A 57,671-nucleotide genomic window follows, 5' to 3' on the forward strand; every position below is an offset into this window, starting at 1 on the left:
TTTCAGGCCGCCAAGCGCAAGGCGCGTGGGTACGGCCGATTCGAAACCATGCGCACCGTGCTGTTCCTGATCGCCGGGAAGCTCGACTTCCGCCGCATCAACCCCCACGCCGCATAACCCACTCGGATTTCAAAAGAGCCAAAAAAACGGGGCGCTTGGAGCGCCCCGTTCCGGTGTCGCGATGTCGGCGTTCTCGATCAGAGATGCTTGATGATCTCGTCGGCGAACTCGCTGCACTTCACTTCCGTCGCACCCTCCATCAGGCGGGCGAAATCGTAGGTGACGCGCTTGCTGCCGATGGCACCGTCCATCGCCTTGATGATGGCGTCCGCGGCTTCGGTCCAGCCCATGTAGCGCAGCATCATCTCGCCGGAGAGGATGACCGAGCCCGGGTTCACCTTGTCCTGGCCGGCGTACTTCGGCGCGGTGCCGTGCGTGGCCTCGAACACGGCGTGGCCGGTGACGTAGTTGATGTTGGCGCCCGGCGCGATGCCGATGCCGCCGACCTGCGCGGCGAGCGCGTCGGAGAGGTAATCGCCGTTGAGGTTCAGCGTGGCGACGACGTCGTAGTCCTTCGGGCGCAGCAGGATCTGCTGCAGGAAAGCATCCGCGATCGCGTCCTTGATGACGAGGCCGGCACCCGGCTTGCCTTCCGGGATCACGTGCCACGGGCCGCCGTCCAGCGGCACGGCGCCGAAGAACTCGCGGGCGACGTGGTAGCCGAAGTCACGGAAGGCACCTTCCGAGAACTTCATGATGTTGCCCTTGTGGACCAGCGTGACCGACTTACGCTTGTTCTGGATCGCGTAGCCGATGGCGCTGTGCACGAGGCGCTCGGTGCCGAGGTAGCTGACCGGCTTGATGCCGATGCCGACCTGCACCGGGAGCGAACGCGCCGGCGAGCCGACCGATTCGAGCTGCTTCGTCCACGCGTCGTTCTTCGCCTGCGTGCCGAAACGGATCTTGTCGAAGGGCTTCGGGAATTCCTTCGCCAGGAAGTCGAGCACCTTCTGCGCGTCGGGCGAGCCCGGCTCGAACTCGATGCCGGCGTAGATGTCCTCCGTGTTCTCACGGAAGATCGTCATGTCGGTGTCCTGCGGGCGCTTCACCGGCGAGGGCACGCCGTCGAACCAGCGCACCGGACGCAGGCAGACGTAGAGGTCGAGCATCTGGCGCAGCGCGACGTTGAGCGAGCGGATGCCGCCGCCAACGGGCGTGGTCAGCGGGCCCTTGATGCTGACGAGGTAGTCGCGGCAGGCGTCGACGGTGGCGTCGGGCAGCCAGTTCTGCGTCAGGTTGAAGGCCTTCTCGCCGGCCAGCACTTCCATCCAGTGGATCTGCTTCGCACCGCCGTAGGCCTTGGCCACGGCCGCGTCGAGCACGCGCACCGAGGCGCGCCAGATGTCCGGGCCGATGCCGTCGCCTTCGATGAAGGGGACGATCGGGTGGTTCGGGACATGGAGCTTCCCGCCTTGGATGGTGATCTTCTCGCCGCCGGCGGGCGGCGTGGGCGTGTGCGACATGGGGCCTCCAGTGAGCGCGTGAACCGTCATTGTCGCGGTTTCCACCGGCCCGGGGAAAGCACGCGGGGTTAATTCGATGTGAGCGGCCGGCCTCAGGCAGCGCCAGGCAGCGCCGTGCTGGCGACCGGCCAGTGGAAAAACGCCCGCACCTCGTCGGCACGGGCCATCGCGTCGGCTTCGCCGAGGGCGATCAACTCGCGGGTGAAATCGGACTCGAAAAGCAGGTAGCTCGCCAGTGCCCCGCCGCCGGCCCCGGCGCCCTTGGCCGCGCCGGCACTCTGGCTGACGCCCACCGCACGGAGCATGGTGCGGACAGGCGACGGCAGCGCGGCGATATGCCGCACCGCAATATCGTCGAGGCGCTGGCTGGGGGAGATGACCAGCATCTCCAGCGGCCGCAGCATGGAATGCGCGCGCAGCTCGGCCGGCAGCAGCGACAGCGTGGCGTTGATGCGCTGGGCACGCTCGATGTCGACGGCGAGGGCATCGAGGAAGATGTTCGACAGCGCGTGGCCGCCGATCTGCGCAAGCGTGGGGTAGCCGCCGGCGGCGCGCTTCTCGCCGGGCGGCTCGTGCAGGCGCCCCGCACCGATCACCAGCAGGCGATCGGCGCCAAGGTGGATGGCCGGCGACAGCGGGGCCGTCTGACGCATGGAGCCGTCGCCGAACCAGTGGTCCTGCCCATCGAAGCCCAGGGCTTGCGCCGGAAACACGAAAGGGATGGCCGACGACGCCAGCAGGTGGGTCAGCGTGATGCGCCCGGGCACCGCGACTCGCTGCGAGCGCACCCACGGCTTCTGCGACTCGGTCGCGTCATAGAAGGTGACGTGGGTGCCCGCCGTGTAGCTCGACGCGGTGACCGCGAAGGCGCGCAGCACGCCGCGCTGCACCAGCGAGGGAATGCGCTCCAGCGGCAGCAATTCGGCCAAAAGTTCGGCCAAGGGCGTGTTGTCGAGCAGCGATTTCGGCTTGGCGCGGCGCCAGCGGGCGAGCGCCCAGCCCACGGTGAACAGGGTCAACCAGCGCGCGCCGCTGCGGACCACGCCGAAGGCGTCGGCGCGGTAGACGTGGTGCGCCTGGAAGCCATGCCAGATGCGATGGAGGCGCTCGACCGCCTTCGAGTACTCGTCGGCGTAACTCGCCAACGCGGCGGCGTTGATCGCGCCGGCGGAGGTGCCGGTCATCACCGCAAACGGGTTGCCGGTTGGGCCATGGGAGGCGCCGCACTCGGTGCGGATGCGTTCGATGCCGCGAAGCACGCCGGCCTGGTAGGCCGCGCGGGCGCCGCCGCCGGTGAGCACGAGGCCCGTGACGGGCGGGCGGCGGATCGGCGTCTCGGCCATCACGGCTCCTCGGCCGCACCACGGGGCGGCGTCGCGCGGAGTGTGCGCTCAGCCCACGGTCGTCGTGAAGTCGGCAGGCGACAAGGGCGGCAATCCGTGGCGGGCCCGTGCCCGGTCGCATTGCGGGCTGGGCTCGCCGTGCTCCCAGGCGGCCTGCAGCGCACGGCAGGGCGAGGGACGACGGTCGTAGATCGCGCAGGTGACGTCGTGCCCCAACTCGCCCTGCAAGGCCACGCAGCGCAGCGTCGTCCCGGCCTCGGTGCCGCGCATGGCGACCTCGAACGGCCGCACCTGCACCGTCAGCGCCTCGTCGGGGCCCGAGGGGGAGTGCGGCGCCGACTCGCTCCAGTGGAAGGCCACGCGGAAGGCGGCGCAGCAGGCACCACAGCGTTGGCAAGGGTGGATCGGGGCGGCCATGACCGGTGGATGTCGCGAGGCAGGGTCAGCATTTTCCTACACGAGCGTCCGACGACGGCTGACTGTGGGGTCGGCCGAGGCGGCGCAGTCTGGATCCATGAACTTCCGGACCTCCGCCACCAACCCCCTGCCCCGCCTCGACGGCGAGCGCGACACCGCGCCGCGCCTCGATGGCGAGGACGCCCTGATCTGGGCGCGGCGGGTGTGGGAGGACCGCGACACCTGGCTGCGCGCCCGCGGCGGCGTGGAGTCGGTGTTCATGGCCGCGCAGCTGTTGGGCTGCCGCGAGGAAGCGGTGCGCTGGCTGCGTTCGCGCACGCGGCTCTGAGGCCCGGCTCTGGCACAGTGGGGTCCTCACTCCCGAGGACCCTCCATGTCACCTCATCGCCCCTCGCCATCGTCCTTCCCGCGTTCGCTGCCCGCGCGTCGCGCGCTCGCCCTGGCGCTGGGCACCGGGCTCTTCGCCACCGGCTGCAACGTTGTCGTGGGCGATGGTGGCGAAAGCACGGGCGGCGCTGACGCCGCAGGCCGCAGCCCCGCGCCCGTCACCGCGGCGCCCTTCGGCAGCTGGGCCAGCCCGATCGCCGCGGGCGATCTCGCCAAGGCTGCGGTCGGCACCAGCGACGTGCGGGTTTTCGACGGCAAGGTGTTTTGGCGCGAAAGCCGCCCCGACGAGGGCGGACGCCAGGTGCTGCGCACCCTCGGGGCCGACGGCCAGCCGGCCACGCTGACGCCCGAGGGCTTCAGCGTCCGCACCCGCGTGCAGGAGTACGGCGGCAGCAGCTACTGGGTGATGGGCGGGCGCATCGTCTTCGCGAACTTCGCCGACCAGCGCCTCTACCTGCAGCAAGGCGAGGCCGCGCCGGTGGCGATCACGCCGGAGAACTACCAGTACAGCGATTGCGTGGTCGACGCCGCCCGCGGCGCGCTCGTCTGCGTGCGCGAGGACCACACCGAGGCCACGAAGCAGGCCAACGGCGAGGAGCGGAACGAGATCGTCCGCGTGACTGTGCCCGATGCCGACGCGCTCGCCGCGCATGACGCCACCACGACGGCCGCCGCCGGCACGGTGCTGTTCACCGGCACCGATTTCGTCGGTTACCCGCGGCTCTCCGCCGACGGCGCAAAGCTCGCCTTCATCGCTTGGAACCACCCGGACATGCCGTGGGACCGCACGACGCTGCATGTGGCCGCGGTGGCCGCCGACGGTTCCCTGGGCGAACCGCAGCGCGTGGCCGGCGGCGACACCGCCGTGCTCGAGCCGCAGTGGGGCGCGGACGGCACGCTGTACTTCATCGACGAGACCAGCGGCTGGTGGAACCTGTACGCGTGGGACGGCAGCGCCACGCGCGCCGTGGCCCCGATGGAACGCGAGTTCGGCGGCGCGCTGTGGTCGCTCGGCATGCAGACCTACGTGCTCGCCGGCGATGGCAAGGCCTATGTGCGCACCAGCCTCAACGCCGTCGACGAACTCGGTGAACTCGACCTCGCCACCGGCGCCTACCGCGCGCTCGACCTCCCCTTCGTCGCTTTCGGCGATGTGTCGCTCGATGCGGGCGGCCGCATCATCACCAGCGCCTCGGCCGCGGCCGATGAAGGCGCCATCCTCGCGGTGACGCCGGCCACCGGCGCCGTCGAGCGCCTGCACCAAGCGAACACGCTGGGCATCCCGACCGACCTCGTCTCGGTGGGCGAGCGCATCGAGTTCCCCACCGCCGCTGGCCCGGATGGCGCCGCACGCACCGCCCACGCCACCTACTACCCGCCGACCAACCCGGCTTACCAAGGCCCCGACGGTGCCAAGCCGCCGCTGATCGTCACCATCCACGGCGGCCCGACCTCGGTCTCGAAGCCGACGTTCTCGCTGTCGCGCCAGTACTGGACGAGCCGCGGCTTCGCCATCGTCGACGTCAACTACGGCGGCTCCACCAGCTACGGCCGCGACTACCGCAAGCGCCTCAACGGGCAATGGGGCGTGGTCGACGTGCAAGACGCCGTGGCGGCCGTCGATTTCCTCGTGGCGCAGGGCAAGGTCGATGCGGACAAGGTGGCCATCCGCGGCGGCAGCGCCGGCGGCTTCACCACGCTCGCAGCGCTGGCCTTCACCGACCGCTTCAAGGCCGGCGCCAACTACTTCGGGGTCAGCGACATCGCCGGCCTCGCCGCCACCAGCCACAAGTTCGAGAGCAAGTACGACGTCTCGCTGGTCGGCCCGCCGGACGAGGCGCTGTACCGCGCGCGCTCGCCGATCTTCCACCTCGACGGCTTCAGCGAGCCGCTGATCACCTTCCAGGGCTCGGAAGACCGGATCGTCACGCCCGACCAGAGCCGCAAGATCGTCGAGGCGCTCGACGCCAAGGGCGTGATGCACGCGTACTTCGAATTCGAGGGCGAGCAGCACGGCTTCCGCAAGGCCGAGAACATCATCCGCGCGCAGGAGGCCGAGCTGACGTTCTACGGCGCGGTGTTCGGCTTCACCCCGGACGACGCGGTGCCGCCGTTCGAGATCAAGCACCCGCGGCCCCCGGCGCCCTGAGGCCCCATGGCCGGTTCGGAACGCAGCGGACTCCCGCAGGGCACGGCCGGCTGGGCCAAGGCGCTGCTCGCGCAGCAGTTGCCCGCGCTCTCGCGCACGGCGCAGGGCATCAGCGAGTGCGTGGGTGATGACGACACTTCGGGCACCGAACTCGCTGCGCTGATCCTGCGCGATGCCGGCATGACCACGCGGGTGCTGCGTCTCGCTTCGAGCCGCCTGCACAACCCACACGGCCAGCGCATCCGCACCGTCAGCCGCGCGGTCGCCCTGTTGGGCTTCGACGTGGTGCGCGAGATCGCGCTCGGCATCGCCGTGCTCGATGTGCTCGGTGGCAGGCACGCGGGCTGTGCGCAGGCGGCGGCCGAAGCGGCGCGCGCCCTGCGCACCGCCGTGCAGGCCCGCGCGCTTGCCGAGGCCGCCGGCATCGAGGCCCCGGAGGAAGTGTTCATCGCCGCGCTGCTGCAGGACCTCGGCCACCTCGCCTTCTGGAGCGTCGTTCCGCAGTGGCTGCCCGCGTGGCGGCAGGATGCGGCGCAATCGCCGCTCCAGGCCGCGCAGCGCGTACGGGCCGACATCGATCTCGATCTCGACGACCTCTCGCTGGTGCTGAACGCCGAGCTTCGCCTCTCGCCCCTGCTGGTGGGCGATGCCGACACGCCGGGCCGGCTCGCCGCCGGCCTCGCGCGGCGCTGGGTGGATGCCCTCGAACCGGGCGGACGCCGGGAGGACTTCGACCACGCGCTCGCGGAAGCCGCCCAGGCCTTCGGCCTCGATGCCGCGGTGTTGCGCGAGCAGGTGGCCGCCCAGGCCCAACAGGGCGACTCCCTCGTCGACGAGCTGTTCGATCCCGCGGTGCGCGCGCTACTGCCGGTGCCACGGCGCATCGACGAGCCCGGCCACGACACGGCCGCCGCACCAGCCCGCGCCGATGCCGCCCTCGGGCTCGACGTGCTGCGCGACCTGGCCGAATTGCAGGCCAGTGGCCGCGCGGACCCGGGCGTCGCCCTGTCGATGGTGATGGAAGGCCTGCAACGCGCCGCCGGCTTCGACCGCGTGCTGTTCGCCCTGCTCTCGCCGGACCGCACCGAGCTGCGCCTGCGCTCGGCGCTGGCCGCGCAGCGCCAAGCCTTCGCGGCCCCGTTCCCGATGGCCTTGCGCGACTGCGGCCACCTGCTCGACCTGCTGGCCCAGCCGCGGGTGCAGCACCTCACCGCGACGTCGCCCGACACCGGCCGCTGGCTGCCTCGCCTCGGCGCCCGCGAAGCCCTGCTCGGGCCGCTGGTGGTCGATGGCCGCGTGCTCGGCCTGCTGCATGCGGACCGCGCCGTCAGCGGCGAGGCCATCGAACACGACGCGCGCACCCTGTTCGCGCTGCTGCTCCAACAGGCCAATCTCGCCCTCGGCCACGTGAAGTAGGCGAGTGTCGGCGTCTCAGGCCGTGCGAATCCCATCGGGTATCGTTCGGCCCATGCGCGACGAATGGACCATCGACCCGGACCGCGGCCTCTGGCTGTTCCGGGCCAGCCGGCTGGAAGCCCTGCTCGATCCCCTCGAGGCCCTGCTGTCGCACCTGCCGCCCGCGTCGTTGCTGGCGCCGCAGACGGTGCTGGTGGGGCATCCGGGCCTGCGCCACTGGCTTCGCGATGGCCTCGCGCGCAAACGCCGCGACGGCATCGTCGCCCACCTCGACATCGTGCTGCCCAGCCCGTGGCTGGATGGCCTCGCGCGACGGGTGCTCGGCGAGCCGCTGCTCGGGATCCGCGCGTGGCAGCGCGAGGTGCTGCGCTGGCGCCTGTTGCCGCTGTTGCCGCAGCTGGATGACCCGCGGGTGGTCGACGCCTTGGCCGACGACGCTGATGGCCGCGAGGCCTTCGCGCTGGCTGATCGCCTCGCCGCCGCGCTTTCGCCGCTGATGGTCTACCGCGAAGGCTGGCTGCGCCGCTGGGACGAAGGCCGCGAGGCCGTCGCCGGCGATGCCCTGCTGCGGGGCGCCTGGCGCGCGCTGCGCCGGGGTCCGGCCTCCCGCCATCGCGGTGAACGCCTTGTCGCCCTCGCCCGGCGCTTGCGCGAAGGCCCGCCACCCGCGGGGCTCGACGACGGCCCGCTGCACGTGTTCGGCCTCAACCATCTCCCGCCGCTGGAGCTCGACGTGCTGAGCGCCCTGGCGCGGCACCGGCCGGTGGTCTTCCACGTGGCCGATCCCTGCCGCGAGCACTGGGTGGGCCTGCCCTCGGGCCGCGAGGCGATGCAGCGCGCCCTCAATCGCGAAGACCGCGGCGAAAGCGAATTCCTCGCCCTCGATCATCCGCTGCTGGCGGCGTGGGGGCGGCTGGGCCAGCACTTCCTGCTGGAACTCGAAAGCGCCGAGCTGGCGTTGGAAGAGCGCAGCGGCAAGGACTGGGAGGAGCGCGCCGACGATCACACCCCGCGGGCGCTGCTGCAGCGGCTGCAGCGCAGCGTGCTGCTGAACGACATGGCAGCACTCGCGCCTCCGCCGGGGCTGCGGCACGCGGAGGCCCGCGCCGACGCCAGCCTGCGCATCCACGCCTGCGCCACGCCCTTGCGCGAACTCGAAGTCCTGCACGAGGCCCTGTGCGCCGCATTCGCGGACATCCCGGGCTTGCAGCCCGCCGACGTCGTGGTGGTCTCGCCGCGCATCGAGCGCTATCGCGCGCTGATCCCCGCCGTGTTCGGCGAGCCCGGCCGTCGCGACGGGCCCTGGCCCTACCACCTCGCCGACATCCCGCTCTCGGCCACGCATCCGATCTACCGCGCGCTCGAAATCGCCCTCGCCCTGCCCACGAAACGGCTGACGGCGCAGGGCGTGCTCGACCTGCTCGACATCGAGGCCGTGGCCATGCGCTTCGGCCTCGACGGTGGCACGCGCGACACGCTGCGACAGGCGCTCGAGCGCGCCCGCGTGGCCTGGGGCCTGGATGGCGCGGATCGTGCGCGCTTCGGCGCGCCCGAAGACGACGCGCACACCTTCGCCTGGGGCCTCGACCGCGCGCTGGCCGGGCATGTGTTCGGCGGCCGCGAACCGGCGGTGCGCACCCTGCCCGACGACCAGCGCGTGTTGCCGCTGGGCGGCGTGGACGAGGGCGTGGCCGAAGTGCTGGGACAGGCCCACGCCCTGCTGCTCGAACTGCGCGAATGGGTGGCGCTCGGGCGCAGTGCGCAGTCCGGCGATGACTGGGCGGCGATGCTGCTACGGCGCTTCGAGGCCCTGCTCGGCACGCCGGCGCTCGACACCGAGGGCCGCGAAGCGCTCGACACCGCGAAGGGGCTCGTCATCGCCCTGCGCGAGGAATGGCGCGATGCCGGCCTCGGCGCGCCGCTGCGCTGGGCCGCGGTGCGCGAAGCCCTGCTGGCGAAACTCGAGGCGGTGCCCGAACGCCAACGCTTCCTGATCGGCGGCATCACGTTCTGCGGCATGGTGCCGCAGCGGGCGATCCCGTTCCGCGTGGTCGCGGTGCTGGGGCTGGACGAGGGCGCGCTGCCGCGCCACATCGAGGACGGTGGGCTCGACCTTCGCCGCCTGAAGCCGCAGCGCGGCGACCGCGACCTCGCCAGCGACGACCGCTACCTGTTCCTCGAAACCGTGATGGCGGCGCGCGATCGCCTGCACCTGAGCCATGTCGGCGTCGGTGCGAACGACGGCCGCCCGCGCAACCCGGCCGCGCCGCTCGCCGAGCTGCTCGACACGCTGGCGCGCTTCGGCGATGCGTCTGTCGATGACGAAAACGCGACGCTGTTCGACAAGGACGTCGGACTTTGGCCCTGGCAGCGCCGAGCACCCCTGCAGCCCGCGGCCCTGGTCGCGGCGCTCGCGGACGCGCCGGCATCGCCCGTGGCGGACGCGGCACCGGTCGACATGGCGCCTCCCTCATCGACGCTGGATCTCGACACGCTATGCCGCTTCTACCAGCAGCCGGCGCAGCAGGTGCTCCAGCACGTTTACGGCGTGCGTCTCGAGGCCCTCGATGACGAGCGCCTCGACGAGAACGAACCCCTGCTGCCGCGCAGCGACCCGCGCGAGGCCTGGGCGAAGCGGATGCTGCTCGACGCGCTGGCTCAGGGCACCACCACCATCGCCGATCAAGCGCCGGAGGCGTGGCGACTCGAGGGCCGCTTGCCACCCGGCGCACTCGGCAGCGCGGCGTGGGATTCCGAGGCCGACAAGGCGCGCAAAGCCCTCGCCGCGTTGCGCCCCGCCGATGGCCCCTTGCCTTGGCCGCTGCCTCCCGCGCAATCGCGCCCGGTGCGGCTCACGCTGGAGGACGGCGAGCTGCGCGGCCAGGTGGCCGTGCACGAGGCCATGGACGGCACGCTCTGGCTGATTGATGCCGCGCCCGGCAAAGAGCCGAAATCCTTGCACTTCGGCCTGCGCGTGCCCGCCTTCCTGCGCTGGGCCGCGCTGCGCGCCAGCACCGACGCGCCCGTGCGCGTCGCCCTGGTGACAAAGAAAGGCCTCGCGCCCTGGGGCGAGGCCTTGGCGGCCGGCGACGTCACCTCGCTGGCGGTAAACGTGCAAGCTCTGGTCGACTACCGCGCCGCCGTGCTGGCCGGAGAACGTCGCTACAGCCCGGCCACCAGCTGGGTGGCAGCGAACGCCGAGATCGACGAGGACGAGCCCATCGTCGCGATGTGGGCGGGTGGCGACTTCGTGACCGGTGAGCGCGACTACGCGCCCGGCTACGCCGGCCTCCTTGGCCGCGACTGGCAGCTGCATGCCGGGAGCGATTCCCTCGCCGCCTTTCGTGCCGACGCCATCGCGCTCGCGACCTGCCTGCCCAAGGACGCCGGAGCGAGTGGCGCCGGGGAGGAGGACGCATGAGCGCCGCCCTCGATTGGACCCATGCGCCCTTGCAGGGCCGACTGCAGATCGACGCCAGCGCCGGCACCGGCAAGACCTGGACGATCGCCGCGCTCTACCTGCGCCTGCTGCTCGATGACGCCGAGGGCCGCGCGCGCCCGCTGCCCGAGCAGATCGTGGTGAGCACCTTCACCGAGGCGGCCGCGCAGGAGCTGGGGGCACGCCTGCGGCAACGCGTGGAGGAGGCGCTGCGCTGGTCGCAGGCGCAGTTGCCCGCGCCGGTCGACAGCACGGACGCGGAGGATCCCGTGCGCGCCTGGGTTCGCCAGCGCTGGGCGGCGGCACCGGGCCGACGCGAGGCCGACCGGACGCACCTGCTGTCGTCGCTCGCCCAACTCGACCGCGCGCCGATCGGCACCTTGCATGGTCTCTGCCACCGCATCCTGTCCGCGCATCCGCTGGAGAGCCGGCAGGGCTTCCAGCCGCTGGCGCTCGGCGACGGCCGCCGCGTGCTCGAGGCGATCGCTCGCGACCTGCTGCGCCGCATCGGCACCGGCGATCCGCCGCCGCACGCGCGTGATCTGCCCAAGGGCTGCCGCACCCTCGAGGGCCTGACGAAGTCCATCGCCGCCCTGCTGCAGCCCGGCGTGGTGGTGACGAAGCCACCGACGCAGGAGGCGCTGAAGGCTCTGATCTCTCCATCCGTCGAAACGACGCTGCGCGCGCTGACGGTCAAGGCAAATCACTTCAAGGACGCACGATCGGCGCAGCACAAGGCGGCGATCGCGCTATGTGCCTTCCTGGATGACGGCGGCGAACCGCCTTCCAATGCATCGGCCCTTCTCGCAAAAGACGACTTCGGTGCATGGGTGCTCCCTGCGGCGGAAGCCTTGCTGCGCGACACCACGTTTCAATGCGGCATAGCTTCACTCGCCACCGGCATCGAACAGGCCACCAGCGCCGAGCGCGCGTTCTGGGGCTACTGGTGGCCGGAGCTGCGCGCGATGCAGGAGGCCCGCAGCCTCGAGATCGGCGAGATGGGCTTCGACCGCCTGATCGAGCAGGTCAGCCGCGTGATGCAAGAGCCGCATTCGGCGCTGCCCGACGCGGTGTTCGCCCGTTGGCCCATCGCACTGGTGGATGAGTTCCAGGACACCGACGGCGCGCAATACGCCCTGCTTGATCGCCTCTACCGCGACGGCAGCGGCGCGAAGCGCGGCCTGCTGGCGATGGTGGGCGACCCGAAGCAGGCGATCTACAGCTTCCGCGGCGGCGACATCGCCGCCTACCTCGCGGCCTGCCGGGATGCCGACGCCACGCTGACGCTCGGCACCAACCAGCGTTCGTCCACGACCTACGTCACCGCGTGCAACACGCTTTTCGACGGCGCGCGCTCGCGCCTCGGTACCGGTACGACGCCGATCGCGTATGCCCCCGTGCGCGCCGCCGGCCGCGCCGATGCAAGGCCCTTGCTCGACGATGGCCAGCCGATCGCAGCACCGCTGGTGTTCCACCGCCTCGACCTCGCCCTGCCCAACAGCGTGATGCGCCCGAAGGCGATCGAGGCCTGTGCCGCACTCGTGGTGGATCTGCTCGCGTCAGGCCGCCATCGCCTCGGCGATCGCCCCCTTCAGCCGGGCGACCTCGCGGTGCTGCTGGTGTCGAACGCCGAAGTCTCGGCCCTGCGTCGCGCGCTGCAGCGCCATGGCGTGCCCTGCGCGGGCCAAGGCCGGCAGACGGTGTTCGATTCCGATTGGTCGCGCGATCTCCTCCTCGCTCTGTATGCCGTGCGCCATCCGGGCGATGCCGGCGCGCTGCGCGCCGCCTTGCTGACCCCCTTGTTCGGCCTGACGCCGCCGGCCTTGCCCACGCTCGAGGCGAACGGCGGGCTCGACGCCTGGCGCGAGCGTTTCGTCGCGCTGCGGCAGCGCTGGTCGCGGGCCGGCGTACTGGCCGTGGTGCAGGCGCTGATCGAACTCGCGCTGCCCGTGCTGGCGAAGCGCGAGGAAAAGGACGGCGAGCGCGCGCTCACCGACCTTCGCCACCTCGGCGAACTGCTGCAACAGGAGGCGGAGGCCGGGCTGTCGCCCGAAGCCCTGCTCGACTGGATGCGCGCGCAGCGCGAGGACGAAGAGGCCGATGCCAGCGGCGAACGCAGCCTGCGCCTCGAATCCGATGCGAAGCGCGTGCGGCTGATGACCCTGCACGCCAGCAAGGGCCTCGAGTTCCCGGTGGTGCTGCTGCCCACGCTGTGGGCCCACGAGCATCGCCCGCCGACCGGCCCCGCCATCGCCGCGCAGGACGATGAGGGCCGCCGCGCCGCGGTGTTCGAAGCCTCGGCGAAGAAGGACGCGAAGGAAGCGCTGCAGGACGAACGCTTCCGCCTGCTCTACGTCGCGCTCACCCGCGCCGAACACGCCTGCCACGTGTTCACGCTGCCGCCGGACCGGCCATCGCAGCGGCAAGGCAAGAAGACGAACGCGCCAGCGGCGAAGATCGACCCCGACCGCTCCGCGTTGGATGCGCTGCTGTCGCGCTGGCCCGAGGCCGAGCGCGAGGGCCCGGGCATCGCGTGGCGTCAGCACTGGCCGCTGCCGCCCGACCGGGCCTACGTCGCCAGCGACGCGCCGGGCCCCGCGGCCGAAGCAACACCGGCCGCACCCGCCGGCTTCGCGCTGCCGGGCCGCTACAGCTTCTCGGCCTTGAGCGGGCATGGCGAACGTCGCCACGTCGAAGCCAGCGCCGCGGACGACGAGCGCAGCGCCACGCTCGACGCCGACACGACGCGCGACACCGCACCCGCGCCGTCCCTCGCCTTCGACGATGCCGCCCTCGCGACCTGGCAGGCCCTCGCCACCGTGCGCGGCACCGGCTTCGGCCAGGCCGTGCACGAGCTGTTCGAAGCGCGCGAGCCCGGCCAGGCCTTCGCCGCCCACCTCGCTGGCGTGCAGCGCGCGCTGGAACAGCACGCGGTGCGCACCTCCGACGGCAGCCCGCTGGGCGCAGCGGTGCCGCGCGTCGCCGCCATGCTCGACCGCTCCCTCACGGTGCCGCTGCCCACCGGCAGCGCCCTGCCCTGCAGCCTCGGCGGGCTCGTGCCCGCGCAGCAGGCCATCGAGCTCGCCTTCCAGTTCCACATCGATGAGGCGTCGATGACGGACCTGCGCCGCCTTGCCGCCGCGCATGGCGAACCTCGCCTGATCCCGGAGGGCCCGGTCGACCGGCTGCGCGGCGCGATGGTCGGCGCCATCGACCTCGTGTTCGAGCACGCCGGCCGCGTCCACGTGCTCGACTACAAGACCAACGCGCTGCCGGAACTCGCCGACTACACGCCCGAGGCGTTGGTGGCCGCGATGGACTCGCACCACTACCGCTTCCAGGCCTTCCTCTACACGCTCGCCGTGCACCGCTACCTGCGCCAGCGCCTTCGCGACCGCTACGCCTACGCCACCCACGTCGGCCCCGCGATCTACCTGTTCGTTCGCGCCGCTGGCCTGGCCCCCGAGGTCGCGCCCGGGCTCGGGCTGTGGTCGCAACATTTCGCGGAGGCGCTGGTGCTCGGCGCGGACCGCCTCTTCGCCGGAGCTTCGGCATGAGCGCCCAACCGCATCCGCTGATGCTCCGTTCCGCCACCGGCCTGCCCGAGCACTGGCGGCCGATCGATCGCCTGTTGCACCGCTGGGTGCTGAGCCACGGCGGCTGGGAAGACCTCGCGCGCCTCGGCGGCGCGCTCAGCGCCGCGACAGGCGAAGGCCACAGCGCGCTCGCCGTCGAGGATGCGCTGCGCCTCGGCGCCCCGACGCTCGACCGCGACGCGCTCGACGCCCTCGCCGGCCCGTGGCTCGGTGGCCCCGACGACGACACGCCCTTCGTCCGTGACGGTGAGGACCGCGTGTACCTGCGCCGCTACTGGGCCGCGGAAACCGCCATCGCCACGGCCGTCGCGCAGGCCGTGCAAACGACGCTGCCAACGCTGGCGACCGCCATCGATGAGGCCACGCTCGACGCGCTGTTCGGCGGCCCGGCGACGCCTGAAACCACGCCGCAGCGCGAGGCGGTTCGGCGCTGCCTCGGCACGCGGCTGTTCGTGCTGACGGGCGGGCCAGGCACCGGCAAGACCACCACCGTGCGCCGCATGCTGATGGCGCGGCAGCGGCTGCAGGACAGCCCGCTGGCCGTGCGCGTCGCTGCGCCCACCGGCAAGGCGGCGCAGCGTCTGGCGGAATCGCTGCGCGAGGGCGAAAGCCTTCCGGTGGAACCCATCGCGCTCACCGTGCATCGCCTGCTCGACTACCAACCGCACGCGCAGGCCTTCAGCCGCCATCGCGGGCGGCCCATCGAGGCCGATCTCGTCGTCATCGACGAGGCCTCGATGCTGGACCTCGAAACCCTGCACGCCCTGCTCGATGCCCTGCCGCCGCACGCGGCGCTGTGGCTGGTGGGCGATGCCGACCAGCTCAGTCCCGTCGGGCCGGGCTCGGCCCTGCAGGATCTCGTGCAGGCCTTCGAAGCGCGCGACGCCTCGCCATTGGTTCGCCTGCACCACAGCTTCCGCGCGGAAGCCGAACTCTCCGCGGTGAACACGGCGCTGAGCCAAGGCGACGGCGTGGCGCTTGCCGAAGCCATCGACGGCAGCCAAGGCACGGTGCGCGTTTTCAGCACCACGACCCCGGCGGCGGTGCAGGCCGCACTGCGCGATTGGGCCGAAGCCCTGATCGCCGACGGCGCGATGCCGGTGCTGCCGGCCGATCCGGCCAGCGCCGCCACACAGGCCGCAGCCGCCCTGCGCATGCTGCGCGCGCGGCAATGGCTCTGCGCCGTGCGCGAGGGTGCGTTCGGCAGCGTCGAGGCGAACCAGCGCCTCGATGCCGCCCTGCGTCGCCACGCCGGCGCGAACGCACAGGGCGAGTGGTACACCGGCCGCCGCGTGCTCGTCACCCGCAACGACAGCGACACCGGCCTCTTCAATGGCGACATCGGCCTCTGCCTTGCCGATGCCGATGGCCGCCTGCGCGTGTGGTTCGACACGCCGAGCGGCGGCGCTGCAGCCGCGCGCGCCCTGCCGCTCGGCGCCCTGCCGGCCTTCGAGCTCGCTTTCGCCCTCACCGTGCACAAGAGCCAGGGCTCGGAGTACGGCGAGGTCGCGGTGCTGCTGCCCCCCGACCCGATGCATCGCGTGCTCTCGCGCGAACTGCTCTATACCGCTGCTTCGCGCGCTAAGCGCGCGCTGACGCTGTACGCCGACGACACCGTGATCGACGCCTGCCTCGACCAGCCCGTGCGCCGTGCCGGCGGCCTGCACGTGCGGCTGGCCGAGGTCCTCGGCCCCCGGGCCAGCGACGCGCCGTGCTCAGTGCCCGGCTGAGGGCGCCGCACCGTCCTTGAACACCTCGCTGACGCGGTCGGCGAGGCCGATGGCGAGCTCGCGCTCGGCGTAGAACACTTCGCCAAGGTTCGCCCCGGCCAGCATCTCGGCCTCGTCGGCACTGTGCGTGCGAAGCAGAATGCGGATGCCGGGGCGCAAGGCCTTCGCCGTGGTCGCGATGCCGCGCACCGCCAGCAGGTCCGGCGCGGCGACCACCAGCAGGCGGGCGTGGTGGAGATGTGCCTGCACCAGCACCTCGGGCAACTGCGCGTCACCCAGTACGGCGGGCTGGCCGCGGCCGCGCAAGTCCTCGACGAGATCGCGCTGCGTCTCCACCACCACGAACGGCAGGCCACGCGCCGTGAGTTGCTCGGCGAGCACGCGGCCCACGCGACCGTAGCCCACCAGCACCGCGTGGTCGCGCAAGCGCTCGACGTCGACTGCATCGGGCAACACCGCCAATGGGTCGGAGAGGTCCTGCGGCACGGCCCGTGCGGCGCCCTTCGCCTCGAGGCGCTTCTTCAGCGGCTCGATCGCGGCGAAGAGCAGCGGATTGATCGCGATGGAGACCACCGCGCCAGCGACGACCAGGCTCATCGCCTCCTGGCCCAGCAAGCCCAAGGTGAGGCCGAGCCCGGCGAGGATGAAGCTGAACTCGCCGATCTGCGCGAGGCTGCTCCCGACCGTCAACGCCGTACGCCACGGATAGCGCAGCGCGCGCACCACGGCGATCGCCGCGATCGTCTTGCCCACCACCACCACGCCCACCACCGCCAGCACGCGCAACGGCTCCTCAACCAGCACGGCGGGGTCGAACAGCATGCCCACCGAAACGAAGAACAGCACCGCGAACGCGTCCCGCAGCGGCAAAGACTCCTCCGCCGCGCGATGGCTGAAATCCGACTCGCGCATCATCATCCCGGCGAAGAACGCGCCGAGCGCGAAACTGACGTCGAACAGCGCCGCGGCACCCACGGCGATGCCGATGGCCGAGCTGACGACGGCCAGCGTGAAAAGCTCGCGGTTTCCGGTCTTGGCGACGGCCCACAGCAGCTTCGGATAGATGCGCCGGCCGATCACCAGCATCACCACGAAGAAGGCCGTCACCTTCAGCAACGTGAGGCCGATGGCCGCACCCAGCGCCTTGCCGGAAACGGCCGCGCCCGCACCCTCGGGCAACATCAGCGGGGCCAGCACCGGCAGCAGCACCAGCACCAGAACCATCACGAGGTCTTCGACCACCAGCCAGCCCACGGCGATCTTGCCGTCGCTGCTTTCGAGCAGGCCGCGCGCCTCCAGCGCCTTGAGCAACACCACCGTCGAGGCCACCGAGAGCGTCATGCCGAACACCAGGCCTGCGCCCCAGGGCCAGCCCCACCAGTGGGCCAGGCCGAAGCCCATCGCCAGCGCCGCCGCCATCTGCAGCAGCGCGCCCGGCAGCGCGATACCGCGCACCTTCACCAGGTCGTCGAGCGAGAAATGCAGGCCGACGCCGAACATCAGCAGCATCACGCCGATCTCGGCGAGCTGGCTGGCCAGCGCCATGTCGGCCACGTAGCCCGGCGTGGCCGGACCGATCAGCACGCCCGCGGCAAGGAAGCCGACAATGGCCGGAAGCCGCAAGCGGTGCGCCAGCCACCCGAGCACCAAGGCGCCGCCGAAGGCCGCGGCCAGCATGATGATGAGGGTCACGTCGTGTGGCATGGGCGCTCCTTTTTTCTATTCCTATCAGCACCTTACCGAAGCCATCCGGAACGCGATGCGAACGGCCGGGTGCTGATGCGCGATCATCCGACCATGCCCGCCACACCACCCCTGATCCGCACCGTCGCCGCGGTCATCCACGACGACCAAGGCCGCGTGCTGCTCGTCCGCAAGCAGGGTTCCACCACCTTCATCCAGCCCGGCGGCAAGCGCGAGCCCGGCGAGGACGCGCTCACCACCCTCGCCCGCGAGCTGCACGAGGAGCTCGGCGTCCAGCTCATCGAAGGCAGCGCCGTGCGCCTCGGCGAGTTCGAGTCCGACGCCGTCAACGAGCCCGGCCGCCGCGTGCGGGGCGAGGCCTACGCCGTGCGAATCGACGGCATTCCCGTCGCCTCGGCGGAGATCGCCGAGCTGGCGTGGCTCGCGCCGCAGGCGCCCTTCGCCGTTCCGGTGGCGCCGCTCAGCGCCGAGCACATCCTCCCCGCGTGGCGGGCCCTGCGCGACTGAGGGTTTTTCCCGATCCCCGTCATTGACACATCGCGTCAACCGCGACGCGACGTGCACACCCTCGGCACGTGTGCGGCCTAGCCTCGATGCACCAGCCCACAGCGGCGACGGAGGCCCCCATGTCCCTCGGCAAACCCAAAGATTGGCCGCATCGTCTCCTCGACGCGCTGGGCCGCCCTGATCCGAAGGTGCAGGAACTCGAAGCGACGGTCGCTGCGATGCGACGCTCTTCGGCGGTCATCGAGTTCACGCCGGAGGGCACCATCCTCGACGCCAACGACCTGTTCCTCGACGCGCTCGGCTATCGCCTCGACGAGATCCGCGGCCAGCACCATCGGATGTTCCTGAAGCCCGAAGACGCGGCCTCGCCGGCCTACATGAGCTTCTGGGGCGATCTCGCCTCGGGGCGCTTCTCCGCCGGGCAATACCAGCGCCGCCACAAGGACGGCACGGCGGTTTGGATCCAGGCCAGCTACAACCCGGTGCTCGACGCCGGCGGCCACACGATGAAGGTGGTGAAGTTCGCCGCCGACATCACCGCGCAGCGGCTCGCCGAGGCCGAAGCCAAGGCCAAGCTCGATGCCATCGATCGGGCCATGGCGATGATCGAGTTCGATCTCGAGGGCCGCATCCTGCATGCGAACGCCGGCTTCCTCGCGGCTACCGGCTACGCGCTCGCCGAGATCGTCGGCCAGCACCATCGCCTGTTCGTCGGCGCGGAAGACGCGGCCTCGCCCACCTATGCCGCGTTCTGGGCGCGGCTGCGCGCCGGCCAGGCGGACCAGGGCCAGTACCGACGGTTCGGCAAGGGCGGCCGCGAGGTCTGGCTCGAGGCTACCTACAACCCGGTGAAGGATCCGTCGGGGCGGCCCTTCAAGGTGGTGAAGTTCGCCACCGACATCACGGTGCAGAAGCAGAAGGATCTCGAGTTCGGCAACCAGATGGCGGCCGTGGATCGTGCGCAGGCCCGCATCGAGTTCGCGCTCGACGGCACCATCCTCGCGGCGAACCGCAACTTCCTCGCCGCCACCGGCTACGCGCTCGACGACATCGTTGGAAAGCACCACCGGATGTTCGTCCGCCCGGAAGAGCGCGAGAGCGCGGCGTACCGCGAGTTCTGGGCCGCCTTGGCGCAGGGTGAGATCCAGTCCGGCCGCTTCCGCCGGGTGGGTCGCGGCGGCCGCAGCGTGTGGCTGGAGGCGAGCTACAACCCGTTGCTTGACCCCGATGGCCAGCCCTACAAGGTGGTGAAGTTCGCCACCGACATCACGCCCGCCATCAACGCCATGATGGGTGAGATCCGCGACTTCTCGATGTTGATCCGCACGGCGTCTTCCGAGATCGCCACCGGCAACGAGGACCTCGCCAAGCGCACCGAAGCGCAGGCCGCGAACCTCGAGGAGACTGCCGCGGCGATGGAGGAGCTGACCTCCACCGTGAAGGCGAACGCCGCCGCCGCCGCCGAGGCGAAGCAGCGGGCCACCGCCGTAGCCAGCGAAGCCAGTGGCGCCGACCACGTGGTGCATGACGTGATGGGCTCGATGGCGGAAATCGAAGCGTCGAGCCGCAAGATCGCCGACATCATCGGCCTGATCGATGGCATCGCGTTCCAGACCAACATCCTCGCGCTGAACGCGGCCGTCGAAGCCGCCCGCGCCGGCGAGCAAGGCCGCGGCTTCGCCGTGGTGGCCACCGAAGTGCGTGCGCTCGCCCAGCGCTCGGCGGTGGCGGCCAAGGAGATCAAGGGCTTGATCGACAAAGCCAACACCTCCGTGCACGAAGGCTCCAACCGCGCCCGCCACGCCGGCGAGGTGATGGCCGGCATCGTGCGCCAGGTCCAGACGGTCTCCACCCTGATGCAGGACATCGCCTCGGCCACCATCGAGCAGGCCAGGGGCATCGAGCAAGTGAGCACCACCGTCGTGCAGATGGACAAGGCCACGCAGCAGAACGCCGCACTGGTCGAGGAAGCCGCCGCCGCCGCCCGCTCGCTGGACGACCAGGTGGACGGCCTGCTGGCCATCGTCCGGGGCTACGTCGACTGAGGCCCTGACGCCACGCGCGGGGTGTGTCACATTGCCCCGCGTGAGCACGTTCCGCCTCCCCCGCCAGCGCGACGCCCTCAGCGGCTTTGCCGACGCCTTCGCCGCGTGGTGCACGCAGGCCGGCGTGCCCGCCGCCGTGGCCACGCGTTTCCAGATCGCGTTCGACGAACTGCTCACCAACGCCATCACGCACGGCGCCCCCGAGGCCGCCGACGAGCCGCTGGTCGTGAACCTCCGCGCCGACGCGCAGCGGCTGGAGGCTGAGATCATCGACGCCGGCCCGCCCTTCAACCCGCTGGCCCAAGCGGCACCCGACACCACGCTCACCCTCGACGAGCGCGACCCCGGCGGCCTCGGCCTGCTGCTCGTGCGCGAACTCATCGACGAGGTGCAGTGGCGCCACGCCGAGGGCCGTAACCACCTGCGGCTCGCCCACCCGCTTTCCGACGCCCCCGCCACCACCGGCTGACCACGACATGCTCGACATCCAAGACCTCGAAACCGCCGGCGCGCGCGTGCTGCAGCTCACCGGCCGCCTCGACACCAACACCTCCACGGTCTTCGACCGCCACTGCGCCGAACGCGTGGGCCTCGATGCCCGCGTGGCCGTCGATCTCGCCGCCGTCGACTACGTCAGTTCGGCCGGCCTGCGCGTGTTCCTGATGGTGGCGAAGAAGCTGCAGAAGGGCGGCGGCAAGCTGGTGCTCTGCGGCCTCGCCCCCGCCGTTCGTGAAGTGTTCGACATCGCCGGCTTCAGCCGCATCCTCGACATCGCCGACGACCGCGGCGCCGCGCTCGCGAAGTTGGCCTGAGCCCATGGCGAACGCCGAGGCCACGCGTCGCGTCAGCGGGCGGCTGGTGCAGCGCCTGCCGCCCTGGGCGGCGGGCACGCTGGCCTTCCTGCTGGTGGGCCTCGGTTTCAGCGCACTCGTGGCCTTGCTGTTCTGGCGCACGCAGGCCGCGATGATCGGCGAGATCCACGCCGGCCTGCAGCGCACCGCGCGCATCGCGGTTCAATCCATCGATGTGGGCGGGCACGGTGATTTCACTTCGCCCACCCAGCACCTCTCACCCGAATACCAGCAGGCCATCGCGCCGCTGCGCGCCGTGCTCGCCGCCGACCCGGAAGTGGCCTTCGCCTGGACGGTGGTGGAACGCGAGGGCGTGCTGCACTTCGTGCTCGACGGCTCCACCCCGCGCCCCGGCGACACCACGGTGGCACCGGACTGGGTGCAGATCATGGAGGTGTTCGAGAACCCGCCGGCCGACCTGTTCACCGCGATCCGCGAAGGCCGCAGCGTGGTCTCGCAGCCCTACACCGATGAATGGGGCAGCTTCATCAGCGCCTTCGAGCCGCTGAAGGACGCGGAAGGCCGCACCGTCGCCGCGCTCGGCATCGACCTGCGCCTCACCCAGTACGAAGCCCGCCTCGCTCCGGTGCAACGCGCCGCGCTGCTCGCCCTCGGCGTGGGCTGGCTGGTGGCCTTTGGCGTGGGCCTCGCGGTGTGGGTGAGCCGCCGCACCGACCGAACCGCCCGCGAACTCGCGCGCCAGCTGCGCACGGTGAACGCCCTGCTCGCCGTCTCGCGCGCGCTCTCCACCGGCGTGCGCCTCGACGAGCTGCTGCCCGTCATCGTGGCGCAGACCACCGAGGTGATGGGCGCCGAGCGCAGCGGCCTGCTGCTGGACGTGCCCGCCGACGACCTCGCCCAGCGCGCCCTGCGCGACGGCCAGTTGCAGCGCACGCGCCATCGTCTCGTGCTGCCCATCCGCCGCGGCGATGGCCAAACGCTGGGCGCGCTGGAGGTGGTGAACAAGCTCGGCGAGGACGACTTCGATCGCGACGACGAAGTGCTTCTGGAGGCGCTGGGCAGCCTGGTGCTGATGGCCTTCGACCGCGCGCGGCTCACCGAGGTGTACGTCGAGAAGCAGAAGCTCGACGAAGCCCTGAAGCTCGCCGCCTCCATCCAGATGAGCATGGTGCCGCAAGCGTTCCCGAAGCCCGGCACAACACCCATCGAGGTGCACGCGCAGCTGCTGCCGGCCAAGGAAGTGGGCGGCGACTTCTACGACTTCTTCTGGCTCGACGCGCACCGCATGGCCCTGGTGATGGCCGACGTCTCCGGCAAGGCCATGCCCGCGGCGCTGTTCATGGCCAAAGCAAAGACGCTGGTGAAAGCCGCGGCCCTGCTGATCGACGGGCCCGACGAGATCCTGCGCCGCGCCAACGAAGTGCTCTCCGCCGACAACGATGCCGGCATGTTCGTCACCGTCTTCCTCGGCATCCTCGACACCCGCGACGGCCGCCTGCGCTACAGCAATGCCGGCCATAACCCGCCACTGCGAATGCACGCGGGCAAGGTCTCCACGCTCGACGGCGCCGACGGCGTGGCGTTGGGCGTGATGGAAGGCCTCGACTACCGCAGCGCGGAACTGCGCTTAAGCCCCGGCGATCTCGTCTTCCTGTTCACCGACGGCGTCAACGAAGCGATGGACGTGCACGGCCAGCCCTGGGGGCAGGCCGCGATGGAGGCCGCGTTCGCGGCGACCGAAGGCACGATGCACGCGAGGAATGAGACCATGGTCGCGGCGATCCGCAAGCATGCCGCGGGCGCGGAGCAGAGCGACGACATCGCGCTTTTGATGGTGAGGTGGCGGTGAGGCCGTCGAAGTGACCGCTTCACAAGGGCCGCTTTCGGCCAGAAGCGGTCATCTGATGCAGGGATTCGCACTCTGAACCACGGTGCTACTCAAGACCGGTGGACGTCGGCAGCACGTCACAAGCCGAATGCCTTCCTGAAAGAGCGCGGGCTCAACCCCAAGCGCCTCCTGAATTGGTGCCTGAGGTTCGTGGCAGTCCCCAATCCCGATTTGGCGGCGATCGTCTCGAAGTCTTGGGTCGTTTCCTCAATCAAGATCTTCGCCAAGTTCACACGCTCAACGCTCAACCATTCACCGGGCGACATGCCAGTCGCCCCTACGAATCTTCGATGAAAGGACCTTGGGCTAAGCGACGCCCACCTAGCCATCGTCTCGATGGTCAGTGGCTGATCGATCCTGCTTCGAATCTTCTCGAGAACGCGCCCAAATCCTCCAGACTCACGAACATCAACGGGGGCGACAACAAACTGGGACTGTCCGCCCTCGCGATGCGGGGAAACGACAAGCCTCTTCGCAACGAGATTTGCTGCTCTCACCCCGAAGTCCGACCTTACGAGGTGAAGGCACATGTCGATCCCCGCTGCGCTTCCTGCAGACGTGATGACAGTCCCCTCCTGCACATAGAGGACGTTTGGCTCGAAAGTCACCCCGGGATAGCGTTGCTCGAAGGCTCCCCGGTAGCGCCAATGTGTCGTAGCTCTCCCCCCATCCAGCAATCCCGCTTCGGCGAGCACAAATGCTCCCGAACAGATGGACACGATTCTTGCACCACGGGCGTGTGCTGTTCGAAGAGCCTGAAGCAGAGCTTCGGGTGGGCGCTCTTCCGGATTTCGCCAACCCGGGACGATGACAGTTCCAGCATCGAGTAGCCCATGAACATCCATGTCTACAGCCATTCGCGTGCCGTATTGGCCCACCACGTTACGACCTCTCAGCGATGCCGTCTTGAACGTGTACCAATTTGGCCCTGCCTCGGGGCGGGGAAGCCCGAAGACTTCCGCCACGCATGCGAATTCAAAAACACAGAAGTCGTCGTACATCAAAGCGGCGACGAGGGGATTCGGGACTCTCCGAGGGCGCGCACTGATTGGCATGATCTTTTCGATTAAGGGCATTTATGCCAGTGGCGTGCAATGTACTTCAATCGAAGAATGCTTTCGCCACTTGGGCACTGGAGAACGACCATGCGAAACGGAGTCACATCTTCCCCCGCAGCAACCCCAGAAGAGGCGGCAAGGCACTTTGCGGCTGAGTTCTCTTTTGAAACGGACTGCTGGGACACCCATGAAGCGCTTGAGAGCGAGGCCCCAGGCTTCGTCCTTCTGGATGTCCGGAGCCCCAAGCTCTTCGAACAAGGCCACATCCCAGGGGCCATCAACCTGCCCCACGGGAAGATTGTCCCCTCGAAGCTAACGTCCTTTCCCGAAGGAACCTTGCTCGTGACCTACTGCGCCGGCCCGCACTGCAATGGGGCTGCGCGTGGCGCCTTGCGCCTGGCCGAACTTGGAAGGCCGGTCAAAATCATGGCGGGCGGCATCACCGGCTGGATCGATGAGGGCTTCGATCTCGTGACAGGGGCATGAGTTCCGGCATAACCATTCGACAAGCAGGCCTCCGGGACATCTCGGAGGCCTGTCGAATGATCGCTGCTCACGTCCTGTACGAAAGGGCAACCGTCGATCTGGAGGGCGCGAGACACCGCCTGGAATCCGAGTTGCGCTCCGAAACTCCGCGGGTACGTCTATGGATCGCGGCCGATCAGAAAGGAAATGCACTTGGATACGCAAGTGCGACGATCGACTACTCGACGTGGACTGCACTCCCGTATCTGCATATGGATTGTCTCTTTGTGGACCAAGACTCCCGGGGCGCAGGAATCGGCGCGCTTCTACTCCAGCGCTTGAAGGATTTCGCTCAAGAGGCTGGCGTCCATGAGATCCAGTGGCAGACTCCGGATTGGAACCGAAGCGCACAAGAGTTCTATCTGAGAACTGGCGCAACACAGTCGACGAAAGCGAGATTCAAGCTAGTGCTCAGTCCGTCGTGAGCTCTCAGTCGCCACGATGGGAAGGACCCACGGTTCGGCTCCCGACGCGACGTCCTCCTGGTCTTTAGACGCACGGTTTTTTGGAGTAGTAACCCTTAGGCGAGCGACCGCTATGGGTCTATTCCGTTGAAAAACTCCGTTTTCGGCGTCGTGGCGGGTGTGGCGCAGTCGCCGAAAGGGCCGCTTCTTCGCTCAACCCAAAGAAAAAGTGGGCGCGCAGGCACCCTTGGTCGTCAAAGGGCGGTTGCCATCGCCGGTTCAGTGCCTTTTGGCATCAACCACACCGCCATTCTTCGCAAATTCTGCGCAGTCGCAGCCAATAGGAACTCATCTCGAGCGCCCTTCAGGCCGCGAAGCCGCAACCGATCCAGCCTCAGGATGCGCTTCAAGTGCGCGAACAGCATCTCAACCTTCTTTCGATGCCGTCGCGATCTCGCGTATGCCTCCGTCTTCGCAACCTGACGCGCGACGTCACGCGCTGATTCGTTGAGTTGGCGTGCAATCTTTCGGATTGGCGTATTCGGGCAGCATCGCGTCTTTAGGGGGCAGCTCACGCAGTCGCTGGCGCTCGCTCGATAGATGATGGTGTCGGCCTTGGTGACGCCGGATCGCGGCACCGTGAACTTCCTTCGGTCGCTACGAAGGGCCTTATCGGAGGGGCAGCGACATTCGTTGTCTTCCGCACGCCACTCGAAATCGGAACGCGAGAACGTTCCATCAGACCTCTCGGTCTTGTCCCATACCGGCACGTGCGGTTCGATCTGCTTTTCATCGACCATCCAGCCCAGCATCTCAGCGCTGCCGTAGGCGGTGTCTCCAATCAGTCGGGTCGGCGACAGATCGAAGCGTTGTTCGACCCGATTGACCATCGTCCTGGTCGCTTCTACCTCATCACTACGACGCGCAGGTGTGGCCTCGACATCGACAATGACACCCGCCGTCACATCAACCAGGTAATTGGTCGAGTACGCATAGAACGCTGGGCCACCTGGTGCTGCGGTCCACTGCGACGCCGGGTCGGTCGTCGAAATATTCTTGGGCGTCCGCGGCGGCATCTCAGCGTCGTCCAGCGCCTGGAGATACTCGCGGACCGGACGGGCAAGCGGCGACTCGCGGTCCCACGTGGCGTCGGCGCCAGGAACACCCTTCTGGCGGTTGGCATCTGCCTTGATGACGCTGGCGTCGATGGCGAAACCCTCGCCTCCGACCAAACCTTCGGCGAGGCAGCGCTCGAGTACCTTCTCGAACACGAAGCGCAGGGTGTCGTTGTCGCGGAATCGCCCGTGGCGATTCTTCGAGAACGTCGAGTGATCGGGGACCGAATCTTCCAAGCCGAGCCGGCAGAACCAGCGATAAGCGAGGTTCAAGTGAAGTTCTTCACACAGCCGACGTTCCGAGCGAATCCCAAAGCAGTAGCCGACGATCAGCATCCGGATTAGCAAGGCCGGATCAACGGATGGCCTGCCGGTGTGGCTGTAGTGCGGGGCGAGATGCTGGTGGAGTTCGCTCAGGTCGAGAAACCGATCAATCCTGCGGAGCATGTGGCTCGCCGGGACGTGGTCCTCAAGGTTGAAGGCGTAGAAGAGAGGCGCTTGTCCGGCGTCCTGACGTCCCATCATCGCTGCGGAATCCGCTGGATCGATGGGGGATCAGTGGACCAGCTTCAAAAGCCGACTTCAACCGAGTTTTTCAACGGCATAGGTCGAAGACGGACGATCAAAGTCTGGCTATGCGTCGCACACGATGTCGGAAGAATCGCTGAGAACGCCGCCGCGCTTCAGCAAGGGGTGCGCTGCGACCACGGCCACATCCTGCGTCGGACCGGTGCTGGACCATCGGCGTGGTGCTTGCGCGTGATCATCGCGGCCTTGCCATCGCAATGGGTGCGGCACCGAACAGTGGGCGCACGGCAAAAAGTCTAGCTTCGACGACGGATCGTGCAACGCATCTCTTGAGCACGCTCCGAAGGGCCTGGAGCGTCGCATGCCATCACCGATTCGCCTCGTGTCATCGTGGCTCTCGATCGAGAACGTCCTCTCGACGCTGGGCGTCGCGCTGCTGCTGGTCTTCGCCGGCGGTCGCGCCCTCGGTGAGGTCGAGCGGCGGGAAGCCATCGTTGCTTTCACCGCATCGACGCCCGCCACGGCACCCGGAACGGCCTCGCTGCCGTCGCCCTCCAGCGATCCAGATCGCAGCGAATGGTCATCCGCGCGGGTCCGGGACCATGCCGAAAGCCTGCTCGCGGAACGGTCCTTGCCGGTGGCCGTCCTGCGCATTCCCCGTGTGGCGCTCGAAGCTCCGGTGTTCCCGGACCTCAGCGAGCGCAACCTCAACCGCGGCGCAGGCCTGGTGGATGCCGCGGCCGGCGCCGACAGCAACGGCAACCTCGCCATCGCCGCGCACCGCGATGGCTACTTCCGCGCGCTCCGTCGGGTCGAGGTGGGCGATGTGGTCGTGCTTGAAAGCGCCTCGCAGCAGCGCCGCTACCGCATCGATGCGCTGTCGATCGTCGAACCGCACGACTTGTCGCCGCTCCAGTCGAGCACGGGCCCCGTCCTGACCCTCATCACCTGCTACCCATTCTGGTTTGTCGGCAACGCGCCGCAACGCTTCATCGTGCGCGCCGTCGCCGTGCAGTAACGAGTGCCCTCCCGCCCCCCGGCGGTGTGCGCGAAAACGGTCCCCCCCGCCGCCGGCGGGAACCGAGCTTTGTTCCGCCACAGGAGAGTGAAAATGAAAACGATGACCCCCCGCCTGATCGCGCTCATGGTCGGCCTGGCCTGCGCCAGCGGCCTTCCCGCGCAGGACCTCAAGACGCGCCAACTCGCACCGACCGATACCCGCGTGCTGAGTTGCGGGCAGGTCGACATGGCCTGGAACGTCGCGCTGATCACCCAGTACCCGCGCATTCCCGAGGCCTGCTTCGAGGTGATCACCAACAACGACATCAAATGGGCCCGCTTCGAGGCCGACTTCGTTCGACTCGACCGCGACGGCTCGGTGGTCGCTGACTTCTATGGGCCCAGCGGCGCGAAGATGGGGCGCTACACGGTTCTCAACAACCCGGGCGATCAGGTAACGCTGGGTGGGCGTAAGTACCCCTTTTGGGCCCTGCGCAGCGGCCAGCGGATCAACCTCTACGTGCCGGAGGGCGCCGCTGCGCTGACCACCGAGCCCGGCCTGCCGCCGGATCGCTACGGCCGCTTCGTGCGCTACGAGGAATTGCCGCAGGAGCCCCGCATGGCCGACCCGGCACCGGCGCCGAACTACATTGCTGCCCGCATGCCGGACACCGCGGGACCACTGCCGTGGTTCGCCGTCGCCGGCTTCGGCGCCTTGCTGGGCGGCCTTGGCCTGCGTCTTCGCAAGCGTGGCTGATGCGTGAGGTCGTCGGTTCGTTATCCCGATCCGGGCCGGCATCGCCGCGCTCGGATTCGGGATGGCGCTCCGCGGTTCAGCGCTTCGTGCAGATCGGCACCACGATCGTCTTGTCCTTCCAGTACAAGCACTCTTCCGGCGTATTGATCTCGCAAACTTCGGCGACGACATCGGTGAAGCCCGCATCCGCCAGCGCTTTTCGGTGCCGCGGCGAGAAGTCGCGCACTTCGTCGGAGAAGTAGGTGAACACGCCGCCGGGCTTGAGCAGGCGGTGCGCTTCGGCGAAGAAGAACCAGTGCGCGGCCACTTCCTCGCCCTGCGTCGGGTAGGTGTCGAACAGGATGCCGTCGAAGCTGCCGGGCTCCAGTTGCGCCACCACGTCCTGCCAGAAGCCGAACATCGGCGTGACGCTGGGGTGCGTGGCCGCGAAGGCCTGCAGGCGCTCGTACACGCCGGCATTGGCCTCGATGATCACGTGCTCGCGCAGCGGGTGAGCCTGCACGTGGCCGGCCGAGATGCCCGTTTCGAAGACTCGATGAGTCACTCGGAAAGAAACGACAGGTCGGAACACTCCGCCACGCTGGCGGCCATAGGGTTCTCGGCCATGCATTGGGCATGACACTTCTCGGCAGCGGCACCTGCTCCACATTTTTGTTGGCATGCGAGAGAAAAGACACGAGCGGAGATTGACCAAGCCCCTCCCCGACCAAACGCCAGGCGGAGCGGCTCAACGTCAACGCCACCCGCCTGACGTGCCATGGCCCGATTTACCTGCTCCTCGCGCTCGCTAGTCTCGCGAATGATTGCTCTGTGGTGTTCCACGCGATCGATCAGCACGCGCCGCCTTGCCTTGTCCTGCCCCACGCTGGCCTCGGCATCAAGGTTCTCAAGGACCTCTTCTGAGTGATCACGCTGATCTCGGAAGACGCCGACACAGAAAGCTGCCTTCAGCTCGACAGGCGACGGCCCGCTGAGCAAACGTTGAGCCCCTGTCGCAGACTCCGCTGCGGACGCTTCTCGGCCCGCGCGGAACTGCTCGATCAGTGGGCCGATCTCGGAAAGGTTTCCTTGAATGAAGTCGACGCAATCTGCCGTCACATTTTCCCATTGCTGTGCACTCGCTTCGTCGTCTCTTGCAAGGCCACCCTCAGTGTCGATGCCGAATCCCGCGGCCATCCTTTGGTTCTTGGGATTTTCGCGAATCGCCAAAGGAGCGACGGGTAGGTACGTCCGAATCACTTCGACGCCCCATTCTCCAGCATGCGCCGTGCGCGCTCCCCACGACCGCGAGGCCATGGTGAGCGCCAGCTCTGTCACTTCATGCTCATTCTTCTCATCGCCACTGGCGCCGCTTGCCAGAAGCGAATAAATGATGCTGCACGTCATCGCCTCCTTTGCGCGATCTGACAATTCTTCAGGCGTAGATGACGAGGCGTGTCCGTAGCCGACAACAAAGAGAAGCGCGAGCGGAAGATAGCGAAACATGGCTTGATGGCGTCGAGGTTCGAAAGAGGATTAGTGGTTTTGATGGAATGCCTTACCGCTTCGTGCAGATCGGCACCACGATCGTCTTGTCCTTCCAGTACAGGCACTCCTCCGGCGTATCCACCCCGCACACCTCCGCGACCACGTCGGCGAACCCCGCATCCGCCAGTGCCTGGCGGTGCCGCGGCGAGAAGTCGCGCACTTCGTCGGAGAGGTAGGTGAACACGCCGCCGGGCTTGAGCAGGCGATGTGCCTCGGCGAAGAAGAACCAGTGCGCGGCCACCTCCTCGCCCTGCGTCGGGTAGGTGTCGAAGAGGATGCCGTCGAAGCTAGCGGGTTCCAGCTGCGCCACCACGTCCTGCCAGAAGCCGAACATCGGCGTGACGCTGGGGTGTGTGGCCGCAAAGGACTGCAAGCGCTCGAACACGCCGGCATTGGCCTCGATGATCACGTGCTCGCGCAGCGGGTGGGCCTGCACGTGGCCGGCCGAGATGCCCATGCCGAAGCCCAGCTCCAACACGCGTCCACCGCCGCGCGTGGCCACGTCGGCCAGGGCCTTCATGTAGTTGTCTTCCCAGTCCTCCATCACCGGGTGGCCGGCGATGGTGAGCTTGCCGTCCTTGTACACGGCGGGCTCGTCGCGCCATTGCTCGCGCTTCTCGGGGAAGCCGATGTCGAGCATGGTCTGGTAGTGCGGGTTTTCGCCGACGGCGTCCTGGGGCTTGATCATGGCGTTCTCATCGGCGGTGGTTGGGTCAGCGGATCGGGTAGCGCGTGAGCGCGAAGGTGAAGTACAGGACGCAGGCGAACATCAGCACATAGGGCAGGCCGTCGACCTGGAAGGCCTGCATCGCGAGGCCGATGGCGATCATTCCAACAGTCCCGCCCACCGCCTCCATGATCGAGGCCATGCCGTTGGCGGCCACCTGCGCGTCGCCTTCGAAGCGCTCGGCCACCACGGCGAGGCAGATGGAATACAGGCCGCCCATCACGCCGCCCCACACGAACAGCAGGCCGCGCGCCAGCCACAGGTCGTAGATGGCCATGGGCAAGCCCACGGCGGCCACCAGCGAGAGCAGCACGAGGGCCATCATCACGTAGCGGCGGTCGAAGTGGTCCGACACCCAGGCCACCGGCATCTCCAGCGCGATGGCGCCGAGCATGAAGGCGGAGAGCAGCAATGCGGCCTGCTCGAAGGCGAGGCCGTTGTTCATGCCGTAGAGAGTGATGAAGCCCTGCAAGCCGAGGATGGTGGCGCCGGTGAGGGCCAGCGCGAACATCACCGCCGGCGCTTGTCGCAGCGTGTCGAGCAGGCGGCCTTGTCGCGGCCGCTTGAAGCGCGGCGCCAGCACGCGGCCGGCGAGTAGCGGCAGCGCGGCCAGCGTGCTGAGTATCGCGCTCAGCAGCAGGGCGATTCGCGTGGTCTCGGTCACCAGCGCATCGGGCTGCAGCGCGAGGTGGGTTTCGGCCAAGGCGTCCAAGGCGGTGAGCGTCGGCGCGAGCAAGGACGTGACGTGCTCCAACTGCCCCACCAGCACCGGGCCCAGCGCCAGGCCCACCGAGATGGCCGTGCCGTACAGCGCGATGGAGAGGCCGCGCGCGCGTTCGAAAGGAATGCTGTTGATCCAGGTCTGCAGCAGGGTGCCGAACAGCACGTTGCCGAGGCCGTGCAGCGCAACCAGCGCCAGCCAGTGCGGCACGTCGACCACGAAGCTCAGCAGCAGCAGGGCCGGCAGGCGGATGGCGGTGGAGACCAGCAGCCACGAGTACAGGCTGGCGAGGCCGAGCATGCGGCCGAGCGCGCCGCTCACCAGGAACACCGAGACGAACTCGATGGCCATCACCGCGCCGATCACGCCCTTGTCGACGCCGTAGCTCTCCAGCGCCGTCGGGAAGATCACCGCATTGATGCCCACCGAGACGGCCTGCACGAAGCTGGCCAGCACGATCAACAGGGCCGCGGCGCCGGCGCGCCCGCTGGCGCTCATGCCGGCGGCCTACCGCCCGCGTCGTCGTCGAGCCGCGCCTGCACGCCCTGCAGGTCCTCGAACAGCGCGTTGCGGCGGTGGTGCAGCACGAGGATGAAGCGGCGCAGGAACCACACCGTCGAGCCCATCAGGAAGGCGATGAAGAAGGCGGTGACCAGCGCGCGCCGCGTGGCGCGGCCGATGGGTTCGAGGCGGGCGAGGTAATCCGACACCTCGAGATCAAGGCCGAGCACGCCAATGGCCGTGCCGTTCGCATCGCGCAGCGGCACGTAGGCGCTGACGAAGGTGCCCCACTCGTCGGTGTAGGGCTCGGCGCTGGCGCGGGTTTCGCCGGTGCGCAGGGCCTCGACCATCTCGGCGGGCGGGTTGTCGTAGGCGGACAGCAAGGCCACGCGCGTGTCTTCCTCGTCCGCGAGCGGCGGCAGGGTGGCATCGAGCACGAAGCGCACGGTGTCGCCGTCGAGCACCGCGGTGTAGAGGAAGGCGATCTGCGGGTCGGCCTGCTTGGCGCGGATGAGCTGCTGCTCGGCGGCGATGAAGCCAGCGGTGCTTTCGAGATCGGGCGCGTTGAAGCCGCGATGCTTTTCGACATCCACCAGCGTCGACAGCACGTTGGCGGTGCGCAGCAGGCCCTGGCGGATCTCCTGCTTCTGCGCATCGAGCGCGCGCAGGTGGATGAAGCTGACGGTGATGAAGGTGGCGGCCATCACCGCCACGAAAACGACCACCGCCTCCAGCAGCGGGCGGATGCGATAGCGGCCGGGCGCGTGCTTGGCGAGCAGGGACGCGAGTTCGGCGCGATCGAGGGCGGGGGCGGCGCGGTTGGAAGGATCAGCCACGCTCAAGCGCCCGCTTCGTCGGGCAGGCTCACGCGCGGCGGCGCCTGCGCGGCCACCGGGCCGAGGTCGGCGAGGAACTCGTCGACGTGCGCGTTCATCTGCGCGGCCGTCACGGCCAGCCCGCGCGGCGCGCGGTCGTGCCGCAGCAGGAAGAGCGGCAGCGCACGGCCGTCGAGCACGCCCTTCAGCACGCCGAGGCCCAGCCAGCGCACGGCATCGGTCTCGCCGAGTTCCAGCATCAACAGGGCCAGCGGGTAGGACAGCGCAACTTCCGCGCCTTCGGCATGGCTGCCGAGGCGGAAGCCGAAATCGATGTCGGGGCCGAGCACGTCGACGTACACGCCGCCTTCGGGGCCGCCGGACATCTCGGGGATCTCAACCTTCATGTTGCGGCCGGAGACATCGGCGCTCCAGGCGATGCCGCGCAACTTGAGGCCGTAGTCGGCGTGCAGGGTGGCGCTGTAGCGCGCCACCGCGGCGGCGAAGCCTTTCAGCACGCGCTGCGCGTCCTGCCGCGTGCGCGGCGCGGCGACGAAGACGATCTCGTCGCCGATCACCTTCCAAACACCGAAGGGAACGAGATCGTCGGCCTCGGCGAAGGCCATGCCGATCTCGCCGGTGAACACCAGCGGGAATTCTCGGAACAGCCGGGCGAAGGGCGGGATCCAGCCGGAATCGGCCGCATGCGCCTGCTTGAAGGGCGTCGAGCCGACGACGTCGACCGACAGGAACAGCAGCGTGCCATCGACACTGGAAAGCAGCATGGGGAACCCCGCGCGGAACGGTGCAACAGGTAGGGTACACGGGCCCCGAATGCCCGGGGCCTACCGAGGAACCCCACATGCGCCTTGCCCGCCCCACCTCCCTGCTCATCGCTCTGCTTGGCCTCGCTCTCGCCGGCAGCGTGGCGGCCGAGGACCTCGATTTCGAACTGACCAACGCGACCTCTGGCGTGATCACGGAGTTCTACGCTTCGCCGGCCGACGTGGACGAGTGGGAGGAGGACATCCTCGGCGCCGATGTGCTCGGTGCGGGCGAGAGCGTCAGCATCACCATCGCTGACGGCCGCACGCAGTGCGAGTACGACATGAAGTTCGTCTTCGACGACGGCAGCGAAACCACGGTGGACGCCGAGGACCTCTGCGAGACCGGCAGCTTCACCATTACCGAGTAAGCCGCCGGGCCGAGGCGGGGCGCGGCAACGCTGCGTTCCCGCCCCGCGCTCGCCGTCGGTGCGGGACGGGGCACAGGCTGACTCCATGCCCACACCCCTGCCCACCCTCTTCCTCTCGCACGGTGCGCCGACCTTCGCGCTCGAACCCGGCGCCGCCGGCGCGGCCCTGCGCGGATTCGCGGAAGGCCTGCCCACGCCACGCGCGGTGCTCCTGCTCTCGCCGCACTGGATGACGCGCGGCCTGTCGCTCACCGGCGCAAGCGCACCGCGGACGATCCACGATTTCGGCGGCTTCCCCGCGCCGCTTTACGCCCTGCAGTACCCCGCGCCGGGCGATCCGGCGCTGGCCGCCCGTGCGCAGGCCCTGCTGGCCGCACAAGGCTTGGTCGCGACGATCGACCCGCAACACGGCTTCGACCACGGCGCCTGGGTGCCGATGATGCATCTCTACCCGCAGGCCGACGTGCCTATGGTGCAGCTCTCGATGCCGGCCGACCTCGATGCGCACACGGCCGCCGCACTCGGCGCAGCGCTTCGCCCACTGCGCGACGACGGCGTGCTGGTGATCGGCTCGGGCAGCCTGACGCAAAACCTGTACGAACTCGACACTGCGGCCGGCGAACGCCCCTCGCCCGAAGCGCAGGCCTTCGTTGAATCGGTGAGTGGCGATCTGGCCCGCGGCCTCGGGGCCGAAGCGTTCGCGGAACGGTTGATGGCCACGCCGGGCCTCGCCCGCGTTCATCCCACCGTCGAACACCTGTTGCCCCTGCCCTTCGCGCGCGGCGGCGGGCGAGACGGCCTCAGCGGAACGGCTGGAGGGCGGATATCGCTACGGCGTGCTGTCGATGCACGCCTTCGTGTTCGCTTAAGGAAGTGGCGCGCCCGGAGGGATTTGGCTTCGGAAGCCTCGGAAGTTCAACGATGGCAAGAGGTTGCAGTATGCCCAGATCGACGCAACACGCGGTCTGAAGCCTCGGGAGCGCAGGGCATTCCCCGACGCCAATGCCCTTTGGACTCGACTTGCACCCTACGGCGAGCGGCACTCAGGCCCATCAAGGTGAGTACTGGCGGTGTTCCGCAGCAATGGACCGCTGTTACAAAGTCGATTTCTTTATTGACATTGATATCGGATATGTAACAACCTCGTCACCATGAAATTCCATGCTCCCGCCCGACATCTGCTGGAGAAGCAGGGCTGCGCTCGCGCCCGCGATCTGCGCGCGGCCGGGCTGGAAGCGGCCCAGATTGCCCGGCTCGTCCAGCGCGGCGAGTTGATTCAGCTGGCGCGAGGGCTCTATGCCCTCCCGCATCGTTCGCCCTCTCAGGACGAAGCTCTGGTGGTGGTCGCGCAGCGCAAGCCGGAAGGCTTCTTCTGCCTGCTGACCGCGCTGCGATTCCATGGCCTCACCACACAGGCGCCTGGGGCGGTATGGCTGGGACTGGGGCCCGGGCAACACGCGCCCAAGCTCGACTGGCCATCCCTTCGTGTCGTGCGCTACTCCGGTGCGGGACTCACCGCAGGAATCGAAACACACGTTCGAGACGGCATTCCGCTTCGAGTGACCAGCGTCGCGAGGACGGTCGTCGATGGCTTTAAGTTCCGGAACAAGATCGGCCTCGATGTCGCGCTGGAGGCACTGGCGCAAGCGCGCCGCGAACGCCGCGCCGACAATGACACGATCTGGCAGCTGGCGACGGCGCTGCGGATGGCGAACGTCATGCGGCCGTATCTGGAGGCCGTGTCGTGAGTGCACCAACGTCCGCTCGCATCGACTCGATCCGGCAGCGTCTGCTCAACATCGCGAAACAGAACGACGAGGAGTTCCAACTCACGCTGGATCGCTACGCCGTCGAGCGTCTCCTGTACCGCCTGTCGATATCGCCCTATCGCGATGACTTCGTCCTGAAAGGCGCCCTGCTCTTCCGCCACTGGTTGGACCAATCGCATCGGCCCACGCGTGATGCCGACTTTCTCGGATTCGGGACGCCCGATCCAGGGCGAATCGCCACCGTGGTCCAAGCGCTCTGCGAGGCCGACGTCGATGACGGACTGATCTTCGACCTGTCGCGGATGAGCGTCGATGCCATCCGCGAAACCGCGCGCTATGACGGACTGCGCGTCCAACTCAAGGCACGGCTCGGCACCGCGACCTGCGTCATCCAGTGGGATATCGGATTCGGGGATGCCATCACGCCCGAGCCGGAGGAAGTGCGGTTCGACACGATGCTGGAGGATGTTCCCTCGCCGGTGCTTCGGATCTACCCGCGCGAAACCGCCTTCGCGGAAAAACTCGAGGCCATCGTGGTGCTGGGCATGGGCAACAGCCGGATGAAGGACTACTTCGACCTGCTGAGCCTGATCCGCGAAGCGCGCATGGCGCCGACGTCACTCGCTCAGGCCATCACGGCAACCTTCGCGCGACGGGCAACCCCGTTGCCGGCCGAACTGCCGATCGGACTGACCACCACCTTCGCTCTCGACAAGACGAAGCGCCTGCAGTGGCGAGCCTTCCTCGATCGGAGTCGACTCGAGGCCCCGGCACTGGAGGAGACCGTCGCAGAGATCGCAGCGGTCGTCCGCCGTGTTTTAGAAGAAGCGAGGCGCTGAAGGCGAGTCCGCCGTACAGGCGGCGAGGTCAGCGTCGCTGAGAGGCGATGTACGCCAGCAACCGCTTCAGCCGCGGCGCCGGGTTGGCGAACTTGACCTTCTGCTCGTCGAAGGCCTCGGGATCGAAACGGCCGCGCCGCCCCTTTTGGCTGCTCGCCCACGCATGGGACGAGGCGTGGTCCGGGTCCTCGGGGTCCGCCAGGGTTTCGAGCAGGCTGGCATAGCCATCGGAGCCACCGCAGTCATCGGGGGGCGCCGAACGCTCCCCGGCCGTGCAGCGCGGATACGCCTTGCCCGGAGCGGCCTGAAGGATCTCCTCGAGCACGATCAGGTGCGCCCAGCCGTCGCCGAAGTCGTATTCGTACTCGAGTCGCGGGTTGGCATGGGTCAGGACATCGGCGACGCGATGCTCCCAGCCGGGCAACGGCGGGTTCTCGTCGAAGTCATCCAAGGGCATGCCGAGGCGCGGATGGCCGTCACGTTGGCCCACAGGGCGGAACTCGTGCAGGTGGGTGTCGTTCCAGGCGAATGCGCTCTGGATGGCCACATGCAGGTCCCAGAACGTGCAGTCGCCGGGCATCTGCAGGCGACGCCAGATCAGCGGTGCGACGTGCTGGAGTTCGATGCGGATCTGCAGGACGGGCTTCGCCATCGCCGCGCCTTTACTCATTTCGCCGGCGGCGGCCATCAAGCGCTGTCCCAGATTCGTCCCAGATTTGTCCCAGAGGGAAATGGCGCGCCTGGAGGGATTCGAACCCCCGACCAACGGCTTCGGAAGCCGCTACTCTATCCGGCTGAGCTACAGGCGCGTTTCTAAAGGACTTTTTCCGCTCCGGCCCCACTTTTTGAGTAGAGGCCGGTGTGACACTCACCTCGCACCTGTTGACCCATGAGTAGAGGCTTCGGAAGCCACTACTCTATCCGGCTGAGCTACGGGCGCGTGGTGTGCAGCGACTGCCGGGCGACCCACGGCAGGCGCGCAGTATAGCCGAGGCCAGCCCCGGCCGGCCGCCGGGCCTCAGGGCGCAGGGTTTCGAGCCGCGAGCAGGCGCTTCAGGAAGCCGTCGAGCGCCGGATCGCCGTCGATCCAGCGCGCCACCACCACGAGGTCGTGCTCGCGGTCGATCACCACCGCGTTCATGCCGTTGCCAACGAAGTACACGGTGCTTTCTGGCATCGACGGCAGGGCCTTGCGGCCGGTGTTGAGGAACCAGTTGGCGTGGCCGTAAGCGGGGTTCGCGGTGCCGGGCGTGCGCGAGCGCGCCATCCACGCCGGGTCGACGATCTGCCGGTCGCCCCAGCGGCCTTCGCGCAGGTAGAGCAGGCCGAAGCGCGCGAGGTCCCAGCTGTCGATGAAGAGCCCGCCGCCCCAGTGGCCGCCGCCGGAGACCGACTGCACGCGCCGGCCGTCGAGCGCGAGCCACGAATTGCGGTAGCCCTCCCAGCGCCAGCGCGAGGACGCGCCGATGGGGTCCATGATCCGCTCGCGGAACACCACCGGCAGCGGTTCGCGATGCACGTGCAGCGCCGCCAGCGCCAGCACGTTGATGCGCACGTCGTTGTACTCGTACACCGCGCCGGGCGCGGCGCGCGGCGCATTCGGCCAGTCCTCGGGCGTGTAGCCGACCGGTCGATCGGCCCAATCCGGCTTGCCCCAGAGCGTGCCCTGCCAGTCGCTGGTCTGGCGCAGCAGATGCTCCCAGGTGATCGGCGCGTTCTTCGGGTCGGTGAACAGATCGACCCCTGGCGGCATCGAGGCAGCCACCGGCGCGTCGGGGTCGATACGGCCGTCCTGCCAGGCGAGACCGACCACGGCGGAGAGCGCGCTCTTGGTGATGCTGTGCGACATGTCGACGCGATCGGGCTCGCCGAACGTCGCGAGCACGCGGCCGCGGTGGATCACCACGCCGCTCACCGGACCGCGCGGTGCCATCGGCCCGAGGATGCCGCCGAACCAGGGCTCGCGCTGGCCGAAGCTGCGCACCCAGGCGGCGGTCTGGTCGCGTGGCGCAGGGTTTTCCTGCGTCTGCACCCAGGCGACGGCCTCGGCGAGTTTCGCCGCATCGAAGCCGCAGTCGCGTGGCGGGCATTCGGCCCAGGCGCCGCGCGGCGGCACGTAGGACGCATCGGCGGTCGTGTCACTGGCGTGGGCGATGGCGGGCCCACACAGGGCGAGCGCCATCACGAGGAGACGGAACGGACGCGGCATCAAGGGTCTCGGGGTCGGAACGCTGGAAGGTTCAGCGTGCCAGCAACACGTCCGGCGCGGCGCGCATCGCGAGAAAGCGTTCGGCGCGGCCGTCCCCATCGGCATCGAGCATCACGCTGTCGAACAGCGGCCCGCGGATCGTTGCCGGCCACAGGCTCGCCGGAGCGGGCGAGAAACGGCCCGACCCATCGTTGAGCAGGGCGCGCACCGGCGAGGGCTGCGGCGCGCCGAACACCACGTCGGCACTGAGCAGGTCGAGGTCGCCATCGCCATCGAGGTCGTGCAGGTCGCCATGGAAACCGCTCTGCGCATCGGGCGGCAGCTGCGTGGCGCTCTCATCGGTGAAGCCGCCGCGTCCGTCGTTCACCAGCAGGCGGTCCTGCGCGTCGGCCTGCGGGCGGCTGAAGCGCGTGTTGGCGGGGTAGACGTCGAGGTCGCCATCGCCGTCCACGTCACCCAGCCCGACCTTGCGCGTTTCGTCGGCCAGTGCGGGCCACTGCGCCGCCGATGCGAGGGCGAAGCGGCCACGACCGTCGTTGAGCAGCAAGCGTGCGCCGTTCTCCTTGCCGAACACGAGGTCGGCGTCGCCGTCGCCGTCGACATCACCGGCGATCACGTCCTGCGAGATGCCCTCGAACGCCGGCAGGGCCTCGCGGTCATGCGCGAAGCGCGCCGCGCCGTCGTTGCGCAGCAGGCGGTCGCCGTCGGCATTGGCGGCGACGAGGTCGAGGTCGCCATCGGCATCGACGTCCACGGCGATGATCCCGTTGCCAACGGCGCCGACCGCGGCATCGAAGGGCGCGACGGCGAATCGACCGGTGCCGTCGTTGAGCCAGAGTTCGCTGGCGCGGTCGTCCTCGCTGACGATGGCGAGATCGAGGTCACCGTCGCCGTCGAGGTCGGCGAGCGCGGCCTCCTCGTGGTCGTGCGTGGTCTGCGGCACGCGCGTGGGATCGACGCTGAAGCGGCCGCGGCCGTCGTTCAACAGCACCTGCACCGGGGCCCACTCCATCGCCACCACCAGGTCGGTGTCGCCGTCGCCATCGACATCACCGGCCTTGGCGTCCATCGACAGGCCCGCGAGCAGGCCGGGCGGCAAGGCACCCTCGCGCGGCAGCCAGGGCGTCGCGGCGGCGTGGGCCGCGACTCCGGCGGCGAGGACAGCCAAGAGAGCGCGACGAACGGGGTGGGACAGTCGCATGGGCAGGCTCCGGCAGGGCAACCCGCGAGTGTCGGCCCCGGACCGTGAGCACGGCGCACAGCCGCCGGGACGGACTGGCCGGGTCGGACTGTGATAGACGCCACGCTCCGCGCCACCGCCGCGTGGCGATTGGCGTGAAATGTCAAAGCGAGTGTTTCACTGGGCGCCTTTGCCCCACGCCCCCCCCCCGATGACGCTCGCTTCCCGCCCCTCCGCGGTGCTGTTCGCCACCTTCCTGCTCGCCGCCGTGGCGGCGCCCGCGCCCCTCCGGGCCGCGCCCGCCGTGGCGCATCCGCTCGCCGCGGAGGTCCGCGAGGGCCGCGACGCCCTCGATGCCGCGCTTGCCGCCAAGGACGCCACCGCCGCCCGTACCGCCGCCGCCGAACGCCTTGCCGCGCTGCGCGCACTGCTCGAGGTCGCGCCCTCGCAGGTGCCGGCACTGCTGTGGGACGAGGCCCAAGCCGCCCGAGCCCACGAGGTCGTGGGCGACGCGGTCGAAACCCGCATGGCGGGCATCGAAGGCGAACTCTCCGTTTACCACTTCGATGATTTCGAGCGCGGCCGCAGCTGGGACGAGCACGTGCTCACGGTGGACGGCAAGCGCTACGACCTCTTCGGCATGGCGCCGCTGCGCGACCTGCCGAACAACCGCCGCGTGCGCATCGCCAACGCCGTGCGCATCGACGACGCCCTCCTCGCGCTCGACACCGTCGAGGTGCTGCCGCGCATCGAGGCCAAGGCACCGAACCGCTACGCCAGCGCACGCATCGCCCTGCTGCTGGTGAACTTCAGCGACGACACGCGCACGCCGTGGACGCAGGCGCAGATGGAAACGGCGATGCAGACCAACACGCGCTGGTACGACGAGGTCAGCCACGGCAAGCAGACCACGACCTTCCAGGTGTTCGGCTGGTACACGATGCCGAGCCCCAAGGCCGGCTGCGACTACATCCGCATCGAGAACGAAGCCGTGGTCGCCGCGCGCGAGGCGGGCGTCGACCTGTCGGGCTACAACATCGTCGCCTTCGCTTTCCCGTCCAACGCCGACTGCGCCTGGGCTGGCCTCGGCGGCGGCGGCAACTTCTGGCTCAACGGCAACAACAGCCTGCGCGTGATCTCGCACGAGGTCGGCCACGTGCTCGGCATCGGCCACGCCAACTCGCTGCGCTGCACCGATGGCCAGTACACCGACACCGCCAGCTGCACGCGCAACGAATACGGCAGCCCCTTCGACGTGATGGGCGCGGCCAGCTCGGGCCACTTCCATCCAGGCGCGAAGACCTACCTCGACTACATCGAGGAACGCACCGGCACGCAGGGCCTGCAGACGGTGACGCGCAGCGGCGAGTACGACGTGTTCCCCTACGCCACCGCCACCACGCAGGTGAAGGCGCTGGGCATCCCGCGCCTCGGCAGCGGCCGCATGTACGTGGAGTACCGCACGGCCTTCGGCTTCGACGCCTCGCTCGGCTCGCGCATCGGCCCCCGCGTGCAGCTGACCACCGGCACCAACACCCTGATCGACCTCACGCCGGCCACGACCACCTGGGACGACGCCTCGCTGGCCGTCGGCGCGACCTACGACGAAGCCGGCACCGGCATCCGCGTGCAGCTGCTCTCCGCCGACGCGACCAAGGCGCGCGTGCGCATCGACCTCGATCCCTGCGGCCGCACGCTGCCGCTGGTGCAGGTGACCGACCTCACGCCGAACGCGATGGCCGGGCAGACGAAGCGACTGCGCGTGGACGTGAGCAATGCCGATGATCCCACGCAGTGCGGCGCGGCGACGCGCTTCCGCCTGCTGGCCGAACCGGTGGGCACCGGCGCCACCCTGCCGGCCACGTCGTGGTCGCCCGCCGCCGAGGTGTGGGCCCCGCCGGGCGGCAGCGGCAGCACCGAACTCGCGTTCGCACTGCCGGCCGATTTCACCGGCAGCCTGCAGTTCTACCTCGACGTTGCGAACGCGGCGCGTCCGATGCTGAAGTCGCGGCCCTTGCAGACCTTCACGGTGCCAACGCTCGGCCTCGAGCGTGTGTCGGGCGACAACCAGAGCGGCAATGGGAACGTGGCCTTCGCGGAGCCGCTGCGCGTGCGCGCCCGCAATGCCGCCGGCACCGTGTTGGCCAACCAGACGATCACCTTCACCGCGGCCTCGGGCACGGTGTCGGCCACGCTCGGCAGCAGCGGTCGCTGCACCACCGATACGAACGGCGAATGCGGCATCACGGCGACGGCGCGCACCACGCCCGGCAACTACGTCGTCCGTGCTGCGGCCACTGGAGCAACGGGTGAGATCACGTTCCGTCTGACCAACAACGGCACGCTGACGGCGGACACCACGCCCGACGCCTTCCAGCTGCCGGCCCGCAGCGGCGTCGGCTTCGGCGTGCCGGTGGTGTCGAGCAACGCGCGCATCAGTGGCATCAACACCGCCACGGCGGTGAGCGTGGAGAACGGCGAGTACTCGCTGGGCTGCGACGGCAGCTTCACCGCCGCCGCGGGCACGCTGGTGAACGGCACGGCGATCTGCGTGCGCCACACCAGTGCGCGCACGGGCACGACCGCCACCACGACCACCCTGCGCGTCGGCACACTGGCCGTGCCCTTCACCTCGACGACGGCCTCGGGCGGCGCCACGACTGGCTCGGTCGACACGATTCCCGACGCCTTCGCTTTCAGCGCGCAGACGGGCGTTCCGGTGTCGAGCACGGTGACCTCGGCGCCGGTGGCGATCAGCGGTCTCACCGGCGCGGCGCCGCTGAGCATCGTCGAGGGCACGCATTCCGTGGGTTGTACCGGCACGTACACCAACGCGGTGGCGAGCATCACCAACGGACAGACCGTGTGCCTGCGCCACACCAGCGCGGCGCGCGCGAGCGTGACCACCGCGACGACGCTGACCATCGGCGGCGTCAGTGCCGAGTTCAAGTCGACCACCGCGGCCAGCACGCGCCCGCAGACCGCCAACCAGTTCGACCTCTCCGGCGCGTGGTTCGAACCGGCCACCGCCGGCCAAGGCCTGATGGTCGAGATGTACACCAGCACCGCACGCGGCGGCGCGGCGCCGTATCTCTTCGCCGGCTGGTTCACCTACACGGATCGCATCGGCGGCGTGGCCGAGCACGACTGGTTCGCCCTCGAGGGCACGGGCACGGCCAATGGCCGCGTGTTCCCGCTCACCATCGGCCGGCCGAACGCCAACGTGTTCGACAAGGGCGCGGCCGCCGGTGCACCGGTGGTGCTCGGCACCGCGACGCTGACCTTCAGCTCCTGCACGCAGGCGGTGCTCGACTACCAGTTCAACGCGGCGGGCGGCTCGCGCAGCGGGCAGGTCGTGCTGCAGCGCCTGCTGTCGAACGTGGCCTGCGACGAGGCGACGCCGGTGGCGAACGCGCCGCGCGGCTTCCTCAATTCGGGCGCGTGGTACGAGCCGGCGACGGCCGGCCAGGGCCTGCTGTTCGAACTGAACCCGACGGATCGCCAGCTGTTCGGCGCCTGGTACACGTTCGCGGCCAGCGCCCCGGCCGATTACCGCTGGTACACGCTGCAGCTGGGCAACGTCGACCCGGCGGCGACGCGTCTCGCGGCCGTGCCGGTGTTCGAGACCACGGGCGGGCGCTTCGACCGCAACGAGACCACGAGCATCCGCCAGGTCGGCGAAGCCACGATCGAGTTCACCGGCTGCACGACGGGCACCTTGAGCTACCGCTTCACCGTCGGCGAACTCGCCGGCCGCACCGGCGACATCCCGCTCAGCCGCGTCGGGCCCGCGCCCAGCGAGTGCCGCTGACGGCCCTGCGAATGGAAGCGCGCGTCCTGCAACGGGCGCGCGCCCTTCAGTGCGGGTCGGCCACCAGCACGCGCCAGCCCCAGGCCGGCAAGGTCATCGGCTCGCCCTCGCGCACCGTCACGCGTTCGCCGCCTTCCCAATCGGTGTAGTCGCCGGCCTGCGGGCCGTCGTGGAAGCGCACCGTCTGCGCTTCGGCGCTGAAGTTGAAGACGGCAAACACCTTGTCGCGGCCGTTCTGGCGCACGAACGAAAGCACCTTCCCCTGTCGGTCGCTCGGCACGTGCACCATCCGCGCGCCCCAGCGCCCGGCATGCAGTGCGGTGTTCGCCGTGCGCAGGTCGATCAGGCGTCGATAGAAATCCGCCATCGGATGCTCACGCCAGACGATCGGATCGCGCTCGAAGAACTCGAGGCGCTTGTCGTAGGCCGCTTCCTGCCCGTTGTAGATGAGCGGGATGCCCTCGCCGACGAAGCTCAGCACCATCGCCGCCGGCAACGCCGCGCCGAAGGCCTCGAACTCGGTGCCTTCCCAGCTGTTCTTGTCGTGGTTGCTGGTGAACGTCATGCGCAGCGCGTGCGCCGGCCAGAAGTTTTCGTTCCACGAGTAGTAGACGTGCAGGGCGTTGGTGTCGGCCTTGCCCTGCGCGATGCGGTGCACGGCGTCGTACCAGCTCCAGGCATAGCTGGCGTCGAAGGCATGGGCGTGCAGGTCGCGCGATTCCCATTCGGCAAGGAGAAAGAGCCCGCCCTGCTCGGCGGAACGCACGGCGTCGAGCTCGCGCCGCACCTGCTCCCAGAAATCCAGCGGCACGAAACCGGCGACGTCCATCCGGAAGCCGTCGATGCCGACGTCGACCACCCAGTGCCGCAGCGCGGCCTGCATGTAGGCGCGCAGGCCGGGCTGCGAATAGTCGAGCTCGATGATGTCGCTCCAGTCCCACCATGGCGTCGGTCGGAAATCCCCCTTCCAATCGCGCTTGTACCAATCGGGGTGCTCGGTGCGGAGCGGGTTGTCCCACGCGCTGTGGTTGGGCACCCAGTCGAGGATCACCTTCATGCCCTGCGCGTGCGCCGCCGCGACGAAGGCGCGCAGGTCGGCCTCGGTGCCGAACTCCGGGTTCACGCCGAAGTAGTCACGCACCGAATACGGACTGCCCAGTGTTCCCTTGCGATGCTCGACGCCGATGGGATGGATCGGCATCAGCCAGAGGATGTCGACGCCCAGCGCCTTCAGACGCGGCAGCTGCGCCTGCGCCGCCGCGAAGCTGCCCTCCGGCGTGAACTGGCGGGTGTTGATCTGGTAGATCACCGCGTCCTTCGCCCACTCGGGCGTGGACGGCCCCGGGGCAGGCGCCGGCGCATGGCGCGCGCCATCGATCGCCGCCGCGCTGGCGGCGCGGTGCGCCTCAGTGGGCGCGAAGGGCAGCGGCTCGGCGGCCATGGCGGGCATCGAGGCGAATGTGGCGATCAGCAGGGCAGCGGCCGTCGGCCACGTGGCGCGACCGGCAGTTGGGCGGGGCATCGGCAAGCTCCATCGGCATGGAAGGCATGGGTGCGCGTGCGGGGTGCGCCGGTCTCAGCGCTGCGCGATGTGCGCGGCGTGGTCCGGGAATCGCTCCGAATACCAGCGGGTGAAGACGGCGGCGGGCATCGCATCACCCCACCAGCGGCCTTGGCCGGCGTCGCAGCCCAAGGCCTTCAGGCGCTCGGCCTCGCCAGCACTTTCGATGCCTTCGGCAACGGTGCGGATGCCGAGGCTGGCGGCGAGCTGCGAGATGGCGCGAACGATGGCTTCGCCCTGCGGACCGTCGGCGAGGCCGCGCACGAAGCGCTGGTCGATCTTCAGCGCCTGCACGTCGAAGCGCTGCAGGTAACCGAGGTTGGAATAGCCGGTGCCGAAGTCGTCGATCGACAGGCCGACGCCGATGGCGCGCAGGCGGGTGATTCGGTTGCGCAGCGGTTCGGCATCACCGACGAGGCTGGATTCGGTGAGTTCAAGGAGCAGTTGCTTGGCCGGCAGCGCGTTGGCCGCGAGCACGCGCTGCACCACGACGTCGAGCTCGCCCTGCGCGAGCTGCACCGGCGAGACGTTCACCGAGACCACCAGCGGGGGCAGGCCGCGCGCTTCCCAGCGACGGGCCTGAGCGGCGGCCTCCTCGAGCGCCCAGGCGCCGAGCGGATGGATCAGGCCGCTGCGCTCGGCCAAAGGAATGAAGGCCCCCGGCGAGACCAACCCGCGCTCCGGGTGGCGCCAGCGCATCAGCGCCTCGACCGCGCCGACGCGGCCGCTGGCGAGGTGCACGATCGGTTGGTAGTGCAGCTCGAGTTCGCCGCGATCGATACCGGCGCGCAACTCGGATACCAGGCGCAGGTGCTCGCCGACGTCGAGGTCCACTTCCGCGTCGGCGAATCGGAAGGCGTTGCGACCGTCGGCCTTGGCGCGGGCCATCGCGGCCTCGGCACGGTTGAGAAGGGTTTCGAAGGTGTCGCCGTCGGAGGGAAACCGCGCGATGCCGATCGAGCTGCCGCAGGCGATGCACAGGCCATCGCGCTCGAAGGGTTCAGCGAGGCCGTCGAGCAGCCGCTGCGCGAACACGGCCAAAGCCTCGGCATCGGCCAGCTCGGTGCTCACCACCACGAACTCGTCGGCGCCGAGGCGGCCGAGGGTGTCGGTCTCGGCGGCCAGCACGCGCAGGCGCTCAGCCATGCGCTGCAGCACCGCATCGCCGACGCCGTGGCCCAGCGAATCGTTGACGCGACGGAAATCGTCGAGGTCGATCACCAGCATCGCCAGCGGCGTGCCGTCGCGGCGGGAGCGCGCCAGCGCTTGGGCGAAACGGTCCTGCACGAGCAACCGGTTCGGCAGGCCGGTGAGGGCGTCGTGCTGCACCAGGAAGGCGAGGCGCACGGCGCTGTCCTTGGCCCGGCTGCTCTCCGATTCCGCGCGCGCCACCGCGGCCTGCAGGTCGCGGGCCATGGTGCGGCCGATAACGGCAACAACCACGAGGATCAGCGCGCCGTTGACGAAGCTCCATGGCCCGACCGGCGGCACGTTGGGCTGGTACCAGCCGCTGCTCTCGCCCCAGACCAGCAGGCCGAGGGACAGCACCATCGTGCCGCCCAGCGCCGCCAGCCGCCGCGGGCTGAGCGCCATCGCCGCCAGCACGAGGATGCAGGGATAGGCCAGCACCACGAGGTCGCGGATGCCGCCATGCATCCAGATCACCGCGGTGGCGACGAAGGTCATCACCCACAGCACCATCATCAGCGACTGCTCGACGCGGCCCCGCTGCTGCATCCACAGCGCCACGCCCAGCAGCGCGACGCCGGCCAGCAGCGGCGCCTGCACACGCGCCTCGAGCAGCGTCAGATTGATGATGGCGAACACGCCCAGCGCTGCCATCAGCAACAGGATCAACTGGCGGACGCGCCGCGACTGCAGCGCGAGCAGCGAATCGCGCACGGCGCCGGCGTGGGTGGAACGGGGGATCACGTCGCCGGCTTGTAGAGAGCCGCGTGGACGCAGGAGAGGACATGCACAACTGCCCCGCCAAACGGGAAGATCCCGAATGTGATCAAGCCAGTCACCGCCCAAGCAACGCCGGCGAAAACGAACCAGAACAGGGCCCAGAGAATGCGCCCCTGCACCAGTTGCCCGAGGCCAGCAATGAAGAAGCTGCAGACGGCGGCGATGACGTTGCCGGTGCTGCCGCGGCCAGCGGTGTTGTCGCTCATTGGGGGGCTCCTCGGGGGTGGTCCAGCGCGCAGGGTGCGGCCCTTCGAAGCGTCGCGCAAGCGCGTCCGGTCACGCCGCCCGACGATGCGGCGCACGATCGGCGCGGGTCTTCGATCAAGCCGGCGCTTGGCAGGGGAAGCGAACGTCAACCCGGCAACCACCCCCTGCCGAGGTCTCGATGCGGATCTCGCCACCCAGCGTGCGCTCCACCAGGGTGCGGACGATGCTCAAGCCGAGGCCCGTGCCGCCGCGCATCCGTGCCGTCGTGTAGAAGGGCTCGAAGGCCTTCTGCAGCACGTCGGGCGGCATGCCGGCGCCGGCGTCGATCACTCGAAGCCAAGCCATCCCGCCGTCCTGACCGGCTTCCAAATCGATCCGGGCGTTGGGCGGCGGCGTCTCGCCGTAGCCATGGAGGCAGGCATTCACCACGAGGTTGGTGACAACCTGCGCGAGGCTGCCGGCATAGCTGTCGCACTCCACCGCCGGCACCTCGGCCAGGTGGGCCTGCACGCCGCGCCGGCGCAGCATGGGCGTCAGCGTGGTGAGGACATCGGCCAGCGTCTTGCCGAGCTCGAAACGGCTGCGCACGTCGTGGGTCTGGTCGGCGGCGGTGCGCTTGAAGCTTTCCACCAGCCCGGCGGCGCGCACCGCGTTGCGCTGGGCCATGTCGAGGCCGTCGCCGATCTCGGCCAGGCCGGCTTCGAACTTCGAACGCGTCAGCGTGCCCCCGGCCTGCGCCTCGCGCAGCTGCGCCAGCAGCCCGGCGCAGTGGCTGACCGCCGTGACGATGACGCCCACCGGGGTATTGATCTCGTGCGCGACCCCGGCCACGAGCTGGCCGAGGGCGGCCATCTTCTCGCGCTCGACGAGGTGGCTGCGGGCCTTCTCGAGGTAGTCGAGCGCGGCGCGCAGCTCGGCGGTGCGCTCGGCGACGCGTTCCTCCAGCGAGGTGTTCAGTGCTTCCAGCCGCTGCTGGTAGTCGCGACGCTCGGCCGCCGTCAGCACGCGACCGAAGAGGTCGGAAAGGCTGCCGAGGAACCCCACCTCGTCGTCCGTCCACGCACGTGGAGCACCCCGGTGCTCGGCGCACAGGATGCCGACCATGCGGCCGTGCTGGCGCACCGGGCAGTCGAGCATCGAATGGATGCCCAGCACGTCGAGGTAGCCATGGGCGAACTCGGCGGTATCGGGATGGGTCGCCGCGTGGTCGGCGACGATGGCGCGCTCGCGGCCCAGCGCCTCGAAGTAGCGCGGGTACTGCGTGGCCGTGAGTTCGAGGTCCAGGTCGTCGCGATGGCCGCCGTCAGCGAGGTCGCAGAGGTGCAGGCAGCGCATGGACTGGCCGTCGCCGGCGCGCATCCACACGCCGCAGCGGTCGATGCCAAGACCCTCGAGGGCGGCGGCGGTGATGGCGCGCGCGCTCTGGGCCACGTCGCCATCGTCGATGTACGTGGCCTCGCTGAGCGCCAGCAGCAGGCCGTCCCGCGCGTTCCTCATTTGGCCAGGGCGCGGGCCTTCGCCCGGACGGACATCAGTGCCTCGAAGTTCGCCAGCGCCCGTTCGACCAGCGCGGGGTCGAGGGCCTGCCCGGCGGCGGCGACCAAGGCGGCGCGCAGGGCGTCGGGCGTCAGGGCTTCGCGTTCCGGCTGGGGCAGCAAGTGGGCGTCGAAGAAGTTGGCGATGGCGAGAACGCGGCTTTCCAGACCGATGGCCTCGCCCTGCAAGCCCTTCGGGAAGCCCTGCCCGTCCCAGCGCTCGTGGTGCTCGCGGGCCAGCTGCGCGGCCAGGCGGCCTTCGACGGTGGCGAGGCGGTCCAGTAGGCCCGATCCGACCTGCGGGTGCTCAAGCACCGCCTGGCGACCCTCGCCGTCCAGGGATTCGTACTGCAGCAGGGCGTTGCGGACGCCTTGCGGCAGGCGCATCAAGCCGACGTCACGGAGCACCGCGGCGTGCCGGACGGCTTCGACCCGCGTGGCCGGCAGGCCCGCCAAGCGGCCGAGCTCGGCGGCCACTTCCGCCGAGGCCATGGCGTGCGGGAAGTACTCCGCCAGCGATTCATCGACCACGCGCGACAGCAACTCGACCATGCCGTGGAAGGCGCCTTCGACGTCGACGATGTCGCGGAAGCTGCGGATGGCGCTGTGCGCGACCGTGCGCAGCTTCTGCGCGGAAAGCTCGGTCTTCTCGCGGTAGTCGTTGATGTCGTAGTCGCGGATGACGCGGTCTTCGGGCAGGTGGCCCGGCTGGCCGGTGCGCACGACCAGGCGGGTGCGATGGTTGCCCTGCTGCTCGCGCACCGCGCTGATGACGCGCAGGCCGGCGCTGGGCTCTTCCATCACCATGTCGATGAGGCCGAGCGCGATGTCGGGATGGGTGGCGAAGAGCGCGATGCCCTCCTCGGCGCTCGAGGCTTCGAGCAGGTCGAGCGGGCGGCCGTCGACCTTCAGCTGGCCGAGGGCGAGTCGGGTGATGGCGCGGACCGATTCGTCGTCATCGACGACGGCGACTTTCCAAGGCGTGACGGGGGCGGCGTCCCGGGCATCGTCCGGACCTTCCGCCGCGAACTGCAGCTCGTCGTGCATGGACATGGCGCACTCCCGACCGAGGAAGCCCGAGGATGCCATGGCCTCGGGACAATGGAATGAGGAGCCTGCGAATTCCCGTCACGGCGCCTCAGGCGGCCCGGCCGTCCCGCTTCAGGTGCACCAGCAGCAGGGAGATGGCCGCCGGCGTGATGCCGGGGATGCGCTGGGCCTGGCCGATGGTCTCCGGCCTCACGGCGCTGAGCTTGGCCACCACCTCGGCGGACAGGCCGCTGATGCCCCGGTACTCGAAGCCCGTCGGGATGGCGGTGGTCTCGTGGCGGCGCTGGCGCTCGATGTCCTCGCGCTGGCGGTCGAGGTAACCCGCGTACTTGGCGGTGATCTGCACCTGCTCGGCCACCTTGGCGTCGGCCACGCCCGGGCCGAGGCCCTCGACGGCCACGAGGGCGGCGTAGTCGAGCTCGGGGCGCTTGAGCAGGTCGAGGGCGTGGGTCTCGCGGGAGATCGGCTGGCCGGTGGCGGCTTCGAAGGCACGGCCGAGCGCGTTGTTCGGCGCCGCCCACAGCCCCCGGAGACGGGCGGTCTCGGCTTCGATGGCCTCGCGCTTGGCCTCGAAGGCGGCCCAGCGCGCGTCGTCGACGAGGCCGAAGTCGCGGCCGGTGGGCGTGAGGCGCAGGTCGGCGTTGTCTTCGCGCAGCTGCAGCCGGTACTCAGCGCGCGAGGTGAACATGCGGTACGGCTCGGTGGTGCCGTGGGTGATCAGGTCGTCGACCAGCACGCCGAGGTAGGCCTCGTCGCGGCGCGGCGTCCACGCGTCCTTCTGCTGGACGAAGCGCGCGGCGTTGAGGCCGGCGAGCAGGCCCTGTGCCGCGGCCTCTTCATAGCCGGTGGTGCCGTTGATCTGCCCGGCGAAGAACAGGCCTCGGATCGCCTTGGTCTCCAGCGAGGCCTTCAAGCCGCGCGGATCGAAGAAGTCGTACTCGATGGCGTAACCCGGCCGGGTGATGTGCGCGTTCTCGAAGCCCTTGATCGAGCGGACGAGTGCGAGCTGCACGTCGAAGGGCAGCGAGGTGCTGATGCCGTTCGGGTAGATCTCGAAGGTGTCGAGGCCTTCCGGCTCGATGAAGATCTGGTGCGAGGCCTTGTCGGCGAAACGCGTGACCTTGTCCTCGATGCTGGGGCAGTAGCGCGGCCCCACGCCTTCGATGACACCGGTGTACATCGGCGAGCGGTCGAGACCGCCGCGAATGGCCTCGTGCGTGGCCTCGTTGGTGTGGGTGATCCAGCAGCTCACCTGCCGCGGATGCACGGACGCATCGTTGTCGAAGCTGAAGGTCGGGATCGGCGAATCACCCGGCTGTTCTTCGAGCCCGTTGAAGTCGATGCTGCGCGCGTCGATGCGCGGCGGCGTGCCGGTCTTCAATCGCGCCACGCCCAGTGCTGCCTCGCGAAGACGCTGCGCCAAGACCGTGGACGGCGGATCGCCCGCGCGACCACCGGCGTAGTTCGCCAAGCCGATGTGGATCTGCCCGGCAAGGAAGGTGCCCGCGGTCAGCACCACGGCGGGCGCATGGAACTCGAGGCCCATCTGCGTGCGCACGCCGGTCACGGCCTCGCCGGCGAACAGCAGGTCGTCGACCGCCTGTTGGAACACCGAAAGATTGGACTGCGTTTCCACCATGCGGCGGATGGCCGCCTTGTAGAGCACGCGGTCGGCCTGCGCGCGGGTGGCGCGCACGGCGGGGCCTTTCGAAGCGTTCAAGGTGCGCCACTGGATGCCGGCGCGGTCGGCCGCGCGCGCCATGGCGCCGCCGAGCGCGTCGATTTCCTTGACCAGATGCCCCTTGCCGATGCCGCCGATGGCCGGGTTGCAGCTCATCTGGCCGATCGTCTCGATGTTGTGCGTGAGCAGCAGGGTGCGCGCACCGGCACGGGCGGCCGCCAGCGCGGCTTCGGTGCCGGCGTGGCCGCCGCCGACGACGATCACATCGAAGGCGTGGAAGGGCGTGCTCATGGCGCGCATTCTGCCGCGCTCCGGCTGAATCGGCGTGAGCGCTCAGCCCGCGGCCGCCAGCCGGCGCGCCGCCTCCAGGCCGGACAGGTAGGCGCCGTGGACGGTGGCCGGATGGGTCGGGTGGCAATGCTCGCCGGCGAACACCACCCGCTCGTCGAGGGGCTCGCCCAGCACGCGGCGTTGCGTCGGGGTGCTGCCCACCGGCACGCAGGAGTAGCTGCCGCGCGCCCAGGGATCGGCCTTCCAGCGGCTCACCTGCGCCGCGACCGGCGATGGGACGCCGCGGCCGAAGACGCCACGCAGGCGGCGCATCGCGAGGTCCACGGTGGCCGCGTCATCCAACCCCTCGATCCGTTCCGCCGCCCCCGCCGCGTTGAAGCCGAAGAGCGCCGGCCGGCCCGTCGCCCGATGCAGGCTGACCCATTCGGCGAATTCCCCCGGGGCCGCATCGACCACCTGCAACCAGTCACGCTCGACCGGCCAGAAGGGGCGATCGAAGCGCAGGGCCACCTTGTTGAGCAGGCCCATGGCGAGCCCTTCGTGCAGGGCCTCGTGGCGCGACGGCGGCAGGGGCGGATCGAAGACCACGTCCCCCGACTGCAGCACGCCCAGCGGCAGGGCCACCACCAGCTGGCGCGCGGTGTGCACCCCGCTCGGGGTGTGGATCTCGATGGGATCCCGGCGCCACGCGATGCGCGTGACCGGCGTGCCCAGGCGGACGTCGAGGCCGGCGGCGAGATGCCTTGGCAAGGCCCCGTAGCCGGCGGGGAACAGCCGGTCCTCGCCGGGATAGGCCTCGGCGCCGTCGAACCAATGGGTCGACAGCCGCGCCAATGCCCCGGCGTACTCCTGCTCGACGGTGCTGTTCGCCCACTGCGCGAGCAGGGCGCGGTCGTCCCCGGTGCGGGCGACGCGCTCCGAGACCGCGCGGAGGACATCGGCCAGCGGACGGTCGGGCGCCGCGTCCTGGGCCTGGACGATGGCGTCCTCGAACGCTTCGCCCAACGCGGCCTGGCGGCCCAGCTCGCGATCGGACAACGGCCGGCCGTCGGCCCACCAGGCGGCCGCGTTGTCGACGTCGGTGGCGTTGGTCCGGGCACGGGCTTCAGCGGCCAGCGCGGTGAGCGGGTTGCCCCGATGGCCGTGGATCCACGAGGCCCCGAGGTCGATGGGCAGGTCGGGCCATGCCTCGCTGGTGAACACGCGGCCGCCGATCCGCGCACGCGCCTCCAGCACCCGCACGCGCCGCCCGGCGCGGGCCAGCTGCCGGGCGGCCGCCAAGCCCGCCATGCCGGCACCGAGCACCAGCACTTCGGGGTCCGCCGCAGCTGGGCGCGCGATCCGAGGCAACGCGGCGGCCAAGGCCAAGTGGATCAGGGCGGTACGACGATCCACGAGTCGCCCCCGGAACGGCTTAGGGGGCCAGCCCGGGGCCGCTGCGGCTGGCGGCGGCACGGGGCCGCGCGGCGGGCCGCAGGGTCGTGGCCAACAGCGTCAGGGGCAAGCCGACGACCGCCGCCGTGGCCAGCAGGTCGTAGGTCGTGTGGTAGCCCTGCGCCGCCATCAGCGCGTGGTAGGCCAGCGTCACCGCCAAGGCCCAAGGCCAGCGGGCCGGATGCCACATCAGCAGGGTCGCCCACGCCGCCAGATGGACTGCGCCGTGCGTGCTGAAGTCGAGGCCAAACAGCGGGAACACGCCGAGCGCGCGATCAAGGTAGGCCAGCCCGTAGGCCACCGACAGGCAGAGCACCAGCGTGATCGGCAGTCCGAAGGTCTCGCGGCGACGCCCCGCCCGCCACGCCGCGACCACCAGGCCGAAGAGCAGGACGCCGAGCGCCGGGTTGACGGCATCGGCGAACGGATCGATCGCGGGCCAGCGCACCGGCGGCGCGGCGACGGCGAGGGTCGTGGAGAGGGTGTCGAGGCTCATGCGGGTCGGTGGCTCAGGTGCCGCGCGGCTTGGCGCGGTGCGTGGCGGTGGCGGTCCACGGGTCGTCCGGCCACGGGTGCCGCGGGTAGCGGCCCTTCATGTCCTTCTTCACGTCCGGGTAGGCGTTGTTCCAGAAGCTCTTGAGGTCCTGCGTGATCGCCAGCGGCGCGCCGCCCGGCGAGAGCAGGTGCAGGGTGAGCGGCACGCGGCCGTCAGCAATCCGCGGGGTATCGGCGAGGCCGAACAGCTCCTGCAGCTTGCAGGCCAGCACGGGCCGCTCGCCGTGCGCGTAGGTGATCGGCCGCTCCATGCCCGAAGGCACGGTGATGCGGCGCGGGGCCAGCGCGTCCAGCTTCGATTTCAGCGACCAGTCGAGGCGCGACTTCAGCGCGTCGCCAAGGTCCTCTTCCGACAAGGCATCGAGCCGCGTCTTTCCGCTGAAGGCAGGCTTCAGCCAGTCGTCGAGCGTCGCGAGCAGGGCGTCGTCGCTGGCGTCCGGCCAGCCGAGTTCCGGCATCCAGTCGCGCAGGCAGCGCAGGCGTTCCAGCCATTGCTTGAGACCTTCCGTCCACGGCAGGGCCTCGAGGCCGAGTTCACGCACGGCATCGGTGAGCGCCTGCGCGGCGCGCGCCGGGTCGGGGCGGCCGGCCGGCTTGCTCTCCAGCACGATGCGGTCGAAGCGCCGCTCGCGGCGGGCGACGAGGGCGCGGGCGTTGGCGTCCCAGCGCACGGTGTCTTCCTCGACGAAGCGTTCCGGGAATTCGCGCTGCAGTCGCGTTTCGTCGACCGGCGCGCCACGCAGGATCAACCCATCGCGCGCCTCGAAGCGCAGCTCGCTGACGACGATCCACGGCTCACCGTAGAGCGCCGAATCGTCGAACACGCGCGCGCTGCGGCCATTGCTCAAGGCATAGCGGCGCGGGTCGGTGGGGTGCTGTACGCCGATGCGGTCAGGAAAGGCATGCAGCAGCAGGTCGCCGAGGAGATGGTTCGGCGCGTCCTTCGGCGGCGCGGCCTCGCAGCGCAGGCGGCGACGCCACTGCTTGGCCTGCTGGTCGATGGCGGCGAGCCCCGAGCGCGAGGCCTCCGGCGGCGCGCGCCCGGCGCGGAAGGCGGCCAGCGCCTGCCAGCGCGCGGCGACGTCGTCACGGCGTGGGCCCTTCAGCGGGTCGCGCGCTTCGATCAGTGCCGCGAGGTCGCAGGCCAACGCGGTCTCGGCGGCATCGCTCGGCGCCAGCAGCATCGCGGCGAGGCGCGGGTGCGTGCCGAGCGCCAGAACGCGCTTGCCGAACGCGGTGATGCGACCACTCGCATCGAGCGCACCGAGGCTCTTCAGCAGATCGACGCCGGCCGCCAACGCGCCGCGCGGCGGCGCATCGACGAAGCGCAGGTCGGCCTCGCCCCAGGCCGCGAGCTCCAGCGCGAGGCCGGAGAGTTCGACCTGCGCGATCTCGGCGCGGCGGTTGGGTTCGAGACGCTGCGATTCCGGCCAGAGTCGATAACACCAGCCCTCGGCCACGCGGCCGGCACGACCGGCGCGCTGGTCGGCGCTGGCCTGCGAGATCGCCACGGTGTCCAGCCGCGAGAAGCCGGAGTTCGGCTCGAAGCGCGGTTCGCGCGCGAGGCCGCTGTCGATCACCACGCGCACGCCGGGCAGGGTGACGCTCGATTCCGCGACGTTCGTCGCCAGCACCACGCGGCGGCGGCCGTCGGGGTCGGGGTTCAGCGCCGCCGACTGGGCTTCCACCGGCAGCTCGCCGTGCAGCGGCAGCAGGCGCACGTCGGCGGGCAGCACCGGCTCCAGCGCCCGCGTCGCGTCGGCGATCTCGCGCTGGCCCGGCACGAACACCAGCAGGTCGCCGGGATGCTGGGCCAACGCGTGTTCCACGCAGCGGCGTAACTGCGCGGTCGCCGGCTCGTCGCGGCGCGCGGGGAAGTGGCGGGTGGTGACGGGATACGCCCGGCCTTCGGCGGTGAGGCGCGGCGCGTCGAGGAAACGCGCCAGCCGCTCGCCGTCGAGCGTCGCGGACATCACCACGATCCGCAGGTCGGGCCGAAGCTGGGCCTGCACGTCGAGCGCCAAGGCGAGCCCGAGGTCGGCAGCGAGGTGGCGCTCATGGAACTCGTCGAACAGGATCGCGGCGATGCCGTCCAGCGTCGGGTCGTCCTGGACGAGGCGCGTGAGGATGCCTTCCGTCACCACCTCCACCTGCGTGGCCGCCGAGACCTTCGCCTCGAAGCGGATGCGGTAGCCGACCGTGCGCCCAACTTCTTCGCCCCGTTGCTTCGCCATGAAGCCGGCGGCGGCCCGCGCGGCAACGCGGCGCGGTTCGAGCATCAGGATCTTCCCGCCGGCGCGCCACGGCGCGTCGAGCAGGGCCAGCGGCACCTGCGTGGTCTTGCCCGCGCCCGAGGGCGCTTCGAGGACGAGGCGCGGATGAGCGTCGAGCGCGGCGCGCAGCTCGGGCAGCAGGGGCGAAATGGGGAAAATCACGGCGCGCAGGGTACCCGAGCCCGTGCGCGCCGCCGCACTTCGCGACTGCCGCCCCCGATTCGCCACGACGCTGTCATGCGCCACGCCTACGGTGCCGGGCCCTGATCCGCCGAGCTCCGCCATGCGCGCCGCTGTCCGACTCACCCTTCCCGCGCTGTTCGCCCTGGGCCTGGCCGCCTGCGGGGGCGAGGCCCCGTCGTCGCCCGCGGCCCCGGCCACGGCGCCCGCTCCGATGACGGCCGCGCCCGCCGCCGCCCCGCTCGACACCGCCGCGCTGCGCGAACGCGCCGCGGCATCGCTGGCCGCCAACCGCCTCTATGCTCCCGCCAGCGACAACGCCGTCGAGGACTACCTCGCCCTGCGCGAACGCCAACCCGGCGACGACGCCGTGGACACGGCCCTCTCCGACCTCGCGCCCTACGTGATCATCGGAGCGGAGCAGGCCACCACCGCCGAAGCCTTCCCGGAAGCGACGCGACTGATCGAGCTGCTCGCCCGGATGGACGCCGAAGCCCCCGCCGTGCCGCGCCTGCGCGAGGCCCTGGCCGCCGCGCAGGCCAACGCGGAGGCTCGCACCGCCGCGGAACTGGCGGACGCAGAGCGCCTCGCCGCCGAGGCCCAGCGGAGCGCCGCGAGCGCGCAGGCCCGCGCCAGCACCCTCGCGACGCCCGCTGCCGCGGCACCGCCCACGCCAACGCCGGCCTCCGTGCCTGCGCCGGCGCCCCCGTCCCGGCCGGCCGCCGCAGCGCCGGCGAACCCGCCCGCCACCCGCACCGCCGCCGCAGCGAACCCGGCGCCGACGCCGGTGGCACCGCGTCCGGCCGCACCGGCGCCGCGCACCTTGGTCAACCGCGTGTCGCCCCGCTTTCCCGAAGCGGCCGTCCGCCGTCGCCTCGAAGGCGAGGTGGAAGTGGCCCTCCGCATCCGCGCCGACGGCGGGGTCGAGGCCGTCGAGGTGGTGCGCGCCGACCCGCCGGGTGTGTTCGACCGCGAGGCCGTGCTCGCCGTGCGCCGCTGGCGCTATGCCCCGGCCGACGCGCCCAGCGAGGCCCGCGTGGTGCTGCAGTTCAAGCGGCCCTGACACCAGGGGGTGACGGTCGGCGGCACAACGCCGGCTGAAGCGGCCCAACGCCACCTGAAGCGAACCGTCAAACCTCGCCTCCCCTGTGCGCTGGCGCACATCCGCGCCTTGACCGCGCGCGCGCCGGCCCCGACCCTGCGCGCCCTCGTCGAATCCCGCCGGAGCCCGCCATGCGGCCGTCGTCCCCGTTCCGCGTCGCCCGCACCCCGATGCGCCCGCTCGCCCTCGCGATGCTGG

45 protein-coding genes and 1 tRNA gene (1 of these 46 running past the window's edge) are annotated in these 57,671 nt (G+C 69.9%); 21 read left to right on the forward strand and 25 right to left on the reverse strand.

The features are described 5' to 3' along the window. Positions 1–197: 197 nt before the first annotated feature. From icd to O9280_RS11250, 3 genes are all read right to left on the reverse strand, one after another. Positions 198–1,523 carry an NADP-dependent isocitrate dehydrogenase gene (gene icd / locus O9280_RS11240; protein ID WP_298342519.1) on the reverse strand — a complete coding sequence of 442 codons (1,326 nt, stop codon included), beginning with the start codon at positions 1,521–1,523 and terminating at the stop codon, positions 198–200. 92 nt (positions 1,524–1,615) lie between these two features. After that, complete coding sequence (locus O9280_RS11245) at positions 1,616–2,866, reverse strand: patatin-like phospholipase family protein (RefSeq protein WP_298342522.1); 1,251 nt, start codon at positions 2,864–2,866, stop codon at positions 1,616–1,618. A 48-nt stretch (positions 2,867–2,914) separates the two neighbouring features. After that, entirely contained in the window at positions 2,915–3,283 is a 369-nt protein-coding gene (locus O9280_RS11250; protein ID WP_298342525.1) for a YkgJ family cysteine cluster protein, read from the reverse strand. Positions 3,284–3,380: 97 nt separating this feature from the next. Here O9280_RS11250 and O9280_RS11255 point away from each other — a divergent pair, with 97 nt between their 5' ends. Genes O9280_RS11255 through recD form a run of 6 tightly spaced genes read left to right on the forward strand, consistent with a single transcriptional unit; the run spans position 3,381 to position 16,000 of the window. Beyond that, positions 3,381–3,611, forward strand: coding sequence for a hypothetical protein (locus O9280_RS11255; protein ID WP_298342529.1), 231 nt, complete (start codon positions 3,381–3,383; stop codon positions 3,609–3,611). 45 nt (positions 3,612–3,656) lie between these two features. Next, complete coding sequence (locus O9280_RS11260) at positions 3,657–5,819, forward strand: prolyl oligopeptidase family serine peptidase (RefSeq protein WP_298342531.1); 2,163 nt, start codon at positions 3,657–3,659, stop codon at positions 5,817–5,819. Between the two features lie 6 nt (positions 5,820–5,825). Beyond that, positions 5,826–7,235, forward strand: coding sequence for an HDOD domain-containing protein (locus tag O9280_RS11265; RefSeq protein ID WP_298342534.1), 1,410 nt, complete (start codon positions 5,826–5,828; stop codon positions 7,233–7,235). Between the two features lie 52 nt (positions 7,236–7,287). Next, positions 7,288–10,656 (forward strand): exodeoxyribonuclease V subunit gamma, encoded by a 3,369-nt coding sequence (locus O9280_RS11270; protein ID WP_298342539.1) that lies wholly within the window; start codon positions 7,288–7,290, stop codon positions 10,654–10,656. Further along, a complete protein-coding gene (locus O9280_RS11275; RefSeq protein ID WP_298342542.1) occupies positions 10,653–14,231 on the forward strand; it encodes a UvrD-helicase domain-containing protein in 3,579 nt (1,192 codons plus the stop codon). The genes O9280_RS11270 and O9280_RS11275 overlap by 4 nt, the downstream gene beginning before the upstream one ends. Further along, on the forward strand, positions 14,228–16,000 hold the full coding sequence (gene recD / locus O9280_RS11280; protein ID WP_298342545.1) for an exodeoxyribonuclease V subunit alpha: 1,773 nt from the start codon (positions 14,228–14,230) through the stop codon (positions 15,998–16,000). Before O9280_RS11275 ends, recD begins: the two co-directional genes overlap by 4 nt. On the opposite strand, the gene O9280_RS11285 is transcribed toward recD, so the two are convergent. Beyond that, a complete protein-coding gene (locus O9280_RS11285) occupies positions 15,986–17,704 on the reverse strand; it encodes a cation:proton antiporter (protein ID WP_298342548.1) in 1,719 nt (572 codons plus the stop codon). The genes recD and O9280_RS11285 overlap by 15 nt on opposite strands. A gap of 93 nt (positions 17,705–17,797) precedes the next feature. Between O9280_RS11285 and O9280_RS11290 the strand changes: the two genes are divergently transcribed. The 5 genes from O9280_RS11290 to O9280_RS11310 all read left to right on the forward strand — a co-directional run bounded on the left by O9280_RS11290 (position 17,798) and on the right by O9280_RS11310 (position 22,917). Next, positions 17,798–18,211, forward strand: coding sequence for an NUDIX domain-containing protein (locus tag O9280_RS11290; protein ID WP_298342551.1), 414 nt, complete (start codon positions 17,798–17,800; stop codon positions 18,209–18,211). Between the two features lie 119 nt (positions 18,212–18,330). Continuing rightward, a complete protein-coding gene (locus O9280_RS11295) occupies positions 18,331–20,256 on the forward strand; it encodes a methyl-accepting chemotaxis protein (protein ID WP_298342554.1) in 1,926 nt (641 codons plus the stop codon). A gap of 40 nt (positions 20,257–20,296) precedes the next feature. Continuing rightward, positions 20,297–20,725, forward strand: a complete 429-nt coding sequence (locus O9280_RS11300; RefSeq protein WP_298342557.1) for an ATP-binding protein — start codon at positions 20,297–20,299, stop codon at positions 20,723–20,725. A 7-nt stretch (positions 20,726–20,732) separates the two neighbouring features. After that, the gene (locus O9280_RS11305; protein ID WP_298342560.1) at positions 20,733–21,068 is read left to right on the forward strand and encodes an STAS domain-containing protein; all 336 of its coding nucleotides are present in this window, start codon (positions 20,733–20,735) and stop codon (positions 21,066–21,068) included. Between the two features lie 4 nt (positions 21,069–21,072). Then, positions 21,073–22,917 (forward strand): SpoIIE family protein phosphatase, encoded by a 1,845-nt coding sequence (locus tag O9280_RS11310; protein WP_298342563.1) that lies wholly within the window; start codon positions 21,073–21,075, stop codon positions 22,915–22,917. Positions 22,918–23,033: 116 nt separating this feature from the next. Here the strand turns inward: O9280_RS11310 and ftrA are convergent, their stop codons facing one another. Next, complete coding sequence (ftrA, locus tag O9280_RS11315; RefSeq protein WP_343228752.1) at positions 23,034–24,032, reverse strand: transcriptional regulator FtrA; 999 nt, start codon at positions 24,030–24,032, stop codon at positions 23,034–23,036. A 69-nt stretch (positions 24,033–24,101) separates the two neighbouring features. Between ftrA and O9280_RS11320 the strand changes: the two genes are divergently transcribed. Further along, positions 24,102–24,500, forward strand: coding sequence for a rhodanese-like domain-containing protein (locus tag O9280_RS11320; protein WP_298342565.1), 399 nt, complete (start codon positions 24,102–24,104; stop codon positions 24,498–24,500). Between the two features lie 697 nt (positions 24,501–25,197). On the opposite strand, the gene O9280_RS11325 is transcribed toward O9280_RS11320, so the two are convergent. Next, the gene (locus O9280_RS11325) at positions 25,198–26,583 is read right to left on the reverse strand and encodes an IS1182 family transposase (RefSeq protein WP_298342568.1); all 1,386 of its coding nucleotides are present in this window, start codon (positions 26,581–26,583) and stop codon (positions 25,198–25,200) included. A gap of 364 nt (positions 26,584–26,947) precedes the next feature. On the opposite strand from O9280_RS11325, the gene O9280_RS11330 reads away from it, so the two are divergent. Both O9280_RS11330 and O9280_RS11335 read left to right on the forward strand, forming a co-directional pair. Then, on the forward strand, positions 26,948–27,604 hold the full coding sequence (locus O9280_RS11330; RefSeq protein ID WP_298342571.1) for a class D sortase: 657 nt from the start codon (positions 26,948–26,950) through the stop codon (positions 27,602–27,604). 93 nt (positions 27,605–27,697) lie between these two features. Next, positions 27,698–28,342: a hypothetical protein gene (locus O9280_RS11335; protein ID WP_298342574.1), complete on the forward strand. Its 645-nt coding sequence runs from the start codon at positions 27,698–27,700 to the stop codon at positions 28,340–28,342. A 76-nt stretch (positions 28,343–28,418) separates the two neighbouring features. Here O9280_RS11335 and O9280_RS11340 read toward each other — a convergent pair whose 3' ends face one another. The 6 genes from O9280_RS11340 to O9280_RS11365 are packed head-to-tail and all read right to left on the reverse strand — an operon-like array spanning position 28,419 to position 33,418. Then, positions 28,419–28,844, reverse strand: coding sequence for a hypothetical protein (locus tag O9280_RS11340; protein ID WP_298342577.1), 426 nt, complete (start codon positions 28,842–28,844; stop codon positions 28,419–28,421). A gap of 38 nt (positions 28,845–28,882) precedes the next feature. After that, the gene (locus O9280_RS11345; RefSeq protein WP_298342580.1) at positions 28,883–29,827 is read right to left on the reverse strand and encodes a hypothetical protein; all 945 of its coding nucleotides are present in this window, start codon (positions 29,825–29,827) and stop codon (positions 28,883–28,885) included. 52 nt (positions 29,828–29,879) lie between these two features. After that, complete coding sequence (locus tag O9280_RS11350) at positions 29,880–30,557, reverse strand: class I SAM-dependent methyltransferase (RefSeq protein WP_298342585.1); 678 nt, start codon at positions 30,555–30,557, stop codon at positions 29,880–29,882. A gap of 25 nt (positions 30,558–30,582) precedes the next feature. Then, entirely contained in the window at positions 30,583–31,815 is a 1,233-nt protein-coding gene (locus tag O9280_RS11355; RefSeq protein WP_298342588.1) for an MFS transporter, read from the reverse strand. Continuing rightward, positions 31,812–32,654 carry a hypothetical protein gene (locus O9280_RS11360; protein WP_298342591.1) on the reverse strand — a complete coding sequence of 281 codons (843 nt, stop codon included), beginning with the start codon at positions 32,652–32,654 and terminating at the stop codon, positions 31,812–31,814. The genes O9280_RS11355 and O9280_RS11360 overlap by 4 nt, the downstream gene beginning before the upstream one ends. A 2-nt stretch (positions 32,655–32,656) precedes the next feature. Beyond that, positions 32,657–33,418 (reverse strand): hypothetical protein, encoded by a 762-nt coding sequence (locus O9280_RS11365; RefSeq protein ID WP_298342593.1) that lies wholly within the window; start codon positions 33,416–33,418, stop codon positions 32,657–32,659. 77 nt (positions 33,419–33,495) lie between these two features. Between O9280_RS11365 and O9280_RS11370 the strand changes: the two genes are divergently transcribed. The 4 genes from O9280_RS11370 (at position 33,496) to O9280_RS11385 (ending at position 36,436) form a co-directional block, all read left to right on the forward strand. After that, positions 33,496–33,828: a hypothetical protein gene (locus tag O9280_RS11370; protein ID WP_298342595.1), complete on the forward strand. Its 333-nt coding sequence runs from the start codon at positions 33,496–33,498 to the stop codon at positions 33,826–33,828. A gap of 85 nt (positions 33,829–33,913) precedes the next feature. Then, the gene (locus O9280_RS11375) at positions 33,914–34,966 is read left to right on the forward strand and encodes a class III extradiol ring-cleavage dioxygenase (RefSeq protein ID WP_298342598.1); all 1,053 of its coding nucleotides are present in this window, start codon (positions 33,914–33,916) and stop codon (positions 34,964–34,966) included. A gap of 13 nt (positions 34,967–34,979) precedes the next feature. Further along, positions 34,980–35,576 carry a type IV toxin-antitoxin system AbiEi family antitoxin domain-containing protein gene (locus O9280_RS11380; protein ID WP_294065333.1) on the forward strand — a complete coding sequence of 199 codons (597 nt, stop codon included), beginning with the start codon at positions 34,980–34,982 and terminating at the stop codon, positions 35,574–35,576. Next, complete coding sequence (locus tag O9280_RS11385) at positions 35,573–36,436, forward strand: nucleotidyl transferase AbiEii/AbiGii toxin family protein (RefSeq protein ID WP_294065331.1); 864 nt, start codon at positions 35,573–35,575, stop codon at positions 36,434–36,436. The genes O9280_RS11380 and O9280_RS11385 overlap by 4 nt, the downstream gene beginning before the upstream one ends. 28 nt (positions 36,437–36,464) lie before the next feature. Here the strand turns inward: O9280_RS11385 and O9280_RS11390 are convergent, their stop codons facing one another. From O9280_RS11390 to O9280_RS11405, 4 genes are all read right to left on the reverse strand, one after another. After that, a complete protein-coding gene (locus O9280_RS11390) occupies positions 36,465–37,088 on the reverse strand; it encodes a plasmid pRiA4b ORF-3 family protein (RefSeq protein ID WP_298342604.1) in 624 nt (207 codons plus the stop codon). An 80-nt stretch (positions 37,089–37,168) separates the two neighbouring features. Beyond that, positions 37,169–37,245, reverse strand: a tRNA-Arg gene (locus tag O9280_RS11395). Between the two features lie 209 nt (positions 37,246–37,454). Then, positions 37,455–38,645 carry a serine hydrolase gene (locus O9280_RS11400; protein WP_298342607.1) on the reverse strand — a complete coding sequence of 397 codons (1,191 nt, stop codon included), beginning with the start codon at positions 38,643–38,645 and terminating at the stop codon, positions 37,455–37,457. Positions 38,646–38,676: 31 nt separating this feature from the next. Next, positions 38,677–39,846 (reverse strand): VCBS repeat-containing protein, encoded by a 1,170-nt coding sequence (locus O9280_RS11405; RefSeq protein WP_298342610.1) that lies wholly within the window; start codon positions 39,844–39,846, stop codon positions 38,677–38,679. A 190-nt stretch (positions 39,847–40,036) separates the two neighbouring features. Between O9280_RS11405 and O9280_RS11410 the strand changes: the two genes are divergently transcribed. Beyond that, positions 40,037–43,636 (forward strand): hypothetical protein, encoded by a 3,600-nt coding sequence (locus O9280_RS11410; protein ID WP_298342613.1) that lies wholly within the window; start codon positions 40,037–40,039, stop codon positions 43,634–43,636. A 46-nt stretch (positions 43,637–43,682) separates the two neighbouring features. Here O9280_RS11410 and O9280_RS11415 read toward each other — a convergent pair whose 3' ends face one another. From O9280_RS11415 to hrpB, 9 genes are all read right to left on the reverse strand, one after another. Next, positions 43,683–45,158 (reverse strand): alpha-amylase family glycosyl hydrolase, encoded by a 1,476-nt coding sequence (locus O9280_RS11415; protein ID WP_298342614.1) that lies wholly within the window; start codon positions 45,156–45,158, stop codon positions 43,683–43,685. Between the two features lie 54 nt (positions 45,159–45,212). Beyond that, the gene (locus O9280_RS11420; protein ID WP_298342616.1) at positions 45,213–47,129 is read right to left on the reverse strand and encodes an EAL domain-containing protein; all 1,917 of its coding nucleotides are present in this window, start codon (positions 47,127–47,129) and stop codon (positions 45,213–45,215) included. After that, positions 47,126–47,371 (reverse strand): hypothetical protein, encoded by a 246-nt coding sequence (locus O9280_RS11425; protein ID WP_298342618.1) that lies wholly within the window; start codon positions 47,369–47,371, stop codon positions 47,126–47,128. The genes O9280_RS11420 and O9280_RS11425 overlap by 4 nt, the downstream gene beginning before the upstream one ends. 115 nt (positions 47,372–47,486) lie before the next feature. Then, complete coding sequence (locus tag O9280_RS11430; RefSeq protein ID WP_298342621.1) at positions 47,487–48,869, reverse strand: GAF domain-containing sensor histidine kinase; 1,383 nt, start codon at positions 48,867–48,869, stop codon at positions 47,487–47,489. Next, positions 48,866–49,960, reverse strand: coding sequence for an HD domain-containing phosphohydrolase (locus O9280_RS11435; RefSeq protein WP_298342624.1), 1,095 nt, complete (start codon positions 49,958–49,960; stop codon positions 48,866–48,868). Before O9280_RS11435 ends, O9280_RS11430 begins: the two co-directional genes overlap by 4 nt. Before the next feature lie 85 nt (positions 49,961–50,045). After that, entirely contained in the window at positions 50,046–51,929 is a 1,884-nt protein-coding gene (mnmG, locus tag O9280_RS11440; protein WP_298342629.1) for a tRNA uridine-5-carboxymethylaminomethyl(34) synthesis enzyme MnmG, read from the reverse strand. Between the two features lie 42 nt (positions 51,930–51,971). Next, positions 51,972–53,324, reverse strand: coding sequence for an FAD-dependent oxidoreductase (locus O9280_RS11445; protein ID WP_298342632.1), 1,353 nt, complete (start codon positions 53,322–53,324; stop codon positions 51,972–51,974). A gap of 19 nt (positions 53,325–53,343) precedes the next feature. Continuing rightward, entirely contained in the window at positions 53,344–53,859 is a 516-nt protein-coding gene (locus O9280_RS11450) for a hypothetical protein (RefSeq protein WP_298342635.1), read from the reverse strand. A 13-nt stretch (positions 53,860–53,872) separates the two neighbouring features. After that, positions 53,873–56,362 carry an ATP-dependent helicase HrpB gene (gene hrpB / locus O9280_RS11455; RefSeq protein ID WP_298343333.1) on the reverse strand — a complete coding sequence of 830 codons (2,490 nt, stop codon included), beginning with the start codon at positions 56,360–56,362 and terminating at the stop codon, positions 53,873–53,875. Between the two features lie 112 nt (positions 56,363–56,474). Between hrpB and O9280_RS11460 the strand changes: the two genes are divergently transcribed. Both O9280_RS11460 and O9280_RS11465 read left to right on the forward strand, forming a co-directional pair. Then, positions 56,475–57,434 (forward strand): energy transducer TonB, encoded by a 960-nt coding sequence (locus O9280_RS11460; RefSeq protein ID WP_298342638.1) that lies wholly within the window; start codon positions 56,475–56,477, stop codon positions 57,432–57,434. A 170-nt stretch (positions 57,435–57,604) separates the two neighbouring features. Beyond that, positions 57,605–57,671: the 5' portion of an energy transducer TonB gene (locus O9280_RS11465; protein WP_298342641.1), read on the forward strand. It continues 914 nt past the right edge of the window; only the first 67 of its 981 coding nucleotides appear in the window; the start codon lies at positions 57,605–57,607; its stop codon lies beyond the right edge, outside the window.

Origin of the sequence: Silanimonas sp. (assembly GCF_027531545.1) — a bacterium.
Lineage (GTDB): Bacteria > Pseudomonadota > Gammaproteobacteria > Xanthomonadales > Xanthomonadaceae > Silanimonas.

Coding starts and splice junctions, on each gene's coding strand:
- icd (WP_298342519.1), bottom strand. CDS start 1,523: ATGTCGCACACGCCCACGCCGCCCGCCGGCGGCGAGAAGATCACCATC.
- O9280_RS11245 (WP_298342522.1), bottom strand. CDS start 2,866: ATGGCCGAGACGCCGATCCGCCGCCCGCCCGTCACGGGCCTCGTGCTC.
- O9280_RS11250 (WP_298342525.1), bottom strand. CDS start 3,283: ATGGCCGCCCCGATCCACCCTTGCCAACGCTGTGGTGCCTGCTGCGCC.
- O9280_RS11255 (WP_298342529.1), top strand. CDS start 3,381: ATGAACTTCCGGACCTCCGCCACCAACCCCCTGCCCCGCCTCGACGGC.
- O9280_RS11260 (WP_298342531.1), top strand. CDS start 3,657: ATGTCACCTCATCGCCCCTCGCCATCGTCCTTCCCGCGTTCGCTGCCC.
- O9280_RS11265 (WP_298342534.1), top strand. CDS start 5,826: ATGGCCGGTTCGGAACGCAGCGGACTCCCGCAGGGCACGGCCGGCTGG.
- O9280_RS11270 (WP_298342539.1), top strand. CDS start 7,288: ATGCGCGACGAATGGACCATCGACCCGGACCGCGGCCTCTGGCTGTTC.
- O9280_RS11275 (WP_298342542.1), top strand. CDS start 10,653: ATGAGCGCCGCCCTCGATTGGACCCATGCGCCCTTGCAGGGCCGACTG.
- recD (WP_298342545.1), top strand. CDS start 14,228: ATGAGCGCCCAACCGCATCCGCTGATGCTCCGTTCCGCCACCGGCCTG.
- O9280_RS11285 (WP_298342548.1), bottom strand. CDS start 17,704: ATGCCACACGACGTGACCCTCATCATCATGCTGGCCGCGGCCTTCGGC.
- O9280_RS11290 (WP_298342551.1), top strand. CDS start 17,798: ATGCCCGCCACACCACCCCTGATCCGCACCGTCGCCGCGGTCATCCAC.
- O9280_RS11295 (WP_298342554.1), top strand. CDS start 18,331: ATGTCCCTCGGCAAACCCAAAGATTGGCCGCATCGTCTCCTCGACGCG.
- O9280_RS11305 (WP_298342560.1), top strand. CDS start 20,733: ATGCTCGACATCCAAGACCTCGAAACCGCCGGCGCGCGCGTGCTGCAG.
- O9280_RS11310 (WP_298342563.1), top strand. CDS start 21,073: ATGGCGAACGCCGAGGCCACGCGTCGCGTCAGCGGGCGGCTGGTGCAG.
- ftrA (WP_343228752.1), bottom strand. CDS start 24,032: ATGCCCTTAATCGAAAAGATCATGCCAATCAGTGCGCGCCCTCGGAGA.
- O9280_RS11320 (WP_298342565.1), top strand. CDS start 24,102: ATGCGAAACGGAGTCACATCTTCCCCCGCAGCAACCCCAGAAGAGGCG.
- O9280_RS11325 (WP_298342568.1), bottom strand. CDS start 26,583: ATGATGGGACGTCAGGACGCCGGACAAGCGCCTCTCTTCTACGCCTTC.
- O9280_RS11330 (WP_298342571.1), top strand. CDS start 26,948: ATGCCATCACCGATTCGCCTCGTGTCATCGTGGCTCTCGATCGAGAAC.
- O9280_RS11335 (WP_298342574.1), top strand. CDS start 27,698: ATGAAAACGATGACCCCCCGCCTGATCGCGCTCATGGTCGGCCTGGCC.
- O9280_RS11345 (WP_298342580.1), bottom strand. CDS start 29,827: ATGTTTCGCTATCTTCCGCTCGCGCTTCTCTTTGTTGTCGGCTACGGA.
- O9280_RS11350 (WP_298342585.1), bottom strand. CDS start 30,557: ATGATCAAGCCCCAGGACGCCGTCGGCGAAAACCCGCACTACCAGACC.
- O9280_RS11355 (WP_298342588.1), bottom strand. CDS start 31,815: ATGAGCGCCAGCGGGCGCGCCGGCGCCGCGGCCCTGTTGATCGTGCTG.
- O9280_RS11365 (WP_298342593.1), bottom strand. CDS start 33,418: ATGCTGCTTTCCAGTGTCGATGGCACGCTGCTGTTCCTGTCGGTCGAC.
- O9280_RS11370 (WP_298342595.1), top strand. CDS start 33,496: ATGCGCCTTGCCCGCCCCACCTCCCTGCTCATCGCTCTGCTTGGCCTC.
- O9280_RS11375 (WP_298342598.1), top strand. CDS start 33,914: ATGCCCACACCCCTGCCCACCCTCTTCCTCTCGCACGGTGCGCCGACC.
- O9280_RS11380 (WP_294065333.1), top strand. CDS start 34,980: ATGAAATTCCATGCTCCCGCCCGACATCTGCTGGAGAAGCAGGGCTGC.
- O9280_RS11390 (WP_298342604.1), bottom strand. CDS start 37,088: ATGGCGAAGCCCGTCCTGCAGATCCGCATCGAACTCCAGCACGTCGCA.
- O9280_RS11400 (WP_298342607.1), bottom strand. CDS start 38,645: ATGCCGCGTCCGTTCCGTCTCCTCGTGATGGCGCTCGCCCTGTGTGGG.
- O9280_RS11405 (WP_298342610.1), bottom strand. CDS start 39,846: ATGCGACTGTCCCACCCCGTTCGTCGCGCTCTCTTGGCTGTCCTCGCC.
- O9280_RS11410 (WP_298342613.1), top strand. CDS start 40,037: ATGACGCTCGCTTCCCGCCCCTCCGCGGTGCTGTTCGCCACCTTCCTG.
- O9280_RS11415 (WP_298342614.1), bottom strand. CDS start 45,158: ATGCCCCGCCCAACTGCCGGTCGCGCCACGTGGCCGACGGCCGCTGCC.
- O9280_RS11425 (WP_298342618.1), bottom strand. CDS start 47,371: ATGAGCGACAACACCGCTGGCCGCGGCAGCACCGGCAACGTCATCGCC.
- O9280_RS11430 (WP_298342621.1), bottom strand. CDS start 48,869: ATGAGGAACGCGCGGGACGGCCTGCTGCTGGCGCTCAGCGAGGCCACG.
- O9280_RS11435 (WP_298342624.1), bottom strand. CDS start 49,960: ATGTCCATGCACGACGAGCTGCAGTTCGCGGCGGAAGGTCCGGACGAT.
- mnmG (WP_298342629.1), bottom strand. CDS start 51,929: ATGAGCACGCCCTTCCACGCCTTCGATGTGATCGTCGTCGGCGGCGGC.
- O9280_RS11450 (WP_298342635.1), bottom strand. CDS start 53,859: ATGAGCCTCGACACCCTCTCCACGACCCTCGCCGTCGCCGCGCCGCCG.
- O9280_RS11460 (WP_298342638.1), top strand. CDS start 56,475: ATGCGCGCCGCTGTCCGACTCACCCTTCCCGCGCTGTTCGCCCTGGGC.